At 55.1% G+C, this 57,671-nt stretch carries 58 protein-coding genes and 6 tRNA genes (2 of these 64 cut by a window edge); 6 read left to right on the top strand and 58 right to left on the bottom strand.

Going from position 1 to position 57,671, the window contains the following annotated elements:
* The 16 genes from CE168_RS07755 to CE168_RS07825 all read right to left on the bottom strand — a co-directional run.
* On the bottom strand, nucleotides 1-48 hold the start of the coding sequence (locus CE168_RS07755) for a PAC2 family protein (RefSeq protein ID WP_099571854.1). It extends 777 nt beyond the left edge of the window; 48 of the gene's 825 nt are visible here — the first part of the coding sequence; the start codon lies at nucleotides 46-48; its stop codon lies off the left edge, out of view.
* Nucleotides 49-367: 319 nt separating this feature from the next.
* A complete protein-coding gene (locus CE168_RS07760; RefSeq protein ID WP_099571855.1) occupies nucleotides 368-736 on the bottom strand; it encodes a hypothetical protein in 369 nt (122 codons plus the stop codon).
* 107 nt (nucleotides 737-843) lie between these two features.
* Entirely contained in the window at nucleotides 844-1,467 is a 624-nt protein-coding gene (locus CE168_RS07765; protein ID WP_099571856.1) for a MerR family transcriptional regulator, read from the bottom strand.
* Between the two features lie 97 nt (nucleotides 1,468-1,564).
* Nucleotides 1,565-2,005, bottom strand: a complete 441-nt coding sequence (locus CE168_RS07770) for an FHA domain-containing protein (protein WP_099571857.1) — start codon at nucleotides 2,003-2,005, stop codon at nucleotides 1,565-1,567.
* Nucleotides 2,006-2,087: 82 nt separating this feature from the next.
* Nucleotides 2,088-2,279: a hypothetical protein gene (locus CE168_RS07775; RefSeq protein WP_099571858.1), complete on the bottom strand. Its 192-nt coding sequence runs from the start codon at nucleotides 2,277-2,279 to the stop codon at nucleotides 2,088-2,090.
* Nucleotides 2,280-2,385: 106 nt separating this feature from the next.
* Nucleotides 2,386-2,517, bottom strand: a complete 132-nt coding sequence (locus tag CE168_RS09275) for a hypothetical protein (protein ID WP_272896522.1) — start codon at nucleotides 2,515-2,517, stop codon at nucleotides 2,386-2,388.
* 405 nt (nucleotides 2,518-2,922) lie between these two features.
* A tRNA-Val gene (locus tag CE168_RS07780) sits at nucleotides 2,923-2,998 on the bottom strand.
* A 31-nt stretch (nucleotides 2,999-3,029) separates the two neighbouring features.
* Nucleotides 3,030-3,101: transfer RNA gene (locus CE168_RS07785), tRNA-Val, on the bottom strand.
* A 39-nt stretch (nucleotides 3,102-3,140) separates the two neighbouring features.
* Nucleotides 3,141-3,211 (bottom strand) — tRNA-Cys (locus CE168_RS07790).
* 30 nt (nucleotides 3,212-3,241) lie between these two features.
* Nucleotides 3,242-3,314: transfer RNA gene (locus CE168_RS07795), tRNA-Gly, on the bottom strand.
* A gap of 98 nt (nucleotides 3,315-3,412) precedes the next feature.
* On the bottom strand, nucleotides 3,413-4,135 hold the full coding sequence (locus CE168_RS07800; RefSeq protein ID WP_099571859.1) for an HAD hydrolase-like protein: 723 nt from the start codon (nucleotides 4,133-4,135) through the stop codon (nucleotides 3,413-3,415).
* Nucleotides 4,136-4,255: 120 nt separating this feature from the next.
* A complete protein-coding gene (locus CE168_RS07805; RefSeq protein WP_099571860.1) occupies nucleotides 4,256-4,603 on the bottom strand; it encodes an RNA polymerase-binding protein RbpA in 348 nt (115 codons plus the stop codon).
* 108 nt (nucleotides 4,604-4,711) lie between these two features.
* Complete coding sequence (locus CE168_RS07810) at nucleotides 4,712-7,276, bottom strand: DEAD/DEAH box helicase (protein ID WP_099571913.1); 2,565 nt, start codon at nucleotides 7,274-7,276, stop codon at nucleotides 4,712-4,714.
* A gap of 58 nt (nucleotides 7,277-7,334) precedes the next feature.
* Nucleotides 7,335-7,616: a hypothetical protein gene (locus tag CE168_RS07815; protein ID WP_236824362.1), complete on the bottom strand. Its 282-nt coding sequence runs from the start codon at nucleotides 7,614-7,616 to the stop codon at nucleotides 7,335-7,337.
* A gap of 49 nt (nucleotides 7,617-7,665) precedes the next feature.
* On the bottom strand, nucleotides 7,666-9,579 hold the full coding sequence (locus CE168_RS07820; RefSeq protein WP_099571862.1) for a helix-turn-helix transcriptional regulator: 1,914 nt from the start codon (nucleotides 9,577-9,579) through the stop codon (nucleotides 7,666-7,668).
* Nucleotides 9,580-9,726: 147 nt separating this feature from the next.
* Nucleotides 9,727-11,121, bottom strand: a complete 1,395-nt coding sequence (locus CE168_RS07825) for a UTP--glucose-1-phosphate uridylyltransferase (protein WP_236824368.1) — start codon at nucleotides 11,119-11,121, stop codon at nucleotides 9,727-9,729.
* A gap of 256 nt (nucleotides 11,122-11,377) precedes the next feature.
* Here CE168_RS07825 and CE168_RS07830 point away from each other — a divergent pair.
* Together CE168_RS07830 and CE168_RS07835 are read left to right on the top strand one after the other, a co-directional pair.
* Nucleotides 11,378-11,454: transfer RNA gene (locus tag CE168_RS07830), tRNA-Pro, on the top strand.
* Between the two features lie 148 nt (nucleotides 11,455-11,602).
* A complete protein-coding gene (locus tag CE168_RS07835; protein WP_236824363.1) occupies nucleotides 11,603-11,947 on the top strand; it encodes a hypothetical protein in 345 nt (114 codons plus the stop codon).
* A gap of 128 nt (nucleotides 11,948-12,075) precedes the next feature.
* Here the strand turns inward: CE168_RS07835 and der are convergent, their stop codons facing one another.
* Together der and CE168_RS07845 are read right to left on the bottom strand one after the other, a co-directional pair.
* Complete coding sequence (gene der / locus CE168_RS07840; RefSeq protein WP_099571865.1) at nucleotides 12,076-14,205, bottom strand: bifunctional cytidylate kinase/GTPase Der; 2,130 nt, start codon at nucleotides 14,203-14,205, stop codon at nucleotides 12,076-12,078.
* Nucleotides 14,202-14,975 (bottom strand): pseudouridine synthase, encoded by a 774-nt coding sequence (locus CE168_RS07845; protein ID WP_099571866.1) that lies wholly within the window; start codon nucleotides 14,973-14,975, stop codon nucleotides 14,202-14,204. The genes der and CE168_RS07845 overlap by 4 nt, the downstream gene beginning before the upstream one ends.
* A 110-nt stretch (nucleotides 14,976-15,085) precedes the next feature.
* On the opposite strand from CE168_RS07845, the gene CE168_RS07850 reads away from it, so the two are divergent.
* Entirely contained in the window at nucleotides 15,086-16,021 is a 936-nt protein-coding gene (locus tag CE168_RS07850) for an MIP/aquaporin family protein (protein WP_099571867.1), read from the top strand.
* Here CE168_RS07850 and CE168_RS09195 read toward each other — a convergent pair.
* From CE168_RS09195 to CE168_RS08025, 35 genes are all read right to left on the bottom strand, one after another.
* Nucleotides 15,938-16,219 carry a DUF3017 domain-containing protein gene (locus CE168_RS09195; RefSeq protein WP_099571914.1) on the bottom strand — a complete coding sequence of 94 codons (282 nt, stop codon included), beginning with the start codon at nucleotides 16,217-16,219 and terminating at the stop codon, nucleotides 15,938-15,940. The two genes, CE168_RS07850 and CE168_RS09195, sit on opposite strands and share 84 nt — an antisense overlap.
* Before the next feature lie 123 nt (nucleotides 16,220-16,342).
* Complete coding sequence (gene purH, locus CE168_RS07860; protein ID WP_099571868.1) at nucleotides 16,343-17,971, bottom strand: bifunctional phosphoribosylaminoimidazolecarboxamide formyltransferase/IMP cyclohydrolase; 1,629 nt, start codon at nucleotides 17,969-17,971, stop codon at nucleotides 16,343-16,345.
* Nucleotides 17,919-19,307, bottom strand: a complete 1,389-nt coding sequence (locus tag CE168_RS07865; RefSeq protein WP_099571915.1) for a cell division protein PerM — start codon at nucleotides 19,305-19,307, stop codon at nucleotides 17,919-17,921. Before CE168_RS07865 ends, purH begins: the two co-directional genes overlap by 53 nt.
* On the bottom strand, nucleotides 19,307-20,230 hold the full coding sequence (gene sucD, locus CE168_RS07870; protein ID WP_033501080.1) for a succinate--CoA ligase subunit alpha: 924 nt from the start codon (nucleotides 20,228-20,230) through the stop codon (nucleotides 19,307-19,309). Before sucD ends, CE168_RS07865 begins: the two co-directional genes overlap by 1 nt.
* A 2-nt stretch (nucleotides 20,231-20,232) precedes the next feature.
* A complete protein-coding gene (sucC, locus tag CE168_RS07875; protein WP_099571869.1) occupies nucleotides 20,233-21,426 on the bottom strand; it encodes an ADP-forming succinate--CoA ligase subunit beta in 1,194 nt (397 codons plus the stop codon).
* 50 nt (nucleotides 21,427-21,476) lie between these two features.
* Nucleotides 21,477-22,058, bottom strand: coding sequence for an adenine phosphoribosyltransferase (locus CE168_RS07880; RefSeq protein WP_099571870.1), 582 nt, complete (start codon nucleotides 22,056-22,058; stop codon nucleotides 21,477-21,479).
* Between the two features lie 116 nt (nucleotides 22,059-22,174).
* Nucleotides 22,175-22,540, bottom strand: coding sequence for a preprotein translocase subunit YajC (locus CE168_RS07885; RefSeq protein WP_236824369.1), 366 nt, complete (start codon nucleotides 22,538-22,540; stop codon nucleotides 22,175-22,177).
* Nucleotides 22,541-22,632: 92 nt separating this feature from the next.
* Complete coding sequence (gene ruvB / locus CE168_RS07890) at nucleotides 22,633-23,706, bottom strand: Holliday junction branch migration DNA helicase RuvB (RefSeq protein WP_099571916.1); 1,074 nt, start codon at nucleotides 23,704-23,706, stop codon at nucleotides 22,633-22,635.
* Nucleotides 23,707-23,717: 11 nt separating this feature from the next.
* A complete protein-coding gene (gene ruvA, locus CE168_RS07895) occupies nucleotides 23,718-24,335 on the bottom strand; it encodes a Holliday junction branch migration protein RuvA (RefSeq protein WP_033501122.1) in 618 nt (205 codons plus the stop codon).
* 44 nt (nucleotides 24,336-24,379) lie between these two features.
* Nucleotides 24,380-24,961, bottom strand: coding sequence for a crossover junction endodeoxyribonuclease RuvC (ruvC, locus tag CE168_RS07900; RefSeq protein ID WP_099571872.1), 582 nt, complete (start codon nucleotides 24,959-24,961; stop codon nucleotides 24,380-24,382).
* Between the two features lie 6 nt (nucleotides 24,962-24,967).
* Nucleotides 24,968-25,723 carry a YebC/PmpR family DNA-binding transcriptional regulator gene (locus tag CE168_RS07905; protein WP_033501075.1) on the bottom strand — a complete coding sequence of 252 codons (756 nt, stop codon included), beginning with the start codon at nucleotides 25,721-25,723 and terminating at the stop codon, nucleotides 24,968-24,970.
* 114 nt (nucleotides 25,724-25,837) lie between these two features.
* A complete protein-coding gene (pgsA, locus tag CE168_RS07910) occupies nucleotides 25,838-26,500 on the bottom strand; it encodes a phosphatidylinositol phosphate synthase (protein WP_099571873.1) in 663 nt (220 codons plus the stop codon).
* 109 nt (nucleotides 26,501-26,609) lie between these two features.
* Nucleotides 26,610-28,643: a threonine--tRNA ligase gene (gene thrS, locus CE168_RS07915; RefSeq protein WP_099571874.1), complete on the bottom strand. Its 2,034-nt coding sequence runs from the start codon at nucleotides 28,641-28,643 to the stop codon at nucleotides 26,610-26,612.
* Between the two features lie 170 nt (nucleotides 28,644-28,813).
* A complete protein-coding gene (locus CE168_RS07920; RefSeq protein ID WP_099571875.1) occupies nucleotides 28,814-29,641 on the bottom strand; it encodes a DUF881 domain-containing protein in 828 nt (275 codons plus the stop codon).
* A gap of 6 nt (nucleotides 29,642-29,647) precedes the next feature.
* Complete coding sequence (locus CE168_RS07925; protein ID WP_099571876.1) at nucleotides 29,648-29,980, bottom strand: small basic family protein; 333 nt, start codon at nucleotides 29,978-29,980, stop codon at nucleotides 29,648-29,650.
* On the bottom strand, nucleotides 29,980-30,951 hold the full coding sequence (locus CE168_RS07930; RefSeq protein ID WP_099571877.1) for a DUF881 domain-containing protein: 972 nt from the start codon (nucleotides 30,949-30,951) through the stop codon (nucleotides 29,980-29,982). The genes CE168_RS07925 and CE168_RS07930 overlap by 1 nt, the downstream gene beginning before the upstream one ends.
* A 5-nt stretch (nucleotides 30,952-30,956) precedes the next feature.
* Complete coding sequence (locus CE168_RS07935; protein ID WP_099571878.1) at nucleotides 30,957-31,559, bottom strand: CDP-alcohol phosphatidyltransferase family protein; 603 nt, start codon at nucleotides 31,557-31,559, stop codon at nucleotides 30,957-30,959.
* A gap of 13 nt (nucleotides 31,560-31,572) precedes the next feature.
* Complete coding sequence (gene hisG, locus CE168_RS07940) at nucleotides 31,573-32,424, bottom strand: ATP phosphoribosyltransferase (protein WP_099571879.1); 852 nt, start codon at nucleotides 32,422-32,424, stop codon at nucleotides 31,573-31,575.
* Between the two features lie 46 nt (nucleotides 32,425-32,470).
* Nucleotides 32,471-32,734 (bottom strand): phosphoribosyl-ATP diphosphatase, encoded by a 264-nt coding sequence (locus tag CE168_RS07945; protein ID WP_003834733.1) that lies wholly within the window; start codon nucleotides 32,732-32,734, stop codon nucleotides 32,471-32,473.
* Between the two features lie 34 nt (nucleotides 32,735-32,768).
* On the bottom strand, nucleotides 32,769-33,434 hold the full coding sequence (gene rpe / locus CE168_RS07950; protein ID WP_033501068.1) for a ribulose-phosphate 3-epimerase: 666 nt from the start codon (nucleotides 33,432-33,434) through the stop codon (nucleotides 32,769-32,771).
* Between the two features lie 34 nt (nucleotides 33,435-33,468).
* Nucleotides 33,469-34,482, bottom strand: a complete 1,014-nt coding sequence (gene lgt, locus CE168_RS07955; RefSeq protein ID WP_099571880.1) for a prolipoprotein diacylglyceryl transferase — start codon at nucleotides 34,480-34,482, stop codon at nucleotides 33,469-33,471.
* A gap of 67 nt (nucleotides 34,483-34,549) precedes the next feature.
* Entirely contained in the window at nucleotides 34,550-35,431 is an 882-nt protein-coding gene (gene trpA / locus CE168_RS07960) for a tryptophan synthase subunit alpha (protein ID WP_099571881.1), read from the bottom strand.
* Between the two features lie 18 nt (nucleotides 35,432-35,449).
* The gene (locus CE168_RS07965) at nucleotides 35,450-37,543 is read right to left on the bottom strand and encodes a bifunctional indole-3-glycerol phosphate synthase/tryptophan synthase subunit beta (protein ID WP_099571882.1); all 2,094 of its coding nucleotides are present in this window, start codon (nucleotides 37,541-37,543) and stop codon (nucleotides 35,450-35,452) included.
* Between the two features lie 49 nt (nucleotides 37,544-37,592).
* A complete protein-coding gene (trpE, locus tag CE168_RS07970) occupies nucleotides 37,593-39,149 on the bottom strand; it encodes an anthranilate synthase component I (RefSeq protein WP_099571883.1) in 1,557 nt (518 codons plus the stop codon).
* Nucleotides 39,146-39,553 carry a phosphoribosyl-AMP cyclohydrolase gene (hisI, locus tag CE168_RS07975; RefSeq protein WP_003834725.1) on the bottom strand — a complete coding sequence of 136 codons (408 nt, stop codon included), beginning with the start codon at nucleotides 39,551-39,553 and terminating at the stop codon, nucleotides 39,146-39,148. Before hisI ends, trpE begins: the two co-directional genes overlap by 4 nt.
* Before the next feature lie 66 nt (nucleotides 39,554-39,619).
* Nucleotides 39,620-40,390, bottom strand: coding sequence for an imidazole glycerol phosphate synthase subunit HisF (gene hisF, locus CE168_RS07980; RefSeq protein ID WP_099571884.1), 771 nt, complete (start codon nucleotides 40,388-40,390; stop codon nucleotides 39,620-39,622).
* 116 nt (nucleotides 40,391-40,506) lie between these two features.
* The gene (gene rlmN, locus CE168_RS07985; RefSeq protein ID WP_099571917.1) at nucleotides 40,507-41,667 is read right to left on the bottom strand and encodes a 23S rRNA (adenine(2503)-C(2))-methyltransferase RlmN; all 1,161 of its coding nucleotides are present in this window, start codon (nucleotides 41,665-41,667) and stop codon (nucleotides 40,507-40,509) included.
* A 40-nt stretch (nucleotides 41,668-41,707) separates the two neighbouring features.
* Complete coding sequence (locus CE168_RS07990) at nucleotides 41,708-42,694, bottom strand: phosphatidate cytidylyltransferase (protein ID WP_099571885.1); 987 nt, start codon at nucleotides 42,692-42,694, stop codon at nucleotides 41,708-41,710.
* A 50-nt stretch (nucleotides 42,695-42,744) separates the two neighbouring features.
* The gene (gene frr / locus CE168_RS07995) at nucleotides 42,745-43,299 is read right to left on the bottom strand and encodes a ribosome recycling factor (protein WP_099571886.1); all 555 of its coding nucleotides are present in this window, start codon (nucleotides 43,297-43,299) and stop codon (nucleotides 42,745-42,747) included.
* Between the two features lie 53 nt (nucleotides 43,300-43,352).
* Nucleotides 43,353-44,102, bottom strand: coding sequence for a UMP kinase (gene pyrH / locus CE168_RS08000; RefSeq protein WP_099571887.1), 750 nt, complete (start codon nucleotides 44,100-44,102; stop codon nucleotides 43,353-43,355).
* A 179-nt stretch (nucleotides 44,103-44,281) separates the two neighbouring features.
* A complete protein-coding gene (tsf, locus tag CE168_RS08005) occupies nucleotides 44,282-45,133 on the bottom strand; it encodes a translation elongation factor Ts (protein ID WP_003834716.1) in 852 nt (283 codons plus the stop codon).
* A gap of 75 nt (nucleotides 45,134-45,208) precedes the next feature.
* Nucleotides 45,209-46,033: a 30S ribosomal protein S2 gene (rpsB, locus tag CE168_RS08010; RefSeq protein WP_099571888.1), complete on the bottom strand. Its 825-nt coding sequence runs from the start codon at nucleotides 46,031-46,033 to the stop codon at nucleotides 45,209-45,211.
* Between the two features lie 263 nt (nucleotides 46,034-46,296).
* Complete coding sequence (locus tag CE168_RS08015) at nucleotides 46,297-46,782, bottom strand: peptide deformylase (protein ID WP_033501059.1); 486 nt, start codon at nucleotides 46,780-46,782, stop codon at nucleotides 46,297-46,299.
* A gap of 2 nt (nucleotides 46,783-46,784) precedes the next feature.
* A complete protein-coding gene (locus tag CE168_RS08020) occupies nucleotides 46,785-48,833 on the bottom strand; it encodes an AMP-dependent synthetase/ligase (protein WP_099571889.1) in 2,049 nt (682 codons plus the stop codon).
* Nucleotides 48,834-48,936: 103 nt separating this feature from the next.
* Complete coding sequence (locus tag CE168_RS08025; RefSeq protein WP_236824365.1) at nucleotides 48,937-49,566, bottom strand: hypothetical protein; 630 nt, start codon at nucleotides 49,564-49,566, stop codon at nucleotides 48,937-48,939.
* Nucleotides 49,567-50,090: 524 nt separating this feature from the next.
* Between CE168_RS08025 and CE168_RS08030 the strand changes: the two genes are divergently transcribed.
* Nucleotides 50,091-50,161: transfer RNA gene (locus tag CE168_RS08030), tRNA-Gln, on the top strand.
* 177 nt (nucleotides 50,162-50,338) lie between these two features.
* Here CE168_RS08030 and CE168_RS08035 read toward each other — a convergent pair.
* The 5 genes from CE168_RS08035 to glyA form a co-directional block, all read right to left on the bottom strand.
* On the bottom strand, nucleotides 50,339-51,361 hold the full coding sequence (locus CE168_RS08035) for a ribose-phosphate diphosphokinase (RefSeq protein ID WP_099571891.1): 1,023 nt from the start codon (nucleotides 51,359-51,361) through the stop codon (nucleotides 50,339-50,341).
* A gap of 90 nt (nucleotides 51,362-51,451) precedes the next feature.
* Nucleotides 51,452-52,180, bottom strand: coding sequence for a nicotinate-nucleotide adenylyltransferase (nadD, locus tag CE168_RS08040; protein ID WP_180753436.1), 729 nt, complete (start codon nucleotides 52,178-52,180; stop codon nucleotides 51,452-51,454).
* 14 nt (nucleotides 52,181-52,194) lie between these two features.
* Nucleotides 52,195-52,746 (bottom strand): phosphoribosylglycinamide synthetase, encoded by a 552-nt coding sequence (locus CE168_RS08045; RefSeq protein WP_374110521.1) that lies wholly within the window; start codon nucleotides 52,744-52,746, stop codon nucleotides 52,195-52,197.
* 35 nt (nucleotides 52,747-52,781) lie between these two features.
* Nucleotides 52,782-54,095 (bottom strand): glutamate-5-semialdehyde dehydrogenase, encoded by a 1,314-nt coding sequence (locus CE168_RS08050; RefSeq protein WP_099571893.1) that lies wholly within the window; start codon nucleotides 54,093-54,095, stop codon nucleotides 52,782-52,784.
* A gap of 153 nt (nucleotides 54,096-54,248) precedes the next feature.
* On the bottom strand, nucleotides 54,249-55,556 hold the full coding sequence (gene glyA / locus CE168_RS08055) for a serine hydroxymethyltransferase (RefSeq protein ID WP_099571894.1): 1,308 nt from the start codon (nucleotides 55,554-55,556) through the stop codon (nucleotides 54,249-54,251).
* A 262-nt stretch (nucleotides 55,557-55,818) separates the two neighbouring features.
* Here glyA and thrC point away from each other — a divergent pair, with 262 nt between their 5' ends.
* Together thrC and CE168_RS08065 are read left to right on the top strand one after the other, a co-directional pair.
* Nucleotides 55,819-57,306 carry a threonine synthase gene (gene thrC, locus CE168_RS08060; protein ID WP_099571895.1) on the top strand — a complete coding sequence of 496 codons (1,488 nt, stop codon included), beginning with the start codon at nucleotides 55,819-55,821 and terminating at the stop codon, nucleotides 57,304-57,306.
* 142 nt (nucleotides 57,307-57,448) lie between these two features.
* Nucleotides 57,449-57,671, top strand: the start of a protein-coding gene (locus tag CE168_RS08065; protein ID WP_099571896.1) for an MFS transporter. The gene runs 1,049 nt beyond the window's last position; 223 of the gene's 1,272 nt are visible here — the first part of the coding sequence; the start codon lies at nucleotides 57,449-57,451; its stop codon lies beyond the right edge, outside the window.

Here is a 57,671-nt window from a genome sequence, read left to right on the forward strand (position 1 = left end):
GAATGCGGCGATCAATATCGTCGTTCGTCTTATCGTCTCCTCACACATATTTCAAATGTATAACGAAACCGTGGAGGCTGTGACACGCTTTTGCCGTCGGTGAATGACAAGCATTCGCGATATCGCTGAAAACCACTGCAGACAGTCAACGAAACAGTTAACGGTCTATTTTCACAGCACTTTCAGACGTTTATCATTTTGTCCGATAATGTATGTTATGTCAGAAAAGTATGCCCGCCTTCGACTGACACTCTCTTCTGTACATAACATCGTGGATTACGCCAGCACGTCCCTTTCAGGACTTTGCTCGGACATAATCCAACGGTATGACGGGTGGCGTCTTCGCTGCGCTGGACGCCTTTCATGGTCAGCCTTTGATGGCTCGATTGAGTTTTCTTTCCATTTCGCTTTTCATGCCATTCCTGGCCTGCAGATACATAAACACCAGCTCCGCGGCGATCAGCAAAATCATCAGCGCGGCTGACGGCCATCCTACTTGCTCGTAGAAATGCCGGAATTTTACGGAAAAACCAGATTTGAACATCGTATATACCGGGTATGGCAAGGCGCCAATAACCAATGAGGCGAAGTGTAAACCAACAATCGGCCAACGTACTGGATATACGTCGCGCTTGGTTTTTGAGAAGATATTTCCGCGAATCGCGGTAATCGAACAAATGTTCACTGCAATGACTGCCGCGACAATCCACAGCAATGCCGGCAGGATATCAGGCATGCGACACTCCCCCTATTGTAATCCGTCTCTACATATCTACCGTATATCGATGACCATGTAACCCGACTTGGCCTGTTCAACCTATGCGGTATCGCCAAACCTGTATATTACAGTGAAACAGCGGTGTGTGCCTGCCGCTTCGCATCAAGCTTCTTTTTCATGCGCATCGCAGCGATGTCGTCAACAGGACGGGTCGAGTCCGCGGTGGAAGGCATTGTAGATAAATCGACGTACTCCTCGTGTTCAAGAGCATCCCTGATTTGCTTCCACAGGGATCCCATGGATACTCCGAACACTGCCCTACCGCTTTGCAACAGTGCCATCATTTGCTCGCTGTCCGTGCATTCGTGCACATGCTGCCCATCACACATAATAGTGATGTTTTCCAGCTGCTCAGTAGTGCGTTGCGTTAGAAAGCCAATGGCAGCCGTCACATTCTGCAGATTGATGCCCGCATCAAGCAGTTTTTTCGACACGGCAAGAATCACCACGTCCTTGAACGAATACAATCTACGTGACCCAGACCCATGCGATGGAGTGATGGAAGGCTCCACAATCTGCCTGCGCGCCCAATAATCAAGCTGACGATAAGTGATGCCGGACACCCTCGATGCCACTGAACCCTTATAGCCACGCGTCACCAGCTGTGCATCGCTTGAGGGAAACAACTCCCCCTGTACCGCAGTCGGCACATGCAGATGCAACCGCATTGTTGGCCCTGCCTCATTCATCGCATTCTCCTACGACACATAAACAACGCCCATGAGCCTCTGTATGAAGCCCATGGGCGCGAAGCTGTTGTACACAGTTTATCCCGCATCACGCGGATCAACCGGCAATGACGGCCTTATTGTCGAAATAAACCAAACGGAACTTGCCAAGAATGATTTCATCGCCATTCTTAAGTTCCTGCTGATCAACACGCTGACGGTTCACATACGTGCCATTCAAGCTTCCCGCATCGATGACGCAATACCTGCCATTCGACCTGCGGAACACCGCGTGGGCGCGAGAAACCGTGGAATCATCCAAAAGGATATCGGCACTCGGATCACGGCCGACGGTAATCTCATCCTCATCGAGAAGATACCGCGACCCCGATACCGCTCCCCTAGTCGAGATCAGCAGTGCCGTGCCGTCGGCAAGACGCATAATGGTTTCAAGGTCCTCCTTCGTCAGAGGACGGTCTCCGGTGGAAGTAACCGGTACAGTTATTGCAGGAAGGCCAATGATGGTCGTTTCACCTGCGCTTGGAATCGGATCAGTCATAGTCGCCATTCTAGTCATTACCCTTACAAATAGCCGGCATTGAGGCCGGCATGGTCACGAATCATACACCGCAAAGCGGGTTTCACCCCTCAGTTTTGTCAATAATCGACACGAACTGGTCGTGCGGCAGCATGTCGTCATAGCTACGCCAACGGCGTTCCAGCTCACGATTTGCCTCGTCATGCTGTTGTTGACCAAGTTTGGCATAAGCTTTCAGCTCGTTCGGCCCCATGTCTTTGACCGGCTGATTGAGATTCAATGCTTCGTCACTCACAGACAGCCATTGTAGCCACACACCCTGAAAGAGTACGAAAAAGCCCGGATACAGCGTGTGCCCGGGCCTAAATCACATTCAAAGATCAATATTACAAAGAATAATTTCAGCGCTGCTCGTCGATCATTTCCTGCAGTGCCTTGTTAACGGACGGAGAACCGGCCACCATGGACAGGGCGTTGATGCCGCTGATTTCGAAACCACGCTTGATTGCGGAGAAAATCTGATTCTTGTTCATGTTATTTCCTTAGTGCTCGTTTTCTTTGACGCACCTTGCGTCTTACCATCTTCTGTTGTTGACAAGTACCAATATAGAGATTTGTCAGACTGAAATCATTGCCCGACCATTCGTTTTATAGCAAAATCATCGGTTACTCTTGAATTAAGAGCATTGACTGGAGAGTATGGATTCGGCCAGCGAGTTCGCCCTGCCGGCCGCTACATACGACACGCCTGAAACGACGCCCAAACCGACGAAAACTAGCCAGTCGAAACCACTGCAGACTCTACTGCAGACCGAAACGCCCATGACCATGAGAACCACCGTCCAAACCCGACGGCCGCCACCCATTTCCGACACGCCGAACGAAACGGCGGAATCCCAACGAAACCAACAAAAAAAGCGGCACGTCATGCCGCCCGATGGTGGGTGATATAGGAATCGAACCTATGACCCCTTCCGTGTGAAGGAAGTGCGCTAGCCGCTGCGCCAATCACCCAATAATGGTTGTACAGGAACTCATGTCCCAGTGGGCGATACAAGATTCGAACTTGTGACCCCTTCCGTGTCAGGGAAGTGCGCTACCTCTGCGCCAACCGCCCAGGTTATCCATCATGCCAACTTACGTCGAGCATAATGAGAGGTGGGTACGAGAGTCGAACTCGTCTATACGGCTTTGCAGGCCGCTGCCTAACCGCTTGGCTAACCCACCCTAAAGGTCGATAATCAATCGGAACCTTAGAGCGGACAACGGGACTCGAACCCGCGGTCTCAACCTTGGCAAGGTTGCGCTTTACCAACTAAGCTATGTCCGCATGTGCTCCGCAGTATCACTGCCTGAGCACGAGTATCTACTATAGTCACATTTCCGTAATTTGCAAATCAGCGTGTCGCGCCTTTTCTGGACGCACCGTCAGCCGAAATATTCCTCAACGACCTGCGCAAGTTCGTCTACAGTATCAATGACTTGGTATGCGCCATGCTCCTTAAGCTCGCCTGGCTCGGCATAGCCCCATCCGCAACCTAGGCAGTCAAGGCCGCACGCCTTGGCCCCATCGGCATCGGTCCAGCGATCACCAACCATCAACGCACGATCACCGGCAGCCTCATCAAAACCGATATGTTCAAACGCCCAACGGATCACCTGATCCTTGTCAAGGCGGGAATTATCGGTGCTTGCACCATAAATGCCGTCTACCATGGCATCCAAGTGGAAATGTTCACAGATCGGAATGCACTGATACTGCGGCTTGCAGCTGGCAATCGCCAGATAGTATCCATCGGCACGCAACTTAGCCAGCTGCTCCGGAATACCATCGTAGATGGTGTTGTTCAGACGACCCGGAACTTTCTGCCCCGGATTGTTGGGATCGTCAAACACAGCCTCATCCGCATAATACCTGCGATAAATAGCGATACCCTCATCAAGACGATCTTCAGGAATATCGTTGCGCCGCAGAGATTCAATAATCGCAGGACCGATGAATCGCTGCAATTCCTCATCATCCGGAACCGGATACCCCAATTCCTCGAACACTTTGACCACACAGCCGATGATTCCCGGATCAGATTTGGTCAGAGTGCCGTCGAGGTCAAGCAGAACGACTTTCTTGGATTGCCTGGTCTGTTCGGACATGAATTGGTTCTCCCTTTATTCCTATCGATTCGTTTTCATCGATGTGATACCTGTGGACGCTAACAATTATGCCCAGCCATACTGACTGGGCATAGTGTTCAAGTGTCGTTCAGCTGTAGGTCACTCGTAGTCTGGGAACCAACCGTCACGATGCATTTGCAGTCGCTTGTCAAGCAGCGTCTTCAGCTCGTCTTCGGTACGACGCTCCAGCAGCATGTCCCAGTGCGTACGAGTCGGCTTGGATATTTCGTCATCCTCACGATCCCCGTCGCCCTCACGACGCGCGGTCATGCCGCAACGGCATTCCCATTCCTCCGGAATCTCCGCGCCCTCAGCGAACGGCAGAATCGTACGGTGCCCTTTCGGGCACACGTATGCGACGTCGTTTCGGGCCGCGAAATCCACATTATCATCGGATTCCAACGACTTTGCGCCGATGCTCATGCCTCGCAGGCTACGTTCTGCCATATTGCCTTTGCCTCCTTGGGATTGTCCGCTCTTTCTAAGCTACAGAACAGTTCGGACGTGTCTTTTATTCCTTGTTCGTTTGCTGATTGCCAATTTTTACTGTCAATTTTAGTCGACGCCAGAATATGCGACGATGCCGCGATTAATACGCTCGTATGCCTGCCTTGCGATTGGCGACAACGTTTCGGCGCGTTCGGCAAGATACGGTCTGGCCACAGCTATCTGTTGCAGCACGTCGGCAAGTCGTTTACAGTTGCGCACGAAATCTCCGCCAGTCAGCTCAGTGCCATATAACACCTGCGAGAGGCTTTCACCCTGCGCCCACTCGTAGACGATGTCGGTGATGCCGAAATCAAGCTGGCGCGGCTCTTCGAGCATATGATCCTCACACAGCATGGCGATCGACGCATGTATACCTTTGAGCTGCGCGGCGCACACGGCCACATTGCCCTGAATGCCTCCAGGATAACGACGCGGCTCTCCCCCGCTTCCCCTGCGGGCTTCGAATACCAGCGATGCGACAACGCTGGCCAACTCACAGGCATTCAAGCCGTCGAATGCACCAGCCTCGATCGCTTGGGCCAATACCAAATCAAGCTCACTGTACAGATGCCGCAGCAACTGGCCCCGTTCCGTAAGCTGATAATCGCCATGGCCCGCGGATCCCCGCACCGACTGAAGATAGCCAAGGTCGGCAAGCACAGTGCAGATATGATCAAACTGACGTGCCACGGAACCGGTACGCGAATCGTATCGATGCTGAACACGTTCTAATTCACGCGTCTCACGCGCCCAGCGATGCCCCCATTTCAAGTGCTTCTGCACGTCTGGGCACTTGTGGCACGGGTGGTCACGGTCTTCTTCACGAAGTTTTTTAATGCGTCGGTCAAGCTCCATGAACGCCTGGCTACGGTCTTTCTGCGTGCTGAACACCTCATGTTTAAGCCTGCGACGTTCATTCTTCTCCAAATCACTCAAGCGCATCCTCAGACGCATGAATTCCTTGAAATCACCAAACTCACATTGGAAGGCCTGTTCGTACCCCTCCAAAGCCTTGCGCAGGGTTTCCATCTGCGCTTCAAGCTGCCAAGCCGACTCGTTGGCCTCCCACTGCGCGAAGGAATGGTCGAGCGTAACGCGGGCGGTCTCGTAATCGCTGGTATTCAACAGGTTCACAGCCATGTTGAAAGTCGGTCTGAAGCTTGAGTGCAATGGATATACTCGCTTGCTGGACAACGAGGCCGCAGTGGCTGGCATAAAACCACGGTGATCCACTACAACGGCATGTCCAATGGTGTCGATGCCGCGACGTCCTGCGCGACCGGTCAGCTGGGTGAACTCGCCGGGGGTCAAGCCAACATGCCCAGTGCCATCGAATTTCTCGAGTTTTTCGACCACCACGCAACGCGCCGGCATATTGATGCCCAGTGCCAGCGTTTCCGTTGCGAAAACCATCTTGACCAAGCCATCTTCAAACAAACGTTCGACAATCTGTCGGAACAATGCGACCATTCCCGCATGGTGTGGGGCAAACCCTTCTTCCAAAGCAAAACGGAATTGCGAGAAATGCAGCGCTTTCAAATCCTCTTGGCTTAGCTGGCCTTCGACCATTTCATCAACGATCCGTCTGATCCTACGTACTTCATCGCCGGTGGTGAGTTCCAAACCAGCATTGATGCATTGGTCGACCGCCTGATCGCAACCATTCCTTGAGAAAATGAAATAGATTCCCGGCAGCATGTCAAGAAAATTCAGTTCATCCACAACGGCCCAACGTCGAGGCGTATGACGTTCAGCTTTGTGGGGACGTTCATCCCAGCGTCCGCCCTTGCCTTTGGAACTACGCCTGTCGGGACGCTCCTCTCCTCTGCGACGTGCCGCCTGACGGTCCAGCTGATCGAGTCTGTTCACCAGTTGCGCATTGAGTTTGACCGTCTGTTCACCGTTGGCGTCACGGCGGTACAGATCGATAAGCTCCGGTTCGGTATGGTCGTCTGCCTGCACGAGCACATGCTGTTCCAGTGGTACCGGACGCTGTTCCGATACGACCAGCGTGGTTTTGCCACGGACGGATTCAATCCACTCGGAAAAATCCTCGACATTGGAGACCGTTGCGGAAAGACCGATTATCTTCACATTCTCCGGCAAGTGGATGATGACTTCTTCCCATACCGGACCTCGGAAACGGTCGGCGAGATAATGCACTTCATCGAGAATCACATAACGAAGCGCTTCAAGCGTTACGGAATGCTCATACAGCATATTGCGCAGCACTTCGGTGGTCATGACCACAATGTTCGCTTCAGAATTGATAGATGTGTCTCCGGTCAGCAATCCAACCTTATCCGCGCCGTACTGGGCAACCAGATCATGATACTTCTGATTGCTCAACGCCTTGATCGGCGTGGTATAGAAAGCTTTGACGTTCCGTGTCTGTGCCAGATAGATGGCGAAATCCGCTGCAACCGTCTTGCCCGCGCCGGTCGGCGCCGCTACGAGCACATTATCCCCGGCCTCCAATGCCTCGTTGGCCTGTAACTGGAATTCGTCAAGTTCAAATGGCAGGGATCTGGCAAACTCGGCGGCAACAGTACGCTGTTTGGCCTGCGTCTGTTTGAATGCGGCGTACCGCTGTGCGGGGGACAGTTTGACGGTCTCATTGGTATCCGACATGCCAGTGCCGTTATTACGGCGACGATGATGGGTCATAATTCCTTACAATTTAGTCAGGTCAATCATTAAAATGACGCCATTGCGCCCACTGTTGGGCATGGCGATTGCGCTTCGCCTCACGCCTTTCGATGACTTCAGTATGGGCATTCGTGTAGCGCTCGGTAACATCCTGCAGAGGTCTGGTGAAGAAGGGTGCATCGTTCTCGTCTTGCTGGGTCAATGGCTTACCCATCGCGTCGATCCGCTTCGCCGCGCGTTCGCCCAGTTTCGCCACATCCTTGAACGCATGGTAACCATGAAGGCACGCATAGACGATCCCGGAAACGACCATCACCAGCATGAATAGAGCGAGTGCCAGCCAAACCCACCAAGGCATAGAACCACTCCCGTCAGTTCTCGTTCTCACGGTCACCGATGCTCAATTCATGCTGAGCACGGGCAACGATCATGGTACGCAGCGTCTCAGGAGCCACAGCGGTGATATGTCGCGCATGTGAAATGCAGAACGCGACATACCAGGAATCGGACGAGACGATCAGATGCACTTTCTCGCCTTCTCCGCACTTTTCGACCGTTGCCCCCGACAATCCGTCAATAAACGACAGATTGTCCTGATTGGTGACGAACACAGCCGAAGTTCCATTGTCAAAGCTCCACTTGCGCAATTCGGATGCGGGTACATCAGGAATGTCGATCTTTGCAATCGGCTCGACTAATTCAGCCTTTTCAATGCGGGAGATACGTAGCACCTGCCAGATGCGAGGCTTGCCCGTAGCCTTGTTGATCGTGGTGTCTTTCTTCACATACTTGGCTTTATCCGCAGGTGCAGCAGCAGCGACATCAGTCCATACGGCAACGTAGAAAACACCCTCGTCAACGAAGATCTTGTCTGGAGCGACAAGCTTGCGCTGGGCTCGTCCTGCGCCATCCGTGTATTCCATGTCAAGCAGCGAACTCTTGGAAATCGCGCTCTTCACGATGGAGAAGTTGCGCGGCTCCATTTCATAGCCAGTCAGGCTCAGCCATGGCATATCCCCCGGCTCAACATGACGGCGAAGACGGCTGTACAACGATTCGGCCTGCTCGCGAAGCTTGTCCGGCAGCAATGACGAATGCGCGAGATAGCTTACGGATGCGGTAAGCATACTCAGATACTGCTGTGAAATACCTGCCAAGCGTTCCAAACCAAGCGAATTCGTGGCGGAAACGATGCCTTCCGCATCAAGCAGCGACCAATCGATATCAAAGAATTGGCTTCCCGCCATCTCCCCATCATCGGAAACCGTGGTCAGCGTGTTGATGTCTTTATGAATGACATTGACGAACTTCTTCAGCTCATCATCGGACTTCGGTTTGCCAATGAAGCGTTCCGCAAGCTCCTCAAGCGAATATTCCTCGCCAAGGTGAGCCGAAAGGAACAGCATCAAACGCAGGCGACGGTCGACTTCACTACCGGTCTGGAATGCGGAATTCTTCTTCGGGCGTCCTTTGCTTTCCTCGACATCGTCATCGTCTGCGCTATTGCGACTGATCTCCATGGCAGTGACGGTGGAACTGTCGTCTCCCGTGGACTCGTCGGCAGGTACGAACTGCGTTGCTGCATTCAAACGACGGTTAAACGCATCAACGGCTTCCTGCGGGCTGACGATGGACGCGCCTGGATGGGATAGTACGAACATGGCCAGATCATCGGAATCAGTATAAGCGACATTCAAATGCTCGCCATCAACATCCACCGTGGCCGCGAAACGCCGCTGATCGACGACTTTGACCAATTCGTCGGGAATGGACTGGGTTCCCAGTCCAGGAGCAATGGAGTCAAGACCAAGTCCCGGAATAGGTGTCTGAGGAACACGCGGCGCGGTACGAGACGTATGTTGCGTCTCATGCGCAGGAGCCGAGGAAATCGACATAGAACGGGCCAAGTAGTTGGCGGCAGCCAAAATCGGCAGATCCTCATCCCCGAACAGCAGACGAACACGAGGCTCGTCACCAAGCTGCAGACGGTAGGACGCGAAGTCCTGCCCCTCCGACTTGGATGAATACTCCGGCTGCCTTGATTCGATGGCAATGCCCATGGCCGCAAGCTTGGCGCGGTCACGCTGGAATTGCTTGGCAAAAGCCGCCTTCGCCGCCTGATCGGCCAGTTCCCCATAGGAATCGGCATACGCCTTCACGCGCTGAGCAATCTGACGGGAAGTGAGCCATTGCGGAAAAGCTGAGGAAAGCACAGCCAACACATCAAGTTCGTGCTTGCCCCATTTGTCGGAGAAACGACGCCTTCCGTTACTGCCCTCTGCCATTAGTCCTCACGTCTCGTTAACGTTTCATTCTAAGTGCGTAACCAGTATAGGCTTCCGCACACACCTCTCTATGATAGAGGGTTTTCGCTCAGATTGTGCCTATTTTACGAAAAAATACAGTTTTTCGTGTTGAGAACACCCCTCGAATCAGACCCAATCGTCAGGTTCCACGCCTTGCGGGCCAACGTATTCGCCATTCGGAACATAACTCGGCTCGCCGGTGTCAGGCAACCGCGCGTCACCAAACAGTATTACATCCCTGCCAAAGGTCCAGTCGCCCTCGATATCGACGGAATTCGCCGCGGCGAGCGATGGGACTCCATACGGGAATCTCGTATCGAAATCATGAATGTTCTTGTAGTACCGTGCGTCCAAATGGACATCCGGGAAAATGTAGTTACCGTCCTCCATCTCATACTGATCCGTCAGATGGAATCGATCAGACCGCATGATGAACAAATCGTCGGTGGTTTTCACCGGCAGGAAACGCATACGGTCCACGCACACGCAAGTGGCACCATCAAACAACGTCACCGCGGCTCCCATGGCCGTTTCCAGCTGAATGACCGGCTCGCTCGTCGGATCGGTGGGATCAACGGTCTTTTTATTACGGATGACCGGCAACGGCAGCACGCCGTCATATGCTGACAGCTTGGCCTTCAAAGCGTCAATTCGCACCCAGATACTGTTCGTGTTGAAGTACGGGTGTTTTTCAATGTTCTGAGCATCGTCTTTGTCATTTGGATGCACCTGACTCATTTCGCGCAGCATCAAACGACCCGTCGCCTTGTCACGCACGATATGGCCGCCCTTGCGGTCGGCGGGAGTGCGCTTGGCGACCTCGATCATGAACGGAGCGCCGGTATTTTCGAAATGCTGAGCCAGCGTACGCGAAGGTCGCGCACCGAGATTGTCGGAATTCGAGATGAACAAATACTTGAATCCATGTTCCTCGAGCACGTCGAGCAACCCGGATTCCCAGATGGTTGAGAACAGGTCACCGTGACCTGGCGGGCACCATTCAAGTTCGGGATTCGCCGGGAAGCTGACAGGAAGGCCCGTTTCCGCGCTGATCTTTGGTTCCTGATGCTGCACAATCTCCAGAGGAATATCCTCCTGATGGAATTTCTTGTTGGCTCTCAGCACCTTCATGGTGTCGTTCGAAGTGCGGAATGAATTCATCAGTGTCAACGGCAGCTCCACACCCAGACGAGTGCGTGCGGTCAACACCTGTCCGATGATGATGTCGATGAAACGCATCTGACGGGCCTTGTGGCGACGCATGGGCAAGAGAGACTTGGCGCAATCCAGTCCCATGGAGGTGCCAAGCCCACCATTGAGTTTAAGGAATGCGGTTTTTGCGAACGCATCAACGGCTTTGTCGTGGTTGATGGTCTCGTAAACGTCATGGAAACTTGGCACCCCCACTAACGGTTCCACCTCATCCTCACGAATCCAGCTGCTTGCCTCCTCGTTACGCCAAACCTCATATAGACGCTTGAACTGCGCAATGGCCATATCGGTCATCCCATTTTCCCGCATCTTTGCGGCGGAGTGTTCGAATACGTCCTCGGTCAATGTCTTTCCCTTTCGTGCGGGCGTTATGTTCTCGTCGTACCTAGGTAATACTACGACATATTTCCCGTAACGGGGGCTTTTGGAAGTTAAAAAAGATATTTTTTAACACAAAAGACATCTTTACGCGCCCTTCATCACGTTTCATTGACTGCGCGACACGATGTATTTGAAAAAAACCACAGACTATGCTATGTTTTTTTCTCGGTGCTTTTGCATCGTTCGGACCATAGCGCAGTTTGGTAGCGCACTTGACTGGGGGTCAAGGGGTCGCGGGTTCAAATCCCGCTGGTCCGACCAGAAAAACCCGGATTCGCATGATTTCGGGTTTTCTTTTTAAGGTTGTCAGTCTTACACATGCAGGTAAGGGGTGATTGTCTTGAAGTCGAGGGACGCCCAGCCACAGTTTGACGATGTTGATGACCTTGCCCACGTGTTCGACTTTTCCGTGCCTGAAGATGAATGGAAGATCCGTCTGCCCCGAGAACTTGGCGTGGAAGCCAGAGAACGCGCGAAACATGATGGGATCACTCTCACCGAGTTGACCCGAAGAGCACTTAAAAGCGATAACCTGAGCAACACAGCTGACACCATTCGTCCAGGACGAAGGCCAAAGAACACCGACGGACGCGAACAGCTTGGCGACGAATGGAAAATCAAACTCCCCTATGCCATCGGCAAGACGGCACGGGAACGCGCAACGGAAGAGGGCATATCCTTGAGCTCTCTCGCCCGACGTGCGATCAGCGGATATCTACGCCAAAGAGACGCCGAGGAACAGCCACTCTTCTAAGACGACCAGTCAATAGCGTGCCACACATTAGCTACAAGCTACACAGATTGGCAGATATAGTATTCCTTACAACCGTTTTTTTTTGGGGTGCACACCATCATTCGTGGCGTGCACCCCAAAAAAGCGGACTACTTGCGCTTTTTCTTTTCTCGGATATTCACCGAAATCTGAATCGGGGAACCCTCGAAACCAAACTCTTCACGCAGGCAACGTTCGATGTAACGACGATAACCGTGCTCAAGGAAGCCAGTAGCGAAAATCACGAAGCGCGGTGGGCGCGTCGAAGCTTGGGTCGCGAAAAGAATGCGTGGCTGCTTGCCACCACGAAGCGGATGCGGATGCGCAGCCTGAATCTTGCCCAGGAAAGCGTTGAGCTTACCGGTTGGAATACGCTTGTCCCACGACTCCAAGGCGCCACGCATAGCTCTGGCCAGACGATTCGTATGCCATCCGGTCTTGGCCGACAGATTCACGCGCTGGGCCCACGTCACGCGGTCGAACTCGGTCTTCCACAAGCGTTCCATGCGCTGGCGATCGAAATCATCCATCAAATCCCACTTGTTGAATACCAGAACAACGCATCGGCCGGCATCCACGGCCTGACTCATCACCTTCAGATCTTGATCAGAGATCGGCTGAGAAGCGTCGAACAGCACCAGTGCAAGCTCCGAACGCTCAATCGCGGCCTGCGTGCGCAACGACGAGAAATACTCGGCGCCGGACAACTTGTGCAGGCGACGCTTGATGCCGGCGGTATCGATGAACAGCCAATCCTCACCATCAACCGTCACCACCTCATCGACAGGGTCGCGGGTGGTTCCAGCCAGATCGTTGACCACGGTGCGCTCTTCATGCGCCAGCTGGTTCAGCAAGGACGACTTGCCGACGTTCGGGCGTCCGACCAGTGCCACACGACGAAGATGCGACGGAGTGAGGAACCCGGAAGTCTTCTCAGCCTTCTTCAACGAATCCAAAGCCGCGTCAAGCAGTTCGCCGATGCCACGGCCGTGCATGGCGGAAATGCCGTATGGCTCCCCCAAACCCATCTTCCAGAATTCGGCGGTCAGATACTCGCTCTCACGATCGTCGACCTTGTTCACCGCAAGCGTGACCGGCTTACCAGAGGCTCGCAGCATCCTTACGATACGCTCGTCAGTATTGGTAAGTCCAACCTGACCATCCACCACAAGCACCACGGCGTCAGCAAGCTGAACGGCAATCTGCGACTGCGACGCGATGGCGGATTCAATGCCTTCGACATCGGCTTCCCAACCACCGGTATCGACCAGCTTGAAATCAGTGCCGGCCCATTCAGCATCGTAGCTCACACGGTCTCGGGTCACGCCTGGAGTATCTTCCACAACGGCCGCACGACGTCCGAGAATACGATTCACCAGCGTGGACTTGCCAACGTTCGGACGTCCAACAACGGCAAGCACGCCGACCGGCTTCGGGCCGGACTGGCGTTCGCTCCCAACGAAAGACGATCCATCAATCAGTCCTTCATCGCCCTCATCCAACTCATAATCATCAAGATTGGACGCATATTGGCGGTATTGCTGCTCTTCAATGGCGTCATCGACAATGCGTACAAGCACATCAAGGGTTTCGCCGAAATCCAAATCGGAATTGTCGACAGTCAATACACCTTCCGCTGCGGACGTGAAATGCGTGACCTTGGAATCAGCCTTGTCTCGTGCCGCAACATTTTCCGCGCCAACTCCGGAAGCCGACTGCCCTGCTCGACGGGCTTGGCGGACTTCCTCACGAGCGGTAAGCAATACACGCACTTCAGCATCCGGCGCGACGACCGTAGTGATATCACGGCCTTCGGCGACCACACCAGCACCTTCGGAGAAGGAATCGGAAGCCGCTTCACGGGCAATATACGCGCGTTGTGCGGCAATAAGCACATGCCGGACCGAAATGATGTTCGACACCTTGGACACATGGGATGACACTTCAGAGGAACGGATCGCCTCACTGATGTCTTCGCCATCGGCATATACCTTCGGATCGTCCGGATCGACACTGATGTCAAAATGACCCTCGGTGAAGAACTCGCCCACGGTTTCGGTGACTAGCTGTTCGTCGACAGTCTCCGTATCGAGGTCGATACCCTTGTTCATGCACCACCATGCGCAGGCACGATACATGGCTCCGGTATCGAGATAGGCGAAACCGTAATACTTGGCCAGCGCCTTGGACGTGGAAGACTTGCCGACGCCCGCAGGTCCATCAATAGCTACGCGGATCACAGGCCCACCGCCTTGGACAGGGAACGCACCTCAGTCTGCGAAAGCACACGGTACGATCCGGACTTCAGATCGCCAAGTTTGATCGGACCGATCTGAGTGCGCACCAAACGCCTGACCGGGAAACCGATCGCGCCGAAGATACGACGGACGATACGGTTCTTGCCGGAGTGCAGCACCACCTTGACCAGGGTGCCATCGCGGCTGGCATCAAGAATCGCGCAACGGTCAAGCTTGATCCAACCGTCGTCGAGCTGCACGCCGGTGGTGACCAGTCGGCGGCACACCTGACCGCTGATACGACCTTCCAATGTGGCGATATAGGTCTTCTCGACCTCATACTTGGGGTGCATGACATGCTGGCTCAACTCGCCGTCGTTCGTCATGAGAATCAGGCCTTCGGAATCGTAATCCAGACGACCCATGTGGAAAATACGGTCATACTTGTCGCCGACGATGTCGCTCAGGGTGTAACGTCCCTTCGGATCCTCCATGGCGCTGAGTACGCGCTTCGGCTTGTTCAAGGCAAGCGTGACATGATTGGGGTTCACACGAACACGGGAGCCGTCCACGCGAACTTCCTGGTGTTTCGGGTCGACGCGCGTTCCCAACTCGGTGACAAGTTCACCGTCGATTTCGACGCGTCCTTCAGTAATGATCTCTTCACATTTGCGACGGGACCCAAAACCTGCCTGAGCAAGAAGCTTCTGCAGACGGATACCTTCATTGTCATGCGTATGCGCCTTCGCGGCGCGGGAATATGCGTTTGGCATCGTTCTCCCAACGTGGCCGGATAATACTTATAGGGACTGCTGGTACTATGGCAGTCGTTTGGCGATTTCCAAAAATCGCAACTTGTCCACTATATGACAGAGGAAAGACTATGACTGCTGTTGAAGCAACGTCCATAACTAAGGAAGAGCAAAGCAAGCCGCTGGCACTTCGTGTCGGAGCGGAACTTGTGGGAAGCTTCATCATCTGCTTCGCGATTTACGCGATCTGCTCGCTTGGCTCCGCAGTGTACGGCATCAATATGGCGTTCATCGCCCTGCTGACGGGCATCGTGTATGCCGCGGCCACCGTAATCTTTGGATCCATCTCCGGAGCGCAATTCAATCCGGCCGTATCCGTCGCCGCCATGCTCACCGGCAAGACCCATGTGCTTGATGGCATTCTGTACATCATTGCCCAAGTGCTCGGCGGCATTGGCGCCGGTGCTGCCATCCGATTCCTTCTGCCAAGTTCCGAGCAGGTGACATTCAAGATCTGGATGACGCCGACGATCAACGGCTTCGATAAGAACTCCGTCTCCTACTCCACGCTTGGCAACTATGGCGTGACGTTCAGCATCACCTTGGCCATCGCTGTCGAAGTCATCGCAGGCATCGTCATTGTTGCCGCCGCGCTTCGCACCACGGGCGAACATGGCGAGTCCAGTACGAACCATGCCGTCGCCATGGGGCTTGCCTACGGTATCGGCACCGCCATCGCCTACCCGGTGACCGGAGCTGCATTGAACCCGGCACGCGCTACTGGCATCGCTATTTTCGCGCAAAACCAGGGCCTGAATGAGGAACCACTGCAGCAGCTGTGGGTCTTCTGGATCTGCCCTGTTCTCGCCGCTGCCGTCGTTGCACTTATCGTCATTGTCTCCGGTATGGTCAGCACGAAGAAGAACACGCCGGATGCCGAAGTCGCCGATGAAATCGAAAACGACACTGCTCTCGACGAAGCGTCAGTTTCCGACGGGAACGATGGTGAGGAGAATGAGCAGTCCAGCGCCCAAACCTATACCCATGAAGGCGTCGAAAGCAACTGACCGGACCTTCCATGGACTGCGTTCACGCAATACCAGCCTGACCAGCCCAGTAACTATGGCCGTCACCGCGATCGCAGCGGTGGCGGCTTTTGTATATCCTGCAACCGCAAGCACCGTCGCAATAATCACTACGACTGCGACGATCCATTCGAACCACGGTTTGCCCTCATGATCTTCGGAAACGTAAGGATGGCTCATTCCGAGGCCTTTCATATCTCGCTTGCCTGCAACAATCGTAATCATAATAAACGTGGCGTCCGAAACCAATACAGAATCGGACGCCACGCTAATCACAATACCCTCGTATGAGGGCTGGAACGATCAGTGGAAGAAGTGGCGGGTACCGGTCACATACATGGTGACGCCGGCCTTGCGGGCCGCTTCGAACACTTCCTCGTCGCGGATGGAACCACCCGGCTGGACGATGGCCTTGACACCTGCGTTGATAAGAATCTCCGCACCATCGGCGAACGGGAAGAACGCGTCGGATGCCGCAACAGCGCCCTGAGTTCGATTTGCACCATCAGCCAGCGTATTCGCACGTTCAACGGACAGGTTGGCAGAATCGACACGATTCACCTGACCCATGCCGATGCCGACCGTGGCCTGATCATGGGCGATCAGAATGGCGTTGGACTTGACGCAACGGATGGCTCGCCAAGCGAAAACCAGATCCTTGACGGTCTGCTCGTCCGCCGGCTCGCCGGAAACCAGCTTCCACGCATCCGGATCATCGCCCGGAGCGTCGATGAGATCAGTGGACTGCACCAACAGACCACCGTCAATCTGACGGAACTGCGTCTTGGACTTCGGCGGTTCGGCAACCTTCAGAATACGAAGATTCTTCTTCTTGGTCTGCAACAGCTCAAGGGCATCGGCATCATAGTCGGGAGCGACGATCACTTCGGTGAAGATAGGACGGACGCTTTCTGCCATTTCCATGGTGACCTTGCTGTTCGCAGCGATCACACCACCATAGGCACTCATCGGGTCGCAAGCATGCGCCTTCTTGTGCGCCTCAGCGACGGTGGCTCCAATGGCAAGGCCGCACGGATTGTTGTGCTTGACCACGGCGACCGCAATCTGCGGAGCGAAATCCCACACGGCACGCCAAGCGGCATCGGCATCAACATAGTTGTTGTAGCTCATCGGCTTTCCACCGAGCTGTTCGGCATGTGCGAAGCCGTTCTGGTTCAGCGGATCGAGATACAACGCGGCCTGCTGGTGAGGATTCTCACCATAGCGCAGAACGTGGGCGCGATCCCAAGTACGGGTGAATGCGGCCGGGAACTTGGCCTCATTCACTTCCGTCTCACCTTCGGCAGTCGGCTGATCGACGGTAGCTGGCTTCGGCCAATGCTTCGCGGTCCACTCGTTGATAGTGGCATCATAAGACGCCGTGTGAGCAAATGCTTTACCGGCCAGCCAGCGACGTTCCTCAAGGGAGAAACCTTCACCGTTCTCGATACGGGCCGCGACCAACGCATAATCGTTCGGATCCGTGACGATGGCCACAGTGGCGTTGTTCTTCGCCGCTCCGCGAACCATGGACGGGCCTCCGATATCGATCTTTTCAATAGTGGCAGCTTCGTCCGCACCGGAACGAACCGTATCAGCGAACGGATACAGGTTGACGACCACCAAATCGAACGGCTTGATGCCAAACTTTTCCAGTTGAGCCGCGTGGTTCTCATTGGTCATATCAGCGAGGATACCTGCGTGGATATGTGGGTCGAGAGTTTTGACACGGCCATCGAGACACTCGGGAAAACCAGTGACTTCCGAGACTTCCGTCACCTTGACGCCGAGTTCCGCAAGACGCTTTGCAGTGGAACCCGTGGAAACCACTTCAGTGCCGGCTTTGATGAACGCCTCGGCAAGAACTTCGATACCTTCCTTATGGAAGACCGATACCAGAGCTCGACGTATCGGTCGATTCGTTGTTGTCACCTTGCTCCTCCTTATTGTTGATGGTTGAGGTCACTGTGCGGGCCGCATCGGTGATCCCACGATTATTTGGTTCGAGAACCGCAGCGGATGTACCACTCCTGCCCTCGCGGACACGCTTTATGACCCAGCGTATTCCGAAAAACATGAATACGGCCACCAAAGTCAGCAGCCACGATGAGAACAGCCCGACTGCAGTGGGCTGCCCGACCTTACGAGTCGACGCAATTACATCGACACCGACATGCGCAAGATGCTTTGATCCCAGTGCCCCGTTAGAGATGGAGAACAGCAAACTCGAGCCTACCGATACGATCACGCAGGACATGCAGAATGTTCCCGCAGGATAGGCGAATCCAGACACCACCCGCTTGACGTCAATCTGGTGATCAGCATCATCAACTCTGATGTGGAATCCCTTGTTGAACAACATGACGATCATGCCTGCGATACAGGGCAACGCCAAAGGAATGCACATCAATGCGATTCGGACCCAGTCCGTTTCAATTGCCGAAGGAAGCAGACCGAATATCGGCAGCGACGGCAATGCCGTTCCCTGACCGCTCCACATAGTGAATTCAGCAAGGTCGCCAATTGAAAAACCTGCTCCGAACACCCAGGAAACCGCCCAAATCGCAATGTTCGGAATCCACGCGAGCATAGCGATCGTCGTAAGTATACGAGAGCCACTCTGCATTCCCGACAATTCATACAGCTTCACCATGGCCGACTGATTGCAAAACGCCCAATACACGACCACGATCAGGCCAATGACCAAATAGACCGCAATCAACAACAGACCAAGAGCTAAGCCTATAATGATTGTCTTACGGACCGGCAACGAGACATGCTTGCCAGTCCATTCCAAACCTCGCTCGGTCAGCGGAGCCCCGGGAATCAAGGCAATGGCATATCCCAGTATGAAGACGAACGCCGTTTTCACGATAATCATGCCAGTCGTGTCAACAAGCTCGGTATCGACGCTGTTGGCGAAGAATATGTTAATCAGCACCCAGCCAATAGTCCCCGTCACACATCCGGAGAAACTGGTCCCAATACGCTTGGCAAGCGATGAAATAAGTGCGATCAGCATAACCGTCAGCAGCAACGGCATAATCGTCAGTGTGATGGATCCGGTCTTGAAACCGGATCCTTGGCTGAGAAGCACAACCGCTTCAGTCAGGGGAACGGAGAAGGCGGACAGATTGTCGCCGCCTTCCTCCATGGAGATGATCAGAAGCATCAGAGCTATATAGCAGCCGAGGGCGACAGCATAGATAATCATGGACGCTGCCGCTACGGCAAGCCCTTTCAACCAATACTTCAGGTTCTTTGCCATCATATCGACTTGGAAGCGAGCACCTCGCGCATGATTTCAGCGGTCTGCCCCGGAGTTCGTCCAACACGGATGCCCACGGCTTCGAGTGCTTCCTTCTTGTCTTGCGCGGTTCCCTTGCCGCCTGAAACGATGGCTCCAGCATGGCCCATCTGCTTGCCTTCCGGCGCCGTGAAGCCTGCGATATAGGCGACGACAGGCTTGGTCATATGCTCGGATGCCCACTTGGCAGCATCCTGTTCGGCGCTACCGCCAATTTCACCAATCATCACGACGGCCTTGGTGGCATCATCGTTTTCGAATACTTCAAGGGCCTCCTGCAACGTGGTGCCAACGATGGGATCGCCGCCAGCGCCTAAGCATGCAGTGAAGCCGATGTCGGACAGCTCCCCCATCAGCTGATAGGTAAGGGTGCCGGACTTGGACACCAAGCCCAAAGGTCCACGGGAGACGATGCCGTCCGGAATGATGCCGAGATTGCAGCCCTGCGCATTTTCCGTCGAAGGAAGCGTAAGCAGACCAGGGCAGTTCGGCCCGACGATGCGTACGCCCTTGCGCAATGCGAGCTCAACGAAATACGCACTGTCGGCAACCGGAATACCTTCGGTGATAACCACAATCAACTTGATACCGGCTTCAATGGCCTCAACCACGGCGTCTTTAGCAAAACGTGGCGGTACGAACACAACACTCGCCTGCGCACCGGTAATTTCAACGGCTTCGGAACAGCTGCCAAAAACATGCAGGGTAACATCTTCGCCGTTTTTTGCTTCAGGGAAATTGACTTCCTGACCGGCCTTGCGAGCATTGACGCCGCCGACGATATTGGTGCCGGCCTTCAGCATGCGCGCGGTATGGGTCATACCCTGGTGCCCAGTCATGCCCTGCACAATGACAGGTGTGCCATCCTCAACGAAAAGCGTCATTTTCAGCGAACCTCCTTGCCGTTGGCCGCAAGGCGTGCAGCCTGCTGTGCGGCCTCTTCCATAGTCTGTGCGACATGCAGATTGACTCGATTGGCTTGGGCAAGAATGCGCAGACCCTCAGCAGCGGCATTGCCGTCGAAACGGACCACCAGAGGCTTAGAGCTGCCAAGCTTGTCAAGAGCTTCCAGAATGCCCTTCGCCACCTGTTCGCAGGATGTGATGCCACCATACACGTTGACCAGCACCGATTCTACCTGCGGATCAGAAAGCACGATCTCCAGACTGCTGCACATCACTTCGGCAGACGCGCCGCCACCGATATCAAGGAAGTTTGCGGGCTTGACATTGGTTCCCTGATCCTCACCGGCACCGGAAACGGCGTCGAGCGAGCTCATCACCAAACCGGCACCGTTGCCGATTACGCCAACGGAACCTTGGAGATGCACATAATGCAAGCCATGCTCACGTGCCTTCTGCTCGAACGGATCGACATGCACCGGGTCTGCGAACCGACTCCAACCATCGTGGCGGAACGCCGCATTGTCGTCTAAAGAGATCTTGGCGTCCAACGCACACAGTGTCTTGGACGATTCATCATCCGGATCACCGATCTTGGCAAGCGGGTTGATCTCAACAAGCGTAGCGTCATTGTCTTTGAAGCACTGCCACATCTTCAGCAGGATCTGTGCGGCCTGATTAACATCGGCATGATAGAAGCCAATGCTTTCAGCCATCTTGGTAGCCGCTTCGAGGTCGAAATCCTCAAGCGCGTCAATATGCAGACGCTTGACGGATTCCGGATGTTCCTTGGCGATCTCCTCAACCTCGGTGCCGCCATTCGCTGTAGCAAGCACATCGAAATCACGGGAGGAACGATCCACAGAAATGGAGACATAGTACTCGTGAAGAATGTTCTTTGCCTCGGCCACCAACACACCGCTAACCTTGTGCTTGTGAATGGTCATCGGCAGGATGCCTTCGGATGCAAGAATGGCCTCATCGCGATTCTTCGCCAGCCTGACACCACCAGCCTGGCCGCGATGACCAATCTTCACCTGAGCCTTGATCACATTGGGGTAACCAATCTGCTCGGCAGCCTCAGCCACTTCATGAGAGTTCTGCGCGAACACTGCCTTAGGCGTTGGAATACCTTGCTCTTCAAGCAGTTCCCTAGCCTGGTACTCATAGAGATCCATGGATTCTTTTCCCTTGATGCTATTGGTTGTTTACAAAGAATATACTTAAATCACGCAGGCATGGTGATCAACGAACTAGCTGGATACCCCTGTAGGGACTTCATGCCGTCAATGCCGGTAAGTTCCATAACGAAACTGAAACCAGACACCTTGCCACCGCACTTTTCGATCAGCGCACTGGCTGCATTAGCAGTTCCACCGGTGGCGATCAAATCATCAACGATGAGCACACGTTCACCCTCATGCACGGCGCTGGTTTCGATTTCCACGGCAGCCTGGCCATATTCAAGATCATAATGCTGCGACACAGTCTCAGGCGGAAGCTTACCCGCCTTGCGCACGGCGATAAATCCTTTGCCAAGACGCGCGGCCAATGCAGGACCAAATAAGAAACCTCGCGCTTCAAGACCCGCAACGGCGTCGAAGTCATTGGGATCCACTGGCAGCGCGGCCTCAAGAGCGTCCAGAAGAACGCCAAAGGCACGAGCATCAGCCAATACCGGCATGAAATCACGGAAAAGAATGCCTTCTTTTGGGAAACCGGGAATCGTGCGAATTTTAGAAATGAGGTACTCGGCGTTTTCAGCTCCGACCCTGCTTAAACCGGAAACGGTGATATCCGTTGATGCCATGGCGGTAGTTTCCTTCTCCTTCAATATGCGGCACTTTGCATTATAGGATTTCGACGCGAAAAAGAACGGCGAAAATCCCAAAAATGAGATTCTCGCCGATATCTTTTTATATGCTGTCAGCTGTTCTTCTGTTCGGTCTCAGTCTGTACCGCTTCGATCTCACCCTCAATCGGCTCCTGAGCAACCTGATCTTCATCTGCAGAATCGACGGGAAGCGGGTTGCCGTTCTCATCGACCTCGTCATCATGCACATATGCGGGACGCACGTATTCACGGCTGATGGCGTTGAAGCCGAAACGAATCTGGGAACCTTCGGAATCGATGACGATCTCCTCGTATTCGGTATCAACAGAAACAACCTTGCCGATCACGCCGCCGATGGTGATGACCTCGGTACCGGGCTGAAGATTGGCACGAAAATCCTGTCGCTCGGCCTGCTGCTGCTTAGCCTTCTTGGACTGCCAGAACATCATGCCAAACATGGCGACAACGATGACGATGAGAAAAATGTAATCCAAAGCACAACTCCTTGAGGTGGACGCTCAAACGGGACCCTATGTCCAAGACAACGAGTCTAGGCTAGATTGCTGACATCAACCTGAGATTCGTCAGGCACCAAACCGAGATGTTCCCATGCCTTACGTGTCGCCACACGTCCCTTCGGCGTGCGCACAAGGAACCCCTCACGAACCAAATACGGCTCGCAAACCGTTTCCACGGTTTCCGATTCCTCGCCGACCATGGCCGACAGATTGTTCAGTCCGACCGGCCCTCCGTTGAAATTGGTGACAATGGCTTTTAGCACCGCGATATCCAAGCGGTCCAGACCTTCAGTGTCGATCTGGTACAACGCCAAAGCCTCCTTGACATCATCTGGATGCACGGTTTCCAGATCATGCACGATTGCCCAATCCCTTACGCGGCGAAGCAGTCGGTTGGCGATACGCGGTGTACCCCTCGAACGCATGGCAAGCTGATGCGCAGCGCCGTCCTCGAGATGGATGCCGAGCATAGCCGAAGATCGTTCGATAAGCTTTTCAAGCTCCTCATGCGGATAAAAGTCGAGATGCGCGGTGAAACCGAAACGAGCCCTCAACGGCGATGGCAGCATGCCTTCACGAGTGGTGGCACCGATCACCGTAAACCGCGGCAGAGTAAGAGGAATGGAGGAAGCGCCCGGTCCTTTGCCGACCATTACGTCAACACGAAAATCCTCCATGGCTATATACAACAATTCCTCGGCCGCACGTGGAAGGCGATGGATCTCGTCGATGAAGAGCACTTCCCCGGCATCCAAAGAACTCAGAATGGAAGCCAGATCGCCGGCATGTTGAATGGCCGGACCGGAAGTGACTCTGATCGGCACTCCAAGCTCGTTGGCAACAATCATAGCCAACGTGGTCTTGCCCAAGCCCGGAGGCCCCGCCAAAAGAATATGATCTGGAGGAACGTCGCGCTTGCGGGCAGCATCCAAAAATAGCTGCAGCTGCGCCTTGAGCCTTGGCTGTCCGATGAAACCGTCAAGAACATGGGGTCGCAGTTCCTCATCGCTCACCGTCTCGTTGCCGACGGGCGATGAGGAAACCATGCGGAGTGATTCCTCGTTGGCACCAGTATTCGGCTGGTCGAATGCAGAGTCGTTCGTCATGATGGTGCGATTCACCTACCTCGATCAAGGGACGCCAACGCGAGTTTGAGCACACGAGGCACGTCATCGTCTCCCAGTGGAATATCGATATGGTTGCTCTCGCAGACGTCTTGCACGGCATGAACGGCATCCTGTTGACGCCATCCAAGAGACATCAGGCCTTCCACCACCTGTTCCGAACCAGTATCTTCCGTGGAACGTGTTTCAGGAGAAGCGCCTTCAATCTGGCTAAGGTCAATGGACCCTTTAAGCTCAAGGATGATTTTTTGCGCACCTTTTTTACCTAATCCCGGCGCTTTCGCCAGCGCAGTGGCATCGCCGTCCGCCACGGCTCTCGCCAAACGTTCCGGAGGCAACGTCGAAAGCAAGGAAAGGGCAACCTTCGGGCCAATGCCACTGACCTTCTGCAATTGCAGGAACATACGTTTCGATGCGAGCGAGGAAAAGCCATACAGCGTGATCGCATCCTGCGAAACGTTCAACGACGTGTACACCTTCACCGTTTGACCGGCGTGCATGGAAGCCAGATCCGCCGAAGGCATCCTGGTCTCATAGCCAACTCCCCCGACCTCAATGATCGCCGAAACCGCGTCAATGGAATCGACTTGGCCATGCAGCATGCCTATCATGCCGTCACCTCCCATAAACAACTGTAGAACATTTGTTCGATAGTCTACATTCCTCTGCGGACGCCACGCTGCCGTGCCGCATTCTGCGAGGCAAGCGCCCATTGACGTTGCGCATCAGTGAGATGCTGCTCACGTTCGCCCCCTTGCAGCGCACCCGCAGGACGAAGGGCATGGCAAATCGCAATGGCCAACGCGTCGGCCGCGTCAGCAGGTTTGGGCAGGGTGTTCAGCCCCAGAATACGGGCGACCATACGTTCCATCTGAATCTTTTCGGCCTTGCCGTTGCCAGTGATCGCCATTTTCGATTCAGTCGGCGTATGCAGGGCAACGGGAATGCCACGCTGGGCTGCAGCCAACATGGCCAGCCCGGCCGCCTGCGCGGTCCCCAACACGGTGTTGCGGTTCTCTTGTGCGAACACACGTTCAATGGACACGGCATCCGGCGCAAACCGTTCTATTTTTTCAACCAAACCATTGTATATGGCCAACAGACGCAAATCCTGTGACATTTTCGGATCGGACCGCACCACATCCACATGAATAAAAGAAAGCCGGCGGTATGCGCCGGCTTCGATCACGCCGACCCCGCAGCGAGTCAGCCCGGGGTCGACGCCAAGAATAATCACGCTCGATTACTCCTCGTCAAGCTGAGCCATGACCTCATCGGAAGCGGTCCAGTTGGAGTAGATGTTCTGCACATCGTCCAAATCGTCGAGGTTGTCGATGAGCTTGGACACCTTCTGAGCATCCTCAAGAGTCAATTCAACCTCGTTCTTCGGCATCATGACCAGATCAGCGGAATCGTAATCGAAACCAGCATCCTGCAGAGCCTTACGAACATCGATCATTTCGGAAGGATCGGTGACAACGGTGAACACATCGCCATCTTCGGTCACATCCTCGGCACCAGCTTCAGCGGCCTTTTCGAACAGATCGTCGAAATCAACGCCTTCGGCAGGAACGATGATCTGGCCCTTGCGCTCGAAGTTGAAGCTCACGGAACCGGAGGTAGCCAAGGAACCATTGCCCTTGGTCAGGGTGGAACGCACTTCAGCGGCCGCACGATTGCGGTTGTCGGTAAGGCACTCGATGATCAGACCGACGCCTGCGGGAGCATAGCCCTCATAGACGATATCTTCGTAGTTGGCACCGCCGGCCTCTTCACCAGAACCACGCTTGACAGCGCGCTTGATGTTATCGGCAGGCATGGAAGCCTTCTTGGCCTTGTAGATGGCGTCGTACAGGGACGGGTTGCCGTCAGGATCGCCACCACCCATACGTGCTGCAATCTCGATGTTCTTGATCAGCTTGGCGAACAGCTTGCCACGCTTCGCGTCGATGGCGGCCTTCTTGTGCTTGGTGGTCGCCCACTTGGAATGACCTGACATAATGCTCCTAGGCAGGTTGCGGATGTTTCAAACGAAACGATTCTAAAGCGGTTCTAAGACAAAGCGCCTGACATACGGTTGTCAGGCGCGTCAACATTCGCCGTTTGCAGGCAGTTATGGCTGATATGTCCTATGGCCGGCAGTCATCTGTCGACGCGCTTCGAGAATACGCTGGAACACTGTGGCCACACCCAAAACCGCAAGCAATACCATGCCAATGGCCAACCATAAGCCGTGATGCGTCAGCCCAGTGATCGCCATGCCCACCAAAATGATGACCAGTCTGTCGGCGCGTGTTGCGATGCCGTTCTTCACCTCGAAACCAACAGATTCCGCACGGGCACGCGCATACGACGTCACAAACGACGTCATCATCGACACCATGGCCGCGCCAACACCAACCCAACTGATGTAATCCGGGCTTGACTGGCTGATGTCATACCACCAATCGGCGTGCAAGATGAAGAAGACTATCACTCCGGCAAGCAACGCCCAATCGGCGATACGATCCAACGTGGAATCCAAAAAAGCGCCGAACTGGGTGCCTCCCGTGGTCAGCTTCGCGATCGAACCGTCCAGGGAATCGGCCAGCACCAGCAATGTAAGTACTACGGCTCCCGCGAAAAGCCATCCTGTGATGCCGGCGACGAAGGCAACCACAATGGTTCCGATGGCGCCTATGACCGTCACCGCATTTGCGGTCAAACCAATGGATATCAACGCTTTGGCAAGCGGTTCTATGAGTTTTTTGAATGGTGCACGAAGATGTTCTAACATGCGGATTCCTGTTTCTCGGAAAACAAAAAGGGCGCGCAAGCGTCAATATGATGCTCGTGCGCCCTTATATGATCCATGACCTTATAAGACTGAATGCAAGCGAATCGGCTCAGTCTGCGATGGCGGCCTTGAAGTCGTCGACGTTGTTGACCTGCACGCGCTTCTTGAGCACGGTCATGATCTGCGTCTTGGCTTCATCGACCGGCACGCCGTTCAGCTGGCTGCCATCACGGAAGCGGAAGCTCACCGCATTGTTGTTCATGTCTTCCTCGCCAACGATGAGGATGAACGGAACCTTGGACTTGGACGCGTTGCGGATCTTCTTGCCGAAACGATCGTCGGACATGTCGATTTCGCAACGAACCGTTTCTTCTTCGAGGCTGGCGATGAACTTCTGCAGGTGCGGAGCGAATTCATCGGCAACCGGCACGCCAAGCACCTGAACCGGAGCGAGCCATGCCGGGAAAGCGCCGGCGTAATGCTCAAGAAGCACGGCGAAGAAGCGTTCGATGGAGCCGAACAGCGCACGGTGGATCATCACCGGACGCTGGTGGGTGCCGTCCGCAGCGATGTATTCCAAGCCGAAACGTTCCGGAAGGTTGAAATCAAGCTGGATGGTGGACACCTGCCAGGTACGGCCGATGGCATCACGGGCCTGCACGGAAATCTTCGGACCGTAGAAGGCTGCGCCGCACGGATCGTCAACCAGCTCAAGGCCGGATTCCTTGGCGACTTCGGCCAGCGTATTGGTGGCTTCCTCCCAGATCTCGTCAGAACCGACGTACTTGTGCGGATCCTTGGTGGACAGCTCCAGATAGAAGTCATCCAGACCGAAGTCCTTCAATAGGCCAAGCACGAAGGTCAGCAGGCTCTTCAACTCGTCCTTCATCTGCTCGCGGGTGCAGTAGATATGGGAATCATCCTGAGTCAAGCCACGCACGCGGGTCAGACCATGAACCTCGCCGGACTTCTCATAGCGATACACCGTGCCGAATTCGAACAGGCGCAATGGCAGCTCGCGGTAGGAACGCTGGCGGGACTTGAAAATCAGGTTGTGCATCGGGCAGTTCATTGGCTTCAGGTAGTAGTCGAAGCCCTGCTTGACGACGTTGCCGTTCTCGTCTTTTTCCTCATCCAGACGCATTGCGGGATACATGCTATCCTTATACCAATGCAGGTGGCCGGAAGTCTCGTACAGACCGCCCTTGGTGATGTGCGGAGTCTGCACGAAGCTGTAGTGGTGCTTGCGATGCATTTCGCGGGAGTAATCCTCCATCGCGTTGATCACGGCAGCGCCCTTCGGATGGAACACAGCCAGGCCCGGACCGATCTCATCCGGGAAGGAGAACAGATCCATTTCCGCACCAAGCTTGCGGTGGTCGCGCTTGGCGGCCTCCTCAAGGCGGGTTTGATATGCCTTGAGGTCCTCCTTAGTGGCGAAAGCCGCGCCATAGATGCGCTGCAGCATCGGATTGGCTTCGCTGCCACGCCAATATGCGGCTGCGGAACGCTCGATCTTGAACGCCTTGATATAGCGGGTGTTCGGTAGGTGCGGGCCGCGGCACAGGTCCTTCCAAACCACATTGCCGTCACGGTCGACATTATCGTAGAAGCTCAGTTCCTTGCCGCTGATTTCAGTGGCGGCCTCCGGATCGAGGTGGGCTTCCTTATCTTTGATCAGCTCCAGCTTGTACGGCTGATCAGCTTCTTCCGCCAAAGCCTCCTCTTCGGTCACCACGCGGCGACGGAAGGACTGGGACGACTTGATGATGCGCTGCATGCGCTTTTCGATCTCTTTGAGATCGTCAGGAGCGAACGGAGTCTCAACATCGAAATCGTAGTAGAAACCATCTTTGATGACCGGGCCGACACCAAGCTTGGCGTCCGGGCGGATCTCCTGCACGGCCTGTGCCATGACGTGGGTCGCGGAGTGGCGCATAATGGCCAAACCGTCTTCGCTATCAAGCGCGATTGGTTCCACAACATCGCCGTCATGCAGTTCGGTATACAGATCGCGAGGTTCGCCGTTAATGCGTACCGCGATGATGTTCTTGTCTTCTGCAAAGAGCTGGACGCCAGTCTGGTCTGCTGCCACCTCCTTCGCTTCGCCGTTGAGTGTGATGGAGATGGTCTGTTCAGCCATGGGTTGTCCTTTGCTATCGGGGTCCGCGTTACTAATGTGCAGGCCTGGACTGTATGTCAACGATGAACAAGATAGGGTTGAGGGCAGACATCGGCACGCTGAAAAGGTGAACGGCACGCTACAACGCAACTATTTTTAGGATCGGCCAAAAGAAAACGCTACTTAAGGCGTTATTCGACGACATGCGCATACGTGTACTGCGGCGCGCTTCGCGTCGACGTGATTTCCACCTTGTCGGAAGGCACAATCGACACGGTGGAGCCATACTTCACCTTCAAACGTGAACCGACACCGCCCGCAAGATTGACGGCGTTCTGCAGATTGTTGCTATCCCCTATCGCCTTGATGATGAATGGCGCCTCAATATTCGTATCATCGCAGTTGAGACCGTCTGCGGAATCGCTGATATACGTACTGGTAATCACACGAATATCGTTGATTTCAATGACCTCCGCACCGCTATTTCGCAATTCTTCAAGTAACGTGAACAGAATCGACGCATCAATATCCTGCTTTGATCCTTTGGAAATACGGATGACCACGCCTTCTCCAGATACCGGCAGACGTCCGGAAAGAATTCCATTCGATTCGGCATTCTGTTTGGCGATTTCCGCCGCCTTTTCATTCTTGTCGGCTGTGTCCTTCAGCGAGTCAAGCTGACTGGACAGCTCACTTTTGCGCTGCTCAAGCTTTTGGACCTGCGCGCTGGTTTCACTGATGAGTTTGGTTAGTTCGTCCTCGCTCATCGTCTCATATGTGGACGTTGTGTTGTTCAACTGAATGGCATAGCTAAAGCCGAGCAACGCGCAAAGTATGGTTACAAGCACGCTGGAGTACAGACGGGCGCGAGTGGCCTTCGCGTTCAGCGAAATCCGCTTCGGCTTGCGCCTGACCACTGGGAATGATCCGGTCTGGGTGCTGTCGTTGTTCTGGTCCTTAACGATCTGCTCGTGAATTTTGGAGAGCACGTCCTTGTTGTCATCGTCACGTCTGCTCATATCACGTCATCCTTTGAAGATGAAACGTCGGATGGTCGACACATTGGTGAAGATTCGAATGCCGAGCACGACAATGACGGCGGTCTGCAACTGGGAACCAACGCCAAGCTGGTTTCCCAAGAAAACCAGCAATGTTGCGGTGATGACGTTCGAAAAGAAGGAGATCACAAAGACCTTATCGGAAAAGCTGCGCTGGAAATAGGCTCGTGCGGCACCAAGCAGCGCATCGAGCGCGGCCAGAACCATAATCGGCAGATACGGCTGAAGGGCAATGGGAATGTCCGGCCGGACGAACACGCCAATGACCACGCCAATGATAAGTCCCAAGACCGCTGCCATTACTTGACCTTCCTTGCATATGTCACTTCGCCAGTCACCGCCGCTTCCAGTGTAATCGATTTGTTTTTGCTCACTTGCGGATAGATGCCCGCTTCTTTGAAATCATCGTATAAACGTTGTTGTGTTTTCTTGCTCACCGTATTGGCAAGAACGTTGGAATTGCCGATTGCCTCGATGCGATACGGACTTTGCACGGAATTGACTCCGATGAGAATCGTCGTTCCAGCCGTTCGTATGGAAGTCTGCACGCCGAGACGGTATCCGTTGATGGCGATCGCTTCCGCTCCGGCCTGCCAGAGTAGCGAGACGAGCACCTGCAGATCCGAATCTGTGACGACGCGAACCTGACTGCCGTTTTCTCTTGGCAGCGACGAATCCGCGTTGTCACCGCTCACGGACAGCGGATTGGCGATGGTGAGCGTGATGCCTTCGCCTTGCACGGGAAGTATGCCATTGACCATTTCGTCATCCTGTATGGTCTGGTTCAATGACCAGTTCGACACGGATTTCGATTCTTCTTCAACTTGGGCACGCAGCGCATTGACGTCTTTGGTGAGAGTTTCGACGTTTTTTGTTTGCTCAGCCAACTGGCTTGACAGTTGCTTACGCACCTCCTTACGGGGGTCGGTGCTCAACTGACGAACGAATACGCTGCCTGCCGTGCCCACGGCAATGCAGATGAGAAACACCAACACACGGGTAAACCAGACCGAAAACATCGACGGTGTTTTGGTGGCCAGTCTCGAATCCGTATACATCACATCCATCGGACGGTTGGTCAGGTCGTCGATGAGCCGCAGCGAATCATCGTCCAGATTCCGCCCTCTTCGTGAAGTGGATGCAACAGTGTCGGGCTGCACATGATGTGAGGTCAGCCCAGCGAAAGACGCCGAAAAAACGGCGCGCCGCTTCGTGGGCGTATTCTCCGGAGACACCGGAAACGACGCACGTTCCGGAGCATCATGCATCATGTGCGCTAATCCTTATCGTTTTCCAGCAGCTGGATTCCCTGACGTATGTAAATATAGCCGGCCAGCCAGTACAATCCTACGCCCCATATGCCGGTGGCAAGACCGCATAAATGCAATGTATCCGTAGCGGAATTAGACCAGATATCCGCAAAGATCAAAGCGACAATAGCAATCATCAGCATGGCAGTGCCTGCTTTGCCCACAAAATGCACGGGCAACGGACCATAATCATGCTGAGCTAATACCAACACGAGAATCGCCATAATCAAATCGCGCAATCCAACGATGATCAGCATCCACCATGGAATGATGTCGGCGACGCCCAACGCGAGGATGCTACAGAAAATCAGCAGACGATCGGCAATGGGGTCGAGAATCTGCCCGATCTTGCTCACTTGATTGAACGACCTTGCAATAAGACCATCCAAACCGTCAGATACCGCCGAAAGCGCAAGCACGACCAACGCAAGCACCATCTCATGGCGAGAGACCAATACCGAGATGAAAGGAATCGAAATGATTCGCAACAGGCTAATAAGGTTCGGAACCGTGAAATAAATATCCCGCGGTTCCGGACTGTATTGCTTTTTGATAATCAGTTTGCTCATACTTCGAGCAACATTACATTCTCGAGGCCTGCAAGGCGGTGACAATTATGCCACGGGCACCAACTTCATACAATTGGTCCATCAGTTGGTTGACCTTGGCCTTTGGCACGACAACGCGCACGGCCGCCCACTGTTTGTCATGCAGTGGGGAAACGGTCGGGCTCTCAAAGCCCGGCGTGATGGCCACAGCGGCGGAAACCTTCTCGACTGGAATGTCGTAATCCATGAGCACGTAGCGTTGGGCGGTAATCACACCCTGCAGTCGGCGGCTGAGAATCGTCAGGCGGTCATCGTTCTCAGCGAGACGCGGAGAGCGAATGAGCACGGCTTCGGAATGCAGCAACGGCTCCGCGAAAATACGCAAGCCGGCATTGCGGAGCGTGGTGCCCGTGGACACAACGTCGGCGATCAAATCCGCCACTCCAAGCTGCACCGACGATTCGACGGCACCGTCAAGATGCACGGTTTCGGCGTTGATGCCATGCTCGACCAGATAATCATGCACAAGCTTGTCAAAACTGGTGGCGACACGCTTGCCTTCGATGTCTTCAAGCGTGCTGATAGGGGAATCATTCGGGGCCGCGAAACGGAATGTCGATGCGCCGAAGCCAAGTTCCATGTGCTCTTTGGCGTCCGTTCCGGAGTTGAGCAACAGATCATGGCCGGTGACGCCGACGTCGATGGTACCGCGTCCAACGTAGACGGCGATATCGAGTGGACGCAGATAGAACAACTCCACGTCATTGTCGGAATCCTCTACGACCAGCTGACGCGGATTGCTCCTCAGACGATAGCCAGCTTCGGCCAGCATGTTCCATGCAGGTTCAGACAACATGCCCTTGTTAGGCACGGCGATTCTCAGCATTTTTCCTCCCAAAAAAGGCCATGCCTTCTGCGGCATGGCCAAAAACTCACAGATTCTTGTAGATGTCTTCGAGTGTGATGCCACGGTCGATCATCATGACCTGCAGGTGGTAGATGAGCTGGCTCATCTCCTCCGCGGTACGATCGGCGCCTTCGTATTCAGCTGCGATCCAGGTCTCGCCCGCTTCTTCGACGATCTTCTTGCCGATGAAATGCGTGCCCTTGCCCAGTTCGTCAACGGTTAGCGAGCCGGCCTGCTTGGAAGCGGCCTTCTCGCTTAATTCGGCAAAAAGGGATTCAAAAGTCTTCATTGTTCTTGTCTATCCTCAAAAAATTGATGGAAGGTCAGGCCTTGAATGCGGCTTCAGCCTTCTCGCGAATGGAATCAATGGCTTCCGCAGGATTCTCAGCGCCGTACACAGCGGAACCCGCGACCAACACATCAGCACCCGCTTCAGCTACGATATGGGCAGTCTTCGGACTGACACCGCCATCGACCTGAATCTTGGTGGCAAGACCACGGCGGGTAATTTCGTCACGCAAGCGACGCACCTTGGACATCTGGTTGTCGAGGAACTTCTGGCCACCGAAGCCGGGTTCGACGGTCATGATCAAAATCATGTCGAATTCGTCGAGAATATCGAAAATCGGCTCGACAGGTTCAGCCGGACGTACCGCGAAGCAGGCTTTGCAACCCATTTCGCGCAACTGGCGTGCCAGACGCACCGGAGCATGGGTGGCACCCATATGGAAGCTCACGGATGCGGCGCCCAGCTTGGCGTACTCAGGTGCCCAACGATCCGGATCCTCAATCATCAGATGCACGTCAACCGGAAGATCGGTGACTTCGCAGATACGAGCCACGATCGGCTCGCCCAAAGTCAGATTCGGGACGAAATGATGATCCATCACGTCGACGTGAACGAGATCCGCATTGGAAATGGCCTTGAGGTCACGCTCAAGGTTGCAGAAATCGGCGGACAGGATGCTTGGTGCGATTTGAATAGTCATGGCTCTCATTCTATGAAAGGTAATCGACTTGCTGTTACTTGATGTCGGACTGTTTGTCGGTATTCGAGACGGTTTCGGTATCGTTGGTTTCGATTTCATCCGCAGTTTGCTCTGAAAGAGTCGCTGCATGATCGGCGGATTCTTCCGCCCCACTGTTTTCGAGACGTTGCTCGATTTCAGTGACGGTACGAAGCTTCTCCGCCAACAGGTCAGTGTCCTTGCCCATCTGCTGCACGACGATGAACGCCACCACGCCAAGCACGAACACCGCCATGGAAACCCACACGTTGATGCGCACGCCCAAGAACTCATGCGCATAATCGATGCGCAGGGATTCGATCCAAGTACGTCCCAACGTGTACCACATGATGTACACGGTAAATAGGGATCCGGCTTTAAGCTTTTTCATGGCCTTGGATCCGATGTACACGATGATTGCGGCTCCGATGAGATTCCAAATCATCTCATACAGGAAGGTTGGATGGAACAGTGTTCCGCTTGGGCATGTAGACCCGTCGTAGCATTGCTCGCTGTGCCCGATAGCAGTGCCTTCCATATTGAGCTTCAGGCCCCATGGGAAAGTCGTCGGCGCGCCATACAGCTCCTGATTGAACCAGTTGCCCAAACGCCCAACAGCCTGTGCTACCAACAATCCCGGGGCGATGGCGTCGGCCAGCAAGGCCATTGGATAATGCTTGTGTCTGCACCAAGCCCATGCGGCCAACGCTCCAAGCAGCACTCCGCCCCAGATGCCAAGTCCGCCATTCCAGATGCGGAACATCTCCACCCAATCGCCATTCGGCCCGAAGAAACGTTCGGGCGTGGTGATGATGTGATAGATTCGGGCACCCACGATACCGGCGGGGACACTGACCAAAGTGATGTCAAGAACCTGATCGAAATTACCGCCCAACTTCTTCCATCGTGTGGCGGTTATCCATACCGCCAGCACAATTCCCAACAGAATGCATAACGCATAGATGTGAATCGTTACAGGGCCGATGGAAAACTGTGAAATCGTTGGCGATGGAATGTATGCAAGTGTCATGGTTTCCTGATGGTAGTCCACGCATCCGATATGGCGTTGCGTGGACTACCGAAATCGTTGGAATGGTTTACTTCGCGGAGCGTGCGTTGTGAATGCCGTCCGCAAGTTCTTCGGCCTTGGCCGCCAATGCCTTGAGTCCGGTGGCCTCGTCGACGGCGTTCTTTCCGGATTCGTCGAGCATGGTATGCACCAACGCGGATCCGACGATGACACCGTCGGCATAGGAGCCGACTCGCGCACCTTGTTCGGCGGTGGAGACGCCAATGCCGACGCAGACGTTCTTCGCACCGGCATTGCGCGTGCGTGCCACCAACTCCTCAGGCGAAGCGTCAATGGTGGAACGTTCACCGGTGACGCCCATACGGGCGGCTGCATAGACGAAACCGCGAGCATTGTCGGAAACGACCTTCAAACGACTGTCTGTGGAATCCGGCGACACGAGGAAGATTCGGTCAAGTCCGTGACGGTCTGAAGCTTCGATCCATTCGCCAGCCTCATCCGGAATGAGGTCGGGGGTAATCAGGCCAGCGCCACCGGCGTTCTCGAAATCACGCGCGAAACGTTCGACGCCATAATGGTAGATGAGATTCCAGTAGCTCATCACCAACGGAACTCCCCCGGCATTGGCCACGGTCTCAACGGCCCTGAACACGTCCGCGATTTTCTCTCCATTGTCGATGGCGATTTGTGAAGCAGCCTGGATGACAGGACCATCCATGACCGGATCGGAATACGGCAGGCCGATTTCAACGGCATCGACGCCATGCTCGACCATGGTGCGGAATGCCTTCAGCGAATAGTCCGGATTCGGGAATCCATATGGCAGATAGCCGATGAATGCGGGCTTGTTCGCAGCTTCGAACTCATCGAACATGGCTTCCGACGGACTCGGCTTGTGGCTGATGCCGAGCGGCTGTCCGGACAGCGTGGTTGCTGTTGCGTGCGTCATAATGGGATGCTCCTTCTTTCACTCGCTGTCCGCGTTGTTGCCTTGGGCGCCGTTGGCTTCGAGCGCCTTGGCCTGTTCATCGGTCAAATAACCGAACCATTTGCCAGCGGTGTTCATGTCCTTATCTCCACGACCGGAAATGTTGATGATCATGACTGGGTGCTCGTATCCCTTGGCCTTGAGATCCTCAGCTGCCTTGTAGGCGCCAGCAACTGCATGAGAGCTTTCAATCGCCGGAATGATGCCTTCGGTTTCGCAAAGATCCTTGAAAGCGCTCATCGCTTCCTCATCGGTTGCCCAGGAATAGTTGACGCGTCCGATTTCTTTGAGCCATGCGTGTTCCGGGCCGACGGATGCGTAATCCAAACCGGCGGAGATGGAATACGTGTCGAGGGTCTGGCCTTCGGAATTCTCGAGAAGATAGCTCTTGGCACCTTGGAACATGCCCAGTTCGCCGGTTCCCGGAGCGAAACGAATGGCATGACGCCCGGATTCGGGGCCATTGCCGCCCGCCTCGTAGCCGTACAGATTCACGCGTTCGTCATCAAGGAAAGCGTTCATGATGCCGATGGCGTTGGAACCGCCGCCGACGCATGCGCAAACCGCATCCGGATGGTCGATGCCGTACCAATCCTGAAGCTGCTGCTTGGCTTCCTCGCCGATGATCTTCTGGAAGTCGCGCACCATTGCCGGGAACGGATGTGGACCTGCGACCGTGCCAAGCAGGTAGTGCGTGTCTTTGACGTTGGTGACCCAGTCTCGCAAAGCCTCATTGATGGCGTCCTTGAGAATGCGATCTCCCAAAGTGACTTCCACCACCTCGGCACCGAGCATGCGCATGCGAGCGACATTAAGCGCCTGACGACGCGCATCGATCTGACCCATGTAGATGCGGCATTTCAAGCCGAGCATGGCGCACACCGTAGCGGTGGCCACGCCATGCTGTCCCGCGCCGGTTTCAGCGATGACACGGGTCTTCCCCATGCGCTTGACCAGCAGAGCCTGCCCAAGCGCATTGTTGATCTTGTGCGCGCCGGTATGGTTGAGATCCTCACGCTTGAGGAACACACGCGCGTCGAGACCGGTTTTTTCTTTGAGACGCTCGGCGAAACGCGGAGCGTCAGTCAACGGTGATGGACGTCCAACATACTGCTGGTTCAGTCGTGCCAGCTCCTTATGGAACTCCGGATCGGCCTTGGCTTCCTCATAGACGCGTTCAAGCTCGTCAAGCGCCGTGATCAGCGCTTCCGGCACGTAACGTCCGCCGAATTGGCCGAAATATGGTCCTTCGTGGCTTGCCAATGGGGTTTGTTCGGATGCTTTCACTCTTGCTCCTGCCTTTACCAGTCGCTCCACAGCCTGCTCATGGTTGGCTGCGGTTGCGACACCTTCGCCAACCAGCACCGCGTCGGCTCCGGCGCGGGCATAATCCTCCAGCTCAACCGAACCGAACACTCCGGATTCCGCTACACGGATCACATCGTTCGGCAAATCAGCGGCCAGCTCGTTGTATTTGTTCACATCGACCTTGAGGTCCTTGAGATTCCGCGCGTTGATGCCGATGACTCGCGCTCCCGCATCAATGGCACGCTGGATTTCCTCACGGGTATGCGTTTCGACCAGCACCGTCATATTGAGACTATGTGCAAGCTCAAGCAAGGACTTGAGCTTGCCGTCGTCCAACGCGGCGACGATCAATAGCACCAGATCGGCACCGTGCGCACGCGCTTCCCAAATCTGATATTCCGTGACGATGAAATCCTTACGCAATACCGGGATTTTCACAGCTGCACGAACTTTATCGAAATCATCTAGCGATCCCAAAAAGCGACGTCCCTCGGTAAGCACGGAAATCGCGCTGGCTCCGCCCTTCTCGTATTCTCTGGCCAAAGCGGCTGGATCGGGAATATCGCTCAGGTGGCCTTTCGATGGCGAGGCTCTTTTGATTTCCGCGATGACCGGAATGCCGTCGGTCTTTTTCAGCCATTGCCGCGCATCAATAGGCGCTGGCGCGGCAAACGCCTGACGCTTTACTTCATCAAGAGGGATTTTCTGTTCGCGTGCTTGTTGATCTTCAACTGCTCCTGTAACCAGCTCATCGAGTACAGACATAGCGTTCCTTTCAGCAATTGACTCGATTAGTTAGCTTGTTTGGTTTGACTCACAATTGGCGAAGCTGCGAGGCGATCTGAACAGCCTCAACGCTGGCTTCGGCCTTATTGCGAGTCTCCTGCCACTCACTGGCCGGCACGGAATCAAGTACGATTCCAGCTCCGGCCTGCACGCTCGCTTCATGGTCGCGGATGAATGCAGTTCGAATGGCAATTGCCATATCGAGGTTGCCCGAAAAATCGAAATAACCGACAGTACCGCCGTAAATGCCACGATCTGCGGGCTCAAGCTCGTCGATGATCTCGATGGCACGCGGTTTCGGCGCTCCAGAAAGCGTTCCCGCAGGAAATGCAGAGGTGAACACGTCGAATGATGTCATGTCGGGGTTGACCCTGCCGGTGACGGTCGAGCAGATATGCATGATGTGGCTGAATCGCTTGACATCCATCAAGGAAACAACCTCCACGCTTTCCGGAAGGCATACGCGACTCAGATCGTTACGCGACAGATCGACGAGCATGATGTGTTCGCTGCGTTCCTTCGGATCAGACAGCAGATCCTTGGCGAGCTGCTCGTCTTCCTCAACGGTGGCGCCACGTGGTCTGGAACCCGCGATCGGGAAGGTCATGGCATGACCGTTATCCACTTTGATCAGTGTTTCCGGGCTGGAACCGATGACATTGAAATCACGTCCCTGCGCGTCAGTCAGCGACATGAAATACATGTAAGGACTGGGGTTCAACGTACGCAACACACGGTAGACGTCGAACGGATCGGCAGGCGAATCAATGTCGAGACGCTGGGAAATAACCACCTGGAACACGTCACCGTCGATAATATGCTGCTTGGCGATTTCGATAGAGCGCTCGTAATCGCTTTTCTCCGTGCGGAAGCGAAGTTCCGGCTGGCTAACGGTCTCATCCAGCACGTTGACGCGAGCTTCACCTTCGACAGGCGTGGCAACCTTTCGCTGCATATCGTCCAATCGCGACACAGCCTCATCATATGCGGCGTCGGCACGGGTCGGGCGGTCGTCCACATTCACCGCGTTGGCGATCAACCACACCGATCCGGACACATGGTCGACCACGGCAATATCTGTGGCTAGGGCCAACACCATTTCAGGCTGCCCGGTCTCGTTCGGAGCCTCGGCACGCAGGGTCGGCTCCCAGTGGCGAATCGCATCCCAGCCAACGGTACCAACCAGACCGCTGGTCAGATTCGGAAGTCCTTCAACATGCGGCGCCTTCAAGGTTTTCAGCGCGGCATGCGCGACTTCCATTGCATCGCCTTCAGCAGGCACGCCAGCAGGAACCCGCCCCAACCAATCGGCCTTACCGTTGTTGGAACGCAACTGAGCCATGGAATTCACGCCAATGAAACTGTATCTGCTCCACGTACCGCCGAATTCCGCGGATTCGAGAATAAACGTGCCAGAACGTCCAGCAGCAAGTCGCTCATAGAAGCCGACTGGCGTCAAGGAGTCAGCAAGAAGGCGACGTACAATCGGAATGACGCGATATCCCTGGTCCGCCAACTCGTGGAACTGTTCACGTCTCGGCCAGGTGGCGCCCCACTTGAGTGCTTGTACGCTGCATTCGCTCATCGCTGGCCCTCCTGTTCCTTGGTGCGATATCCCACGACCACGGGCAACTGCCCGCCTTCCTCGAAGCAGGATCGTTTGCCGGTATGGCAAGCCGCTCCTACTTGGTCAACTTCAATAAGAATGGCATCACCATCGCAATCCAGCGCGAAAGACTTCACATATTGGGCATGTCCGGAAGTATCTCCCTTACGCCAGTACTCCTGCCTGGACCTCGACCAGAAAGTAACGCGGCCGGTTGTCAAGGTGCGGCGTACGGCTTCATCGTTCATATATCCGACCATCAGCACCTCTTTGGTGTCGAACTGCTGGATGACAGCTGCCACCAGTCCTTTGTCGTCACGCTTGAGACGTTCTGCAATTCGTGGATCGAGAGTAGTGCTGTTGTCGTATGCTTCGTTGGTCATGGTGATGGTATGGTTCGTTTCTTCGATTATTGATTAATGTTCGCTTGTTTTTGCTATTTTCGGCCTTCAACGCACGATGTAGCCGGCGGCTTTGATCGCGTTCTTGACTTCACCGATCGTAACTTTGCCGTAATGGAAGATCGACGCGGCAAGAACGGCATCCGCACCAGCTTCGATTGCCGGAGGAAAATCAGAAGCCTTTCCAGCACCGCCGGAAGCAATGATCGGAATCTTCACTTCCTTGCGCACAGCTTTAATCATTTCAAGGTCGAAACCCTGCTGAGTGCCGTCTGCGTCCATGGAATTCAGCAGAATCTCTCCCGCTCCCAGCTCCTGGGCACGCTTGACCCACCAAATGGCGTCAATGCCCGTGGACTTACGTCCTCCCATGGTGGTGACTTCGAAACCAGACTGAGTATGGCGCTCCCCCTGCTCACGACGCGCGTCAACGGACAATACGAGCACCTGGTTGCCGAAACGTTCCGCGACACGGCTGATCAGTGTCGGATCGTTGATGGCAGCGGTATTGACGCCTACCTTGTCGGCTCCACAACGCAGCAGTGAATCAACATCTTCAGGAGTACGCACGCCTCCGCCGACAGTCAGAGGAATGAAAATCTGTTCGGCGGTTCGACTTACCACATCGACCATGGTCTGTCGATGCGAACTTGACGCGGTCACATCGAGGAAGGTCAGCTCGTCGGCTCCTTGGCGGTAGTATTCCGCGGCAAGCTCGACCGGGTCGCCGGCATCGCGAAGATTTTCGAAATGCACGCCTTTGACTACTCTTCCCGCATCAACATCAAGACATGGAATGACTCGGACTGCCAGTGACATGCTGTTTTACTCCTTCGCGCATGGTATCGTGCAACGAATGTAAGAGTAACCGTTTTACGTTACGCATGTCTGTCGGAAGTCCGGGTAGCGGACAAAACAGCTTCTTTCCTTGACAGCTAATCGCGTTCTTTAGCCGCAAGCTGCCCGCATGCGCCATCGATGTCCTGCCCGCGCGTATCTCTCAACGTAGCGGTGATGCCAGCCTTGTGAAGAATGTCAAGAAACTGTTGTTCATCCTCAGGCTTCGAAGCGGTCCATTTCGACCCTTCGATAGGATTAAGCGGAATCGGGTTGACGTGAACCCAATTATCACCGTAATGGTTCAGGCGTTTAGCGAGCAACTTGGCATGTTCGGCCTGATCGTTGATGCCACGCATCAGAGCATATTCGATGCTCACGCGGCGCTTCGAAGCCAGATAGTAGTCGTGTGCGGCGTCAAGCACCTGCGTGGTGTTGAAACGTTTGTTCATTGGAACAAGCTCATCTCGCAGTTCATCGCTCGGAGCGTGCAAAGACACGGCCAGACGCACCGGAATACCCTCAGCCGTAAGTTTTTTAATACCAGGTACCACGCCGACCGTGGAGACGGTAATGTTACGTGCCGAAATACCGAAACCCTCGGGCGGCATGGAACTGATCTGACGAACAGCGCTCAATACCGACTTATAGTTGCCCATGGGCTCTCCCATGCCCATGAATACAATGTTGCTCAGGCGTCCGGGCCCACCCGCAACTTCTCCGTCACGCATGGCTTTCGCGGCCACACGGACCTGTTCCACAATCTCGCCTGCCGACATGTTTCGAGTCAGACCCAATTGGCCCGTAGCGCAGAAGGGGCATCCCATGCCGCAACCGACCTGACTGGAGATGCACAACGTGGTGCGTGTGGGATAGCGCATGAGCACGGACTCAATAAGCGAACCGTCGAACAGGCGCCACAACGTTTTGATAGTGGTGCCCTCATCAGCCACTTGACGAGTCACTTCGGTAATGAGCGTCGGGAAAAACACCTTCGCGGCCTCGACTCGTTTCGTTGCTGGGAAGTCGGAGAATTCCTCCGCGTTGACATCGAAATGCCCGTAATAATGATTGGCAAGCTGCTTGACCCTGAATTTCGGAAGTCCAAGATCCTTGGCTTTAGCGATACGCTCTTCCTCGGTCATATCCGCAAAATGCATCGGCGGCTTGCCTCGACGCGCATGATCTTTGGATAACACGTCTCGGAAAGCACCAGTGGTGCCTCCTGGGGTGATGCCGGTCTCTGGCAGATCCTTCATGGAGTTCGCAGAGTCGCTCATTACTTTTCTTTGACCCTTCCTACATTCCAGTCGCCCACAGCAGCACGCACACGAATGGTGCGCACAACAGAATGGAATCCACTCGATCCATCACGCCGCCATGCCCCTTGAGCAGATGGCCCATATCCTTGATACCGATATCTCGCTTCAGCATGGATGCACACAAGTCACCAAACGTTCCGGCAATGCCGATCATGAAACCTGCCACGACGGGAACCCACCAACGAGAAGCCCACACGTCTGGCTCGTATGTGCAGAACATCACTACGAAGGAGCCAACCATGGAGAACAGGATGGACCCGGCAAGTCCTTCCCACGATTTCTTCGGCGAAATACGCGGGCTCAGCTTGTGCTTGCCCAGCCATGCTCCAGCAAACAGGCCGCCAGTATCGCTCAATGCGGGCATGAACACCATCATGATGGCGTGAGCAACGGGATGCCCATTGAATGTCAGTGGCATGATGACGCAAGACGCCAGAAGAGGAATATACAACACGGTGAACATGGAAACCGCAACATGGCTCAAACGGCTATGGGTTACCTCTCCCTGCTCATGGTTGAACGACGATTCGAGTCTTGCGCCGGCATCGGTATGGGAAAGTTTGTCGGCAACCGCCAGTGAGATGCGGCTGCCGAACGTCACCTTGGCGCTGGCTGCGATCGCGACAATCACTAGAGACGCCAGTACACATACCGTCATGGCGACGATATGACGTTCGCTGTAATAGGTGGACAGCAGCGTCGCCGCCGAACACACCCACAGCACCGCCACAGGAATGTGCAATCCCACAGTGGCGAAATCGACGCGCAGCTCCCACAGGGCAAGCATCATGAAAAGCACGACCAGATAGACGAACAAGTCGATGCTGATCAGCAGGCATGCCAAAATGAGGATGACGAGGACCGCTCCCGTGGCGATGGCCTGAGGCATGTTACGGCCCGTCTTCTTGTTGATGGCGTTGATGGCCTCTTCGGCTTCCTTTTCGTGCTGTTCCTGATGTTCCATCATGCTCCCCTGTCTAGCTGTGCGTCGATTCTTTTTCAGGAGTGAAGGTCTCAGACCTCCATGATCTCCTTCTGCTTGGCTTCAAGCAGGGTGTCGAGCTCGTCAGTGGTCTGCTTGGTGACCTTGTCGAGTTCCTTGAGCAGACGATCGCCCTCGTCCTCGCCCATTTCGCCATCCTTGATGGCCTTGTCGAGGGATTCCTTGGCCTTACGACGAATATTACGCACAGCGACCTTGCCGTCTTCTGCCTTGCCCTTGGCAAGCTTGACGTATTCCTTGCGGCGCTCTTCGGTCAGTTCCGGCATGGTCAGGCGAATGACGTTGCCGTCACGACGCGGGCTTGCGCCCAGATCAGAATCGCGCAGTGCCTTCTCGACGGCGTTGGCCTGGGATGCGTCAAACGGGGTGACGGACAGGGTTCGCGGTTCCGGCACGCCGATGGTGGCGACGGCCTTCAGTGGGGTCGGGGCGCCGTAGTAGTCGACGGTGATGCCGTTGAGCAACGCCGGATTGGCACGACCGGTGCGAATGCCGGAGAAGTTCTCCTTGGTGGATTCCACGGACTTGGCCATCTGCGCCTTGGCCTGTTCGACGATAGTTGCCATTTGTTTACTCCTTGTTGTTGGTTTGTTCGATCGATATTCGACGTTGAATGTCGTTATTCAGCGAGCGTGGATTCCGCAGTGGAAACCATGGTTCCGATTTCCTTACCGAGAAGAGCGCGAGTCACATTACCGGCGCCTTCAAGTCCAAAAACGCGGATGCGCTGCTTGTTATCGCGAGCCATGGAAAGCGCGGCAGCATCCATGACGGCGAGATTGTCGACAAGCGCACGGTTATAGCTCAACGTGGCGAAACGCTTGGCGTTCTCGTCTTTGCGAGGATCAGCGGTATAGACGCCATCCACGCCATTCTTGCCCATCAGTACCTCATCGCAATGAATTTCCAAGGAACGTTGGATGGACACCGTGTCGGTGGAGAAATACGGCATGCCGGCGCCGGCACCAAAAATCACGACGCGGCCCTTCTCCAGATGACGAATGGCCTTGAGTGGAATGTACGGTTCGGCGACCTGCCCCATAGTGATGGCAGTCTGCACACGCGTGGCCTGCCCTTCCTGTTCCAGGAAATCCTGCAATGCGAGACAGTTCATCACAGTTCCCAGCATGCCCATATAGTCGCCGCGGGAGCGATCGATACCAGCCTGCTGAAGTTCCGCGCCACGGAAGAAGTTGCCTCCACCGACAACGATGGCAACCTGAACGCCCTGCTGCACCGCAGGAACGATTTCTTCCGCGATACGGCGGATAACAGATGTGTCGATGCCGACCTTGCCGCCACCAAACGCCTCTCCGGATAGTTTGAGCAGCACCCTGCGTGGATTATCACCAGTGTTTTCGCCAGTCATGAAAAGCCTTTCTTGCCCGAGAACTCACGAAATTTACCGCTCTCAAGAGTATCGGCAAACACAGACACATCAGCGTAGCGACACAGTCTAAAAACAAAGGTGGCCGTCACCCTATGGATGATGGCCACCTTTATGGAATCGCCGTGCGTCTAACGCATGGATTCACTTACAAAGCCAATTCACTCGGCTTCGCCCTTGCCGACCTCGACACGAGCGAAGGCCACGGCCGCGCCACCGACTTCCTTGAACAGGTCGCCGACGGTCTTGGACGGATCCTTGACGTAGGACTGCTCGAGCAGGACGTTCTCCTTGTAGAAGGCGTTGAGACGTCCTTCAACGATCTTCGGAACGATCTTCTCCGGCTTGCCTTCAGCCAGGGACTTCTCAGTAGCCACGCGACGCTCGGACTCGACCACATCGGCCGGAACATCCTCACGGGTCAGCCACTGGGCACCCATTGCGGAAATCTGCAGAGCGGCTTCGTGAGCCACGGCGGCACCAGCCTCATCAGTGGCGATCATGGCCACGATGCTCGGCGGCATTTCAGCGGACTTCTTGTGGGCGTAGATCTCGACGTGCGGACCTTCGACCTTGGCGAACTGGCCGACCTTGACGTGCTCACCGAACAGAGCGGCCGCCTCTTCGACGGCTTCTTTCACGGTGGCTTCGCCGGAAGCGGCTGCCAGCACTTCGTCCACGGAAGCGGCTTCGGCCTTGACGGCATCCTCGAGAACGCTGTCAGCGAATTCCACGAACTTCGGGGTCTTGGCCACGAAGTCGGTCTCGGAATTCAGTTCGACGGCGTAACCGGTCTGGCCATTGGCGGACTCCACGACCTTGGAGGCGATGGTGCCTTCCTGAGCCTTGCGTCCTTCGCGCTTACCAGCGGCCTGAATGCCCTTGGCGCGGATGATCTCCTTGGCGCGAGCCACGTCACCCTCAGCCTCGGTCAGAGCCTTCTTAACGTCCATCATGCCGGCGCCGGTTTCCTCGCGCACCTGCTTGATCAGAGCTGCAGTGATTGCTGCCATTGATTTGTCTCCTCTGGAAAATAGTGATGTCCCATATGATGGGAGGCACAACACCTCCCATCATAGTGGATATTTTCACTCAGCCTTGGCTTCGCCCTCAGCTTCGGCCTCAGCCGGTACGTCGGCGGCCGGAGCGCCCTCAGTGAGGAGCTCCTTCTCCCAAGCGGCCATCGGCTGCTCGGCTTCGCCTTCAGCCTTGGAGGCCTTGCCGGAACGCTCCAGCAGACCCTCGGCCACTGCGTCAGCCATGAGGCTAGTCAGCAGTTCAATGCCACGGATGGCGTCATCGTTGGCTGCGATCGGGTACTCAACGGACTCCGGATCAGCATTGGTGTCGACGATGGCGACAACCGGAATGCCCAGCTTGTGAGCTTCCTCGACGGCCAGGGCTTCCTTGTTGACGTCAACCACGAACATGGCGGACGGAGTACGGTTCATGTTGCGGATACCGCCCAGCTGCTTGGCCAGCTTGTCCTTCTCACGCTCGAGAAGGAGCAGTTCCTTCTTGGTCAGGCCGGAGCCACGAACGTCGGTGAAGTCCATCTCTTCGAGTTCCTTGAGACGGGAGACGCGCTTGGACACGGTCTGGAAATTGGTCAGCATACCGCCGAGCCAACGCTCGGAAACATACGGCATGTTGACACGGGTGGCCTGGTTGGAAACGGCTTCCTGAGCCTGCTTCTTGGTGCCGACGAACAGCACGGTGCCGTTGTGAGCGACGGTAGCCTTGATGAAGTCATAGGCCTTATCGATCATGTCGAGCGACTTGAACAGGTTGATGATGTGGATGCCGTTGCGCTGGGTGAGGATGAACTGCTTCATCTTCGGGTTCCAACGACGGGTCTGGTGGCCGAAGTGCAGGCCTGCCTTCAGCATGTCGCTCATATTGATCTGAGCCATGGTATTACTACCTCTTTCTTGTCGGTTCTTGCCTGGTCATGCGTTCCTGCGTGCAGCCAAAACCTTACGGCATTGGCCGACCGACACAGGTCGTCGCGAACATGACGCGAATTGGTTGTATGCCGGTTGACAATATTGGTGGTTCGGAACTTTCACGACACAGTTCCTTACCGGATGGCACACAAGGTGTAAAAATACCACGGGGTCACGTCTTTTTGCAAAGACGTGACCCCAAATCGTCATATTAAACGGAACGGCAGCAATTACTTGCGGTGATTGCGCATGTAGCGCATCGCCTCACGCCGTTCCTCTTTCTCCAGACGATCGAGATAGACATGGCCATCCAGATGGTCGGTTTCATGCTGCAGCATGCGGCCCATAATGCCATGTCCTTCCAACACGACCGTCTTGCCGTCCAAATCGATGCCACGCACACGAGCATAATCGGCACGACGAGTCTTGTACCACAATCCAGGCACGGACAGGCACCCCTCATCCCCGTACTGTTCGCCGCTGGTTTCTTCAAGGACAGGGTTGAGCACGTATCCGATCTTGCCGTTGATGTTGTAGGAGAATGCCCTCAAACCCACGCCAATCTGGTTGGCCGACAGACCGGCACGTCCCGGATCGTCAACGGTATCAAGCAGATCCTGCACCAGGTGACGCACAGCCGGCGTAATCTCCTTGATAGGGTCGCAGGGCGTGCGCAGCACCGGATCAGGTACGACTCGAATCTCACGTATTGCCAAAGCTATCTCTCCTCAATCATAGTTGTTTCCTCAGTTTCCGATGGGACCACAGGCATTGACGACTCGCCGTCGGTTTCTTCGGACTGCTTCTTGATTTTCTCCTGCATGGTATCAAATGCCTGCCGAACCTTCGGGCTTACGGATTCGGATGCCTGCCGCATGGATTCGGATGCCTGCTTGACCGTTTCCGTAGTGCGGTCAAGGATCTGCACCGTCTTCGGCAACGGCCTGTTGGATGGTTTTGGAGCATATAACACGTTGTCGATGATGTTCTCATACCGTTTGAGCACTTTCGGCCTGACGACCTTCAGGCTCGCCGTCAGCGTGCCGTTCTCCTGGTTGAACTCCTCGTCGAGGATTTCGAACTTGCGTACGGATTCCGCGCGGGAAACGTTCGCGTTCGCCTTTTCAACATACTGCTGGATAAACGCTCGCACGGCATCGTTCCTTGCAACCTGTTCCATGGACATGTTGCTGTCAAGTCCCTGCTGCGCAAGCCAGGAACGGACCATCTCCTGATCAAGCTCGATCAGGGCTCCGATGAATGGTTTGCCGTCGCCGACCACCACACCATGCGACACTATCGGGCAGGTGTTGATGATGTCTTCCATGGGTGCGGGACTGACGTTCTTGCCACCAGCAGTGATGATGATGTCTTTCTTGCGTCCCGTGATATACACAAAGCCATCATCGTCGATGGTTCCCAAATCACCGGTCTTCAACCAGCCATCGGCCATCTTGACGTCGGCCGTCAACTCTGGTTTCTTGTAATAGCCAAGGAACACATTAGGACCCATCACCTGCAGTTCCCCATCATCGTCGGTCCGCACACCCATACCGGGACCAGGCTTGCCTACCGAACCGACACGGTTGGCATCTTGCCAGTTGACGATCATCGGTGCGGCAGTTTCCGTCATACCGTAGCCTTGGATGAAGGTAATATCATCCATACCGTTGAAGAAATGGGCGAGATCAACGTTCAGGGGGGCTCCTCCGCAGGCTAGGTACCTCATGTTCGGCCCCAAAGCGGAGCGGATGGATTTACCCACGACAGACATAAAGAACGAATGTTCGGCGCGAGCCACGATGGAATGGTGTCCGGTTTCCTGCTCATCCTTCGACCATTGCACGAAATGATCAAATGCTCTAGCGAACACCCTTCCCCGAATGCCCGCTCCGGCCTTCTGCGAAGCCGCGTTGTACACCTTTTCGAACACGCGGGGAACTCCCAGCAGATAGGTTGGTTTGAAGCTGCGCAAATCGGCAAGCAGATGTTTGGCTCCCGGAAGATAGCCGACCACTCCTTGACCACCAATCGCAACGTATTGGATGTAGCGGGCGAAACAGTGCGCCAACGGCAGGAACAGCATCAGACGATTCGGCTGATACAGCATTTCGTCGAGAATGATGTAGCCGTTCAACACGATATGCGTGAAGTTCCGGTGAGAGAGCATGGCGCCTTTGGGCTTGCCTGTGGAACCGGACGTATACACAATGGTGAGCATGTCATCGGCCTTGACTCTAACGATCACCTGATCAAGCGCGTCCTCGCTGACGCCCTCTCCGAAATCAGCAACGGCATCGAGACCATCTGCCTTGAAATTGAAAACATACCGCAAGCTGCTGTGCTCTTCACGGATCCGCTCAAGCGTTTGCGTGTGCGCGGAATCGCCAGCGAAAGCGATAACCGGATTCACCTCTTCGATAATTGACTCGGTCTGCTTGGCGGAATCGGTCTCGTATACAGGCACGCTTACCGCTCCAATCGCGGCGCAGGCAAAATCAACGACTCCCCATTCGTAGCAAGTGGGCGAATAGATAACCACCATATTGCCGGTCTTGACCCCCAAGCCAAGAAGGCCTTTCGCAACCGAACGCACACGTTCGAGCATCTCCCCAGCCGTAACGTCATGCCAACGACGAGTCTCATCGTCCTGCCATTGGGCGATGAGATCCTCAGGATCACGCTCAGCGCGTCTGGAGAGCAACGCGAAAACGGTGTCCTCATCCGTGGTGCTATACGCAGGTTCTGGTATAAATTCTCTCAACATGAATCCCTATAGTAGTTGCAGTACATTTAAGGCACGCTGAAAACCCTTGGAATCGGCTGAATTTAGCCAATTCCAAGGGTTTTGAATAATTAGCCGTTTTTCGTCACATGCCGAAATCAGCAGTCACGCATTTCCAAGCGGATCCCTTGAGCACGCACTTCATGTTGCCGCATAGTCTCCGGCCTCCGATGCCCATCAGCACAGTGCTTTCGAAACATGTTGGCGAGATCATCCAGCTTTCGACGGTATAGACGGTAATCGGAAGCAATCCGAGCTGGGCGTACACTTTTACGTCCTTCTTCATCCGGCTTACGATCTGGGCGGAGGCAATCTTCAGCTTTCGCATGTAGTCTTCACTCAACACCTTCTCCACGAGCGACAGCTTCTGCCTACCGCGGAAAATATCAACAATGTTGCAAAGTAGCCGCGCAGAAAACATGCTCATGGAGTAGGCAAACTCAGCATCGCATGGCCCGGGCATGATCTGAACAAAGTGAAATGGAATTTTCCTACCGAAAAGGTCTGAATCGAGAAACCCATCATAAGTGGGAAGCTTTCGACCGGAAGGAAAAACCAGTTTTTTCCATTCAGTCAGTTCTTCCTCCGTGGGAAGCTCTTTAGGATCATCCTCCCCCTTCTTATTGAACAGCACATCCAGTCCAGAAGACGGAATAGCCAAACCCGTCCCGTCAACTGCTGGCGGCGGAACTTCATTTTCAAATGAACCATCCATGATGGCACCTTTCTTCTTTGCCCGACTCATCGTTGAGAGGGGGTGTAGGAACCATTAAGGCATGAAAGATTGCCCCCGTCAAGTTAACATCTGCCTTTTGTGGATATGTGGATAACTCAGATATCCAAACTATTACAGAACACCCTAAATATGCGTTTATCCACCCTTCATATACTGAAGAATAGAGTGGCTCTTTGCTGGAAATGCAATTAAACGGCCTGCTTCAGCATTGCCCCTAATTCGTCTCAAAATATCTTAATAAAAATGGACAGCTCCGACTTTTTCTGAAAGATATTGATCGTGTTTGTTCGCATGTGTTCGTATTATGGTACTTTGCGCCTTATGACGCCAGTTTTTCGCAAAAAACTTTTTAAAAAATTGTCTCTGCACCGTTCGCAGCAGAGCCATCCCATATCAAGATTCTCCAAAAAGTTCGCAACGCCGTCGCGCGACACCCCGTGGTATGCGGCGTCCGAATAATATGGCATAATGAACACTTGGCAGAAAACGTATGTTTCTGCCGTTCCCCCATGGTGTAATGGCAGCACACGGGTCTTTGGAACCCTTTGTCTTGGTTCGAGTCCAGGTGGGGGAGCTTGTTAGGATAAAAGCTCCTGCAGAATCAGTCTGCAGGAGCTTTTATCTTATCCGAAAACGCAGCAGCGGAAAGCGCAGCGGCATTCCGGGAAAAATATTCGCAATACAAAAAATTTGCGAGGTGCCCTCCCCATATGGAGCGGGCACCTCGCAAATGCACCTATACACACCTATGTCAGGCAAACAAGAAGCCCTGGCCGTGGTGTTCCGGGTAGGTGTCAAACAGTTCGGCCACGGAGCCGTCTTCGAACACGGCGCGGATGGCGCTGGCCAGAAGCGGCGCAATCGATAGTACGGTCAAACCGTCCCAACGCTTCTCTTCAGGAATCGGCACGGTGTCGGTAAGCACGACTTCTCGGGCGCCACAGTTCTTCAAACGTTCTACAGCCGGACCAGACAGCACGCCATGCGTAGCGACAACGGTCACCGACTTGGCGCCAGCGTTCTTGAGTACATTGCAGGCGCCTGCGATTGTTCCAGCGGTATCGATCAGATCGTCGACAAGCACGCAGTCCTTGCCTTCGACGTCGCCCACGACTCGGTTGGCGACTGCCTGATTCGGACGGGTGATGTCGCGCGTCTTGTGCACGAACGCGAGCGGGCCGCCGCCAAGACGCTGCGCCCACTGTTCCGCAACACGAATGCGTCCTGCATCCGGGGACACGACAGCGACGTTGTCAAGCTGGTTGGCGAAACGATCACGAATGTAGTCCACAAGCACTGGCATAGCAATGAGATGGTCGACCGGACCGTCGAAGAAGCCCTGGGACTGTGCCGCATGCAGGTCGACGCTCATAATGCGGTCGGCGCCCGCAGTCTTGAGCAGGTCGAACATCAGACGGCACGAAATAGGCTCGCGGCCGCGATGCTTCTTGTCTTGGCGGGAATAACCCAACAGTGGGCAGACCGCCGTAATGGAACGTGCGGAGGCACGCTTGAGCGCATCAATCATGATGAGCTGCTCCATGATCGACTGATTGATCGGAGCTGCGTGACTTTGCAGTACGAACACGTCCGCGCCACGCACGGATTCGGTGTAGCGCACGTACATCTCGCCGTTGGCGAAGTCGTATGCTGTGGTTTCCAGAACATCGATACCGAGTTGTTCGGCGACTTCCGCCGCCAGTTTCGGATGTGTTCTGCCTGTGACAAGGATAAGGTTTTTATCCGGCTTTCCTTCAAGGATTGCGCTCACCATGTCTCCAAACGTCTGTTTTTGCGTCAAGTGGACGTGACCCATACTAACCATCCGCGCAGACCGTCTCATCCGCGCGTGTTCACCTGAAATTTACCGGTACAGTCCGTGCTTGCCAATATATTGCACCACGCCGTCCGGTACGAGGTACCAAACAGGTTCCCCGTGTTCCGCGCGTCGACGTACATCGGTCGAAGAAATCGCCAGCGCCGGTATTTCCAACGTATCGACCTTGCCTTCCGGCAGTTTCACCCCTTCTGGAGATGAGTATCCGGGGCGGGTCACGGCCACGAAGTGGGCCAGATCCCACATTTTGTCGGCATCTTTCCATTGCATGATTTCCGCGACCGCGTCGGCTCCGGTGATGAAGAAGAGTTCCGCGTCAGGATGTTGCACACGGATATCTCGCAATGTGTCGATGGTGTAGGTGATTCCCGGACGGTCGATGTCCACACGTGATACGGTGAATTTCGGATTGGATGCGGTGGCGATGACCGTCATGAGATAGCGGTCTTCCGCGTTGGTGACGTTCTTGTCGAGTTTGAATACGGGGCGTCCTGTCGGCACGAAGATCACTTCGTCGAGGTCGTACACCCATGACACTTCTGACGCCGCCACCAAGTGGCCGTTGTGGATGGGGTCGAACGTACCGCCCATAATGCCGATGCGAGGCCTGCTATGCCAGTTGCCGCGCGCTGAACGTCGACCCGTGGACACTGCGGAACCTGCTGATTCCACGGAAAGGCCGGACATGCGCCGTTCCGGTTCCACCACATAGCTGATGGCAAGTTCGGAATCGGCTTCGGCGGATTCGGGCCGCATGCGTTTCGGACCGGTCATGAAGCGTCCTCGCTCTTCTGCTCCTGATCGGCGTCCGCGGTTTCACGTCCGATGCTGTCTGCCGTGGGCGAAGCGTTGTCAGGATCGATCTTGTCCATATCCTCGTCCCACTCGTCCTGCACAACACGTCTGATTTCAGCGAAGGTCGGCAACGGGAAGTCCGGCTGGTAGGCACGTCGCACCTCGGCCACACGTTCGGTGACACGAATCAGCGTATCAGTCATGCCGTCGATATCCTGTTCGCGTTCCATGGCACTGAATTTGGCGATGTACTGTTCCATAAGACGCATCTGCTCGTCGACGTTCCTGAGTTTCTCCTCGCTGAGTTCCACCACGTCGTCGGCGCCGGTTTCCGGCCAGCCAATCAACACCGCATCGGCATATTCGAGTGACGCGCGCTGTGCCGCCGAGGCGATGCCGTCCTCGATTTGCACAAGGAACACGTATCGTACAATGCTTAATCGTTCGGAGGCGAGCTTCAATCCCAGATATGGATCATTGAGATCCGCATTCCATGGATTCTTGACGTCGGTCATTGTTCCCTCCATCTGACTGTCGTTTTCGTTGATACCGTTTTGTTCGCTCATGCTCGCACCTGCCCCGTTCCGTAACCGATCCACTTGGTCGTGGTCATTTCGCGTAGTCCCATGGGGCCGCGTGCGTGCATTTTCTGCGTTGAGATGCCAAGTTCCGCGCCGAAACCGAACACTCCCCCGTCGGTGAAGCGTGTGGATGCGTTGACCATCACCACCGCCGAGTCGATGCGTGAGGTGAATTCCTCGATGGCCGAATAGTCTTCGGCGATGATGGATTCCGTATGTCCGGTGGAATGACGGTTGATGTGTTCGATGGCTTCGTTGAGTGAGTCGACCACTTTGATGCCGATTTTCAATGCCAGATACTCGGTATCCCAGTCTTCATCAGTGGCATGCATCAGTTCCACTCCGTCGATACCGGCTTTATCGATGATTGCGTAAGCTCGCTCGTCGGCATGCATTTCAACATTGGCGGCGGCGAGTGCGGCTGCGGCCTGCGGAAGGAACGTTTCGGCAATGCCCTGATGCACGAGGAGTTTTTCGGTGGCGTTGCAGACGCCGACACGTTGCGTTTTGGCATTGAGGATGATGGGGATGGCCTTGTTTTGGTCGCCGGTTTGGTCGACGTAGATATGTACGTTGCCAGCTCCGGTTTCGATGACCGGCACTTTGGAGTTTTGCACGACGGCTTGAATAAGACCCGCTCCCCCTCGCGGAATGAGTAGGTCGATGTGACCTTGGGCTTGCATCATGGCGGTGGCGCCCTGGCGTCCGTATTCGTCGACGGATGCGATGAGCGCAGGGTCGTATCCGTATTCGCGTAGCACGTCGGCGATGATGCCGAGTGTGGCTGCGTTGGTACGTTCGGCCGCGTGTCCGCCTCTGAGAAGCACCGCATTACCGGATTTGATGCAGAGCGATGCGACGTCGACGGTGACGTTGGGGCGTGCTTCGTAGATCATGCCAAGCACTCCGATGGGCACGCGGGCCTGTTCGAGTCGTAGACCGTTGTCGAGATGGTATCCGCGTACGATTTCGCCGATCGGATCCGGCAGGGTAGCTACGTGGCGTACGCCTTGTGCGGCCGCGTTGACTCGGGACACGTCGAATTTGAGTCGGTCCAGCTTGCCTGCGTCCATACCATGTTCAGCAGCTTCCTGCATATCGATGGCGTTGGCTGCGGCAATTTCTCCGGCACGCGAGTCGAGTGCGTCCGCGATGACGTTGAGAAGCTCGTTTTTACGTTGCGTGTTGGTTTGGGCAAGTTGCGCTTGCGCGATTCGTGCGGCGTCGGCTTTGGCGCACACTTCGTTGAGCACGTCGATTTCCATGGCGTTGGCTTGGATCTGTGGGTTCGTCATAGTTTCCTAGATTAGCGCGAAATCGCGCCTTGTTCCGCAGCTTCGACCATTATTTCGTCGTAGCGTCGGGAGCAGGGCGCGATTTCACATGTCGTGTGGCTCCAGAGATTCATGTCCGGAACCGTTCTCGATCAACTATTATTCGACATGGAATCAGTGGATCTGGTCGAGGCCCGGATACAGCGGGAAGTCTTCGGCGAGCTTGTCGACGCGAGCCTTGAGGGCTTCCACGTCAGCGTCCTTGCCTGCCGCAAGTGCGGTGCCGATGATGTCGGCGACCTCTTCGTATTCCTTGTTGCCGAAGCCACGGGTGGCGAGCGCGCTGGTGCCGATACGCAGGCCGGAGGCCACGCTTGCCGGACGCGGGTCGAACGGGACGGTGTTGCGGTTGATGGTGATGCCGCATTGTGCGAGGAGGTCTTCGCCCTGCTGGCCGTCCATTTCGCTGTTGCGCAAATCGACCATGACGAGGTGGACGTCGGTGCCACCGGTGAGGACGCTGATGCCGTTGTTCTTGACGTCGTCGGCCATAAGACGTTCGGCGAGGATCTTGGCGCCGTCGAGGGTGCGCTGCATGCGGTCTTTGAACTCCGGTGAGGATGCGACCTTGAATGCGACGGCCTTACCTGCGATGACATGCATGAGCGGACCACCCTGCTGGCCCGGGAAGACTGCGGAGTTGAGCTTCTTGGCATAATCCTGCTTGGCGAGAATGAAGCCAGAGCGCGGGCCTCCGAGAGTCTTGTGGGCAGTGGAAGACACGACATCGGCATATGGAACCGGACTCGGATGCAGTCCCGCGGCGACGAGTCCCGCGAAGTGTGCCATGTCAACCCAGAACTTGGCTCCGACCTCGTCGGCGATCTCCTTCATGGCCTTGAAATCTTCGATACGCGGGTAGGCACTCCAGCCACCGATGATCATGGCAGGGTGGGTTTCGAGCGCACGCTGGCGGATGATTTCAGGGTCAATGCGGAAGGTTTCGGGGTTGACTCCGTAGGCTTCGGCATGGTAGAAACGCCCGGAGAAGTTGATCTTCATACCGTGGGTAAGGTGTCCGCCATGGTCGAGTGCGAGGCCGAGCACGGTGTCACCCGGCTTGACGAGCGCCTGGTAGACGGCTGCGTTGGCCTGCGCGCCGGAGTGGGGCTGCACGTTGACGTATTCGGCGCCGAACAGGCTCTTGGCGCGTTCGCGGGCGATGGTTTCGATCTTGTCGACTTGCTCGCAGCCGCCGTAGTAGCGGCGTCCCGGATAGCCTTCGGCATACTTGTTGGTCAGCACGGAGCCTTGTGCCTGAAGCACTGCACGCGGCACGAAGTTTTCGGAGGCGATCATTTCCAAGCCGTTTTGCTGTCGGGACAGTTCGGCGTTAAGCACTTCGGCGATTTCGGGGTCTGCTTCGGCAATGGGTGCATTGAACATGTCGTTCGGGGTTTGCGCGAGAGGTGATGCGGTCATTGAACTCTCCTTGGCTTGGAGGATAACTACGTTGCCCGCACGAGCATGCGGGCTCCACGATGAAGTGTACGTGCATAAATCGTATGGGAGAACAGGGCGTTTCGAAACATGGCAGCAATCACGAAACAAGAAGGAAACAATCGCCTATTTGCAAATCGCATGTCGTCCCATTCCACGGACGCCAAGCATGTTTCTTCCCGCCCATAACGCTACACTTAATACTGTTTGACGTTATTGCCCGTTCTATTGCTAAGGAAATCCAGTGACCACGTTCCACAGCACCCGCAGCACCACCGATTCGCTCACCTCCAAGCAGGCCATCCGCAAAGGCATCGCCGACGATGGAGGCCTGTTCGTAACCGACTCACTGGGCGAAACCCACGTGGACATCGCATCCCTCGCAGGCAAGTCCTACCAGCAGATCGCATTCGACGTGCTGAGCGTGTTGCTGCCCGACTTCACCGAAACTGAACTCAAAGCATGCATCAGCGAGGCATACGGTGCGCAGTGGTCCGACGAAAAGATCACCCCGGTCAAGCCGCTCGGCGATGACTACGTGATGGAACTATTCAACGGTCCGACCTCCGCATTCAAGGACGTCGCATTGCAAATCCTGCCGCGTTTCATGGCACGCACCACCCCGACCGATGGCGACGACAACGAGAAAATCATGATCGTGACCGCCACTTCCGGAGACACCGGCAAGGCAGCACTCGCTGGTTTCGCGGATGCCGAGGGCACGGGCATCACCGTGTTCTATCCGGAAGGCAAGGTCAGCCAAGTGCAGGAACTGCAGATGAGCACGCAGGCCGGTTCGAATGTGAACGTGTGCGCGGTCAAGGGCAATTTCGATGACGCACAATCCGCGGTCAAGCGCATTTTCGGCGACCGCGAGCTTGCCAACCGCTTGGCGTCCGACTCGCATGTGGTACTGTCTTCCGCAAATTCGATTAATGTGGGGCGTTTGGTGCCGCAGGTCGTCTACTATTTCTCCGCTTACGCGCAGCTACTCGAACAGCAGGTCATCAATGTTGGCGATGAGGTCGAGTTCGTGGTGCCGACCGGTAATTTCGGTGATATTCTCGCCGGATATTATGCGAAGTTGCTGGGCCTGCCGGTCAAGCATCTGGTTGTTGCGTCCGATAAGAACAATGTGCTGTTCGATTTCCTGACTTCCGGCACGTATAACCGTCAGCGTCCGTTCTATCAGACGATTTCCCCGTCGATGGATATTCTCATTTCCTCGAATCTGGAGCGCATGCTGTATTACATGTCCGACAAGGACACTCGTCTGATCGCCATGCTGATGAACGATCTGAACCAGTGGGGCGCCTATGAGGTTCCCGAACCGATGCTGGCTAAGATCCGTTCCCTGTTCGGCACTGGCTGGGCCGATGAGGATCAGGTGCGTGAGATGATCGCGGATTGCTGGAACAAGAACCATTACGTGATCGACCCGCACACCGCGTGCGGCTATTACGTAATGCAGCAGATGCCTCGCGATCCGCTGACGCCGCGCGTGCTGTTGAGCACCGCCAGCCCGTACAAGTTCCCGCGTGTGGTCAACGAGTCCTTGGGATTGGACGCTTCCGGTACGGATTTTGAATGCATGGACGTGCTTGCCGAAGCGACCGGCACCACTGCCCCAGCCGCATTGCGCGGATTGGAAACCGCCAACGTGCGTTTCGACCATTTCGTTGACATCGACGGTATGGAAGACTTCGTCGAGCAGGCCGCCAAAACCCTGTAAACGAAGCATGTCTTCGAACCGTTAGTTCGTCATTATCGGCCGTCCGCAATATGTGGACGGCCGTTTTTCGTCAAGACTGCTACAGTTGCATGTTCGGAGGCGAACGAGCATGACATTACCGACGACATCCGCATCTGAATCAATGCAGCAGGAACAACCGGCACAACAATCAAACAAGCCGAAGCAGCTACAACGTAAGCATGATCGTCTCATCACCCGTGACATGGCGTTGGTCATGCTCGCGACCTTCTGTTTCATGTCGAGCAATATGCTTGCCAATCCGATTGTCGCCGGATATGCGGAATCGTTAGGCGCGTCCGGTATGTTGATGGGGGTGGTGGCAGGGTCGATGAGTTTCACCTCAT

Origin of the sequence: Bifidobacterium sp. N5G01 (assembly GCF_002742425.1) — a bacterium.
Classification (GTDB): Bacteria; Actinomycetota; Actinomycetes; order Actinomycetales; family Bifidobacteriaceae; genus Bifidobacterium; species Bifidobacterium hominis.

Coding starts and splice junctions, on each gene's coding strand:
- CE168_RS07760 (WP_099571855.1), bottom strand. CDS start 736: ATGCCTGATATCCTGCCGGCATTGCTGTGGATTGTCGCGGCAGTCATT.
- CE168_RS07765 (WP_099571856.1), bottom strand. CDS start 1,467: ATGAATGAGGCAGGGCCAACAATGCGGTTGCATCTGCATGTGCCGACT.
- CE168_RS07770 (WP_099571857.1), bottom strand. CDS start 2,005: ATGACTGATCCGATTCCAAGCGCAGGTGAAACGACCATCATTGGCCTT.
- CE168_RS09275 (WP_272896522.1), bottom strand. CDS start 2,517: ATGAACAAGAATCAGATTTTCTCCGCAATCAAGCGTGGTTTCGAAATC.
- CE168_RS07800 (WP_099571859.1), bottom strand. CDS start 4,135: ATGTCCGAACAGACCAGGCAATCCAAGAAAGTCGTTCTGCTTGACCTC.
- CE168_RS07805 (WP_099571860.1), bottom strand. CDS start 4,603: ATGGCAGAACGTAGCCTGCGAGGCATGAGCATCGGCGCAAAGTCGTTG.
- CE168_RS07810 (WP_099571913.1), bottom strand. CDS start 7,276: ATGTCGGATACCAATGAGACCGTCAAACTGTCCCCCGCACAGCGGTAC.
- CE168_RS07815 (WP_236824362.1), bottom strand. CDS start 7,616: ATGCTGGTGATGGTCGTTTCCGGGATCGTCTATGCGTGCCTTCATGGT.
- CE168_RS07820 (WP_099571862.1), bottom strand. CDS start 9,579: ATGGCAGAGGGCAGTAACGGAAGGCGTCGTTTCTCCGACAAATGGGGC.
- CE168_RS07825 (WP_236824368.1), bottom strand. CDS start 11,121: ATGCGGGAAAATGGGATGACCGATATGGCCATTGCGCAGTTCAAGCGT.
- CE168_RS07845 (WP_099571866.1), bottom strand. CDS start 14,975: ATGCCAAACGCATATTCCCGCGCCGCGAAGGCGCATACGCATGACAAT.
- CE168_RS07850 (WP_099571867.1), top strand. CDS start 15,086: ATGACTGCTGTTGAAGCAACGTCCATAACTAAGGAAGAGCAAAGCAAG.
- CE168_RS09195 (WP_099571914.1), bottom strand. CDS start 16,219: ATGAGCCATCCTTACGTTTCCGAAGATCATGAGGGCAAACCGTGGTTC.
- CE168_RS07865 (WP_099571915.1), bottom strand. CDS start 19,307: ATGGCAAAGAACCTGAAGTATTGGTTGAAAGGGCTTGCCGTAGCGGCA.
- sucD (WP_033501080.1), bottom strand. CDS start 20,230: ATGACGCTTTTCGTTGAGGATGGCACACCTGTCATTGTGCAGGGCATG.
- sucC (WP_099571869.1), bottom strand. CDS start 21,426: ATGGATCTCTATGAGTACCAGGCTAGGGAACTGCTTGAAGAGCAAGGT.
- CE168_RS07880 (WP_099571870.1), bottom strand. CDS start 22,058: ATGGCATCAACGGATATCACCGTTTCCGGTTTAAGCAGGGTCGGAGCT.
- CE168_RS07885 (WP_236824369.1), bottom strand. CDS start 22,540: ATGTTTGGCATGATGTTCTGGCAGTCCAAGAAGGCTAAGCAGCAGCAG.
- ruvB (WP_099571916.1), bottom strand. CDS start 23,706: ATGACGAACGACTCTGCATTCGACCAGCCGAATACTGGTGCCAACGAG.
- ruvA (WP_033501122.1), bottom strand. CDS start 24,335: ATGATAGGCATGCTGCATGGCCAAGTCGATTCCATTGACGCGGTTTCG.
- CE168_RS07905 (WP_033501075.1), bottom strand. CDS start 25,723: ATGTCAGGTCATTCCAAGTGGGCGACCACCAAGCACAAGAAGGCCGCC.
- pgsA (WP_099571873.1), bottom strand. CDS start 26,500: ATGTTAGAACATCTTCGTGCACCATTCAAAAAACTCATAGAACCGCTT.
- thrS (WP_099571874.1), bottom strand. CDS start 28,643: ATGGCTGAACAGACCATCTCCATCACACTCAACGGCGAAGCGAAGGAG.
- CE168_RS07920 (WP_099571875.1), bottom strand. CDS start 29,641: ATGAGCAGACGTGACGATGACAACAAGGACGTGCTCTCCAAAATTCAC.
- CE168_RS07925 (WP_099571876.1), bottom strand. CDS start 29,980: ATGGCAGCGGTCTTGGGACTTATCATTGGCGTGGTCATTGGCGTGTTC.
- CE168_RS07930 (WP_099571877.1), bottom strand. CDS start 30,951: ATGATGCATGATGCTCCGGAACGTGCGTCGTTTCCGGTGTCTCCGGAG.
- CE168_RS07935 (WP_099571878.1), bottom strand. CDS start 31,559: ATGAGCAAACTGATTATCAAAAAGCAATACAGTCCGGAACCGCGGGAT.
- hisG (WP_099571879.1), bottom strand. CDS start 32,424: ATGCTGAGAATCGCCGTGCCTAACAAGGGCATGTTGTCTGAACCTGCA.
- CE168_RS07945 (WP_003834733.1), bottom strand. CDS start 32,734: ATGAAGACTTTTGAATCCCTTTTTGCCGAATTAAGCGAGAAGGCCGCT.
- rpe (WP_033501068.1), bottom strand. CDS start 33,434: ATGACTATTCAAATCGCACCAAGCATCCTGTCCGCCGATTTCTGCAAC.
- lgt (WP_099571880.1), bottom strand. CDS start 34,482: ATGACACTTGCATACATTCCATCGCCAACGATTTCACAGTTTTCCATC.
- trpA (WP_099571881.1), bottom strand. CDS start 35,431: ATGACGCACGCAACAGCAACCACGCTGTCCGGACAGCCGCTCGGCATC.
- CE168_RS07965 (WP_099571882.1), bottom strand. CDS start 37,543: ATGTCTGTACTCGATGAGCTGGTTACAGGAGCAGTTGAAGATCAACAA.
- trpE (WP_099571883.1), bottom strand. CDS start 39,149: ATGAGCGAATGCAGCGTACAAGCACTCAAGTGGGGCGCCACCTGGCCG.
- hisI (WP_003834725.1), bottom strand. CDS start 39,553: ATGACCAACGAAGCATACGACAACAGCACTACTCTCGATCCACGAATT.
- hisF (WP_099571884.1), bottom strand. CDS start 40,390: ATGTCACTGGCAGTCCGAGTCATTCCATGTCTTGATGTTGATGCGGGA.
- rlmN (WP_099571917.1), bottom strand. CDS start 41,667: ATGAAGGATCTGCCAGAGACCGGCATCACCCCAGGAGGCACCACTGGT.
- CE168_RS07990 (WP_099571885.1), bottom strand. CDS start 42,694: ATGGAACATCAGGAACAGCACGAAAAGGAAGCCGAAGAGGCCATCAAC.
- frr (WP_099571886.1), bottom strand. CDS start 43,299: ATGGCAACTATCGTCGAACAGGCCAAGGCGCAGATGGCCAAGTCCGTG.
- pyrH (WP_099571887.1), bottom strand. CDS start 44,102: ATGACTGGCGAAAACACTGGTGATAATCCACGCAGGGTGCTGCTCAAA.
- tsf (WP_003834716.1), bottom strand. CDS start 45,133: ATGGCAGCAATCACTGCAGCTCTGATCAAGCAGGTGCGCGAGGAAACC.
- rpsB (WP_099571888.1), bottom strand. CDS start 46,033: ATGGCTCAGATCAATATGAGCGACATGCTGAAGGCAGGCCTGCACTTC.
- CE168_RS08020 (WP_099571889.1), bottom strand. CDS start 48,833: ATGTTGAGAGAATTTATACCAGAACCTGCGTATAGCACCACGGATGAG.
- CE168_RS08025 (WP_236824365.1), bottom strand. CDS start 49,566: ATGGATGGTTCATTTGAAAATGAAGTTCCGCCGCCAGCAGTTGACGGG.
- CE168_RS08035 (WP_099571891.1), bottom strand. CDS start 51,361: ATGGTGAGCGCAATCCTTGAAGGAAAGCCGGATAAAAACCTTATCCTT.
- nadD (WP_180753436.1), bottom strand. CDS start 52,180: ATGCGGCCCGAATCCGCCGAAGCCGATTCCGAACTTGCCATCAGCTAT.
- CE168_RS08045 (WP_374110521.1), bottom strand. CDS start 52,746: ATGGAGGGAACAATGACCGACGTCAAGAATCCATGGAATGCGGATCTC.
- CE168_RS08050 (WP_099571893.1), bottom strand. CDS start 54,095: ATGACGAACCCACAGATCCAAGCCAACGCCATGGAAATCGACGTGCTC.
- glyA (WP_099571894.1), bottom strand. CDS start 55,556: ATGACCGCATCACCTCTCGCGCAAACCCCGAACGACATGTTCAATGCA.